The sequence below is a fragment of the Microbacterium azadirachtae genome (genome assembly GCF_000956505.1).
In the GTDB taxonomy this organism is placed as follows: Bacteria; Actinomycetota; Actinomycetes; order Actinomycetales; family Microbacteriaceae; genus Microbacterium; species Microbacterium azadirachtae_A.
In genome coordinates this window covers 113,594-166,584 of sequence record NZ_JYIX01000031.1, presented here as the reverse complement: position 1 = coordinate 166,584, position 52,991 = coordinate 113,594, and the positions used below count along the sequence as shown (strand labels likewise).

The following is a 52,991-nucleotide window of genomic DNA, read 5'->3' as shown; positions in this document are numbered from 1 at the left end:
ATGCCAACCCCCAAAAGGAGTTGGTCTTTGATCCAAAGGAATTTCTCAACCAGCCCGAAAGCTGGACGAGGAATAAATTGGCATTTGACAAGTGCACGCTGTTGAGTTCTCAAGGATCGGATGCTCCTGCGTTCCGGCCTCTCGGCCTTCCCTTCAGGGCAACTTCTCTATCTTATCCGTCTCGCTCCGGCTGTCAAATCGACACGCCGTGAGGTTCAGAACCGGATCCGTTATCTCGTTTCCGAGGCAACTTCTCTAGCTTATCCCTCCCGGCCAGCTTGTCAAATCGACGTTCCTGGCGGACGGTCACCCTCTCAAGCGCACGCGCTTGACCCCGCCGCAGGGAGAACCTGCGAAGAGGAACCGACTTCCGAAGAAGAAGGTGGGTGGTGTTCGTCGCTTGGGGAGTCAGGCCTTCCGGCCCTTCGCTCTACCGCTTGGGGCGAACAGGTAATAACTTACGTGGATCCCGAGGGTCCGGCAAATCGGGGCTCCCGCTCGGGCGTGTCGCGCGCCGTTCCGCGGCCGTTCACCGCGGATTCACGCGCCCGACGGTGCCGCCCGTCGTGCGCGGACGGCCCGCATCACCAGGATCACGGCGAGGGTCAGGACTCCCCAGACTCCGCACGCGAGAGGCAGCGTCCGGTACGCGAGGTGCTGCACGGTGAACTCCTCCGTGAGCGGTCCGTACGCGATGAAACCGAGTGCGACGGCGACGACCAGCATCACCGGGAGCGACAGCCACCAGCTCACCCGGATCGCGAGCGGCGCCGGATCCACCGGCCCTCGCGTACGGCCGCGAAGCCAGAGGGCACCGGCGATCACGAGAACGATCACGCCGCCGATCCCCGATCCGTACTGCAGCCACTTGTATCCGAGGAGCGGCCCCCACTGCTCGTCGAGCACGGGGATCAGAGAGATGCCGGCCCTCCCCTCATGAGTGAACGCGTCCCAGACGACGTGCGTCACGACGCCCAGGGCGAGAGCGAGCACGAGGAGGATCACGCGCATCCCGGTTCCGAAGGTCTCCTGCAGCACGGCACGGGGTCCCCGATCCCACTCCTGTGGAAGGCGCGCACCGATGAAGCGCGGCGCGAGCAGTCGGCAGGCCGGCCGCAGGACCGTCCGCCAGACGAGGAGCAGCGCGAGCGACAGCAGCACGGTGACCGGAAGCCAGCGCAGATCGTGCGTCACCGAGTAGTCGACGATCAGCCCGCGCGTGAACAGCGGCAGATCAGGCGCCATCGCGCCGATCGCGATCGCGGCGGGCACGAGCGGCGTACGGACGAAGGGCAGCGCCACGATCGCGTGACTCGGCGTGAACGGCATGGTCCGACCGTACCCGGAGCGGATCCGGGCTTGCCGTCGGCACCCCTCCGAAAGATCGACGCCCCCTCTGACGTGCGCATCCCAGAGGGGGCGCGGATTGTCAGAGGGGGCGTCGGCGGATCGGATCCGCAAACAGATCGGCGGATCGGATCCGCAAACAGATCAGGCGGGGAGCAGGCCCGCGAGCGTCTTCTTGCCGCGGCGCAGCACCGAGACCCCACCGGGCAGCCCGAGCGGCACGGTCGCGTCGTCGGACTCCACCCGCTCGCCGTCGACCGAGACGCCGCCCTGCCCGACAGCGCGCCGAGCCTCGGAGGCGCTGGAGACCAGCCCGGTCGCCACGAGCGCGTCGACGACCGTGGATCCGGCGGCGACCTGTGCGTTCGGCAGCTCCTCGAGCGCCGTGCGCAGCGTCGCGGCGTCGAGCGCGGACAGGTCGCCCTGACCGAACAGCGCCTCGGACGCGGCGATCACCGCGGCGGTCGCATCCTCGCCGTGCACGGTGGCGACGACCTCGAGGGCGAGGCGCTTCTGCGCGGCACGACGGAACGGCTCGGACTCGACGAGCGCCGCGTACTCCTCGATCTCGGCGCGGCTGAGGAAAGTGAAGACCTTGAGCCGGTCGATCACGTCGGCGTCGGCGGTGCTCAGCCAGAACTGGTACATCCGGTACGGGCTGCACATCTCGGCGTCGAGCCAGATCGCGTTGCCCTCGCTCTTGCCGAACTTGGTGCCATCGCTGTTCGTGATCAGCGGGGTGCCGATCGCGTGCACCGAGGCGCCCTCGACGCGGTGGATGAGATCCGTGCCGCTGGTGAGGTTGCCCCACTGATCGGATCCGCCGGTCTGCAGCACGCAGTCGTACTGACGGTGCAGCTCGAGGTAGTCCAGGCCCTGCAGGATCTGGTAGCTGAACTCGGTGTAGCTGATGCCGGCGTCGGAGTTCAGACGTGCGGCGACCGCGTCCTTCTTCAGCATGGTGCCGACGCGGTAGTGCTTCCCGATCTCGCGCAGGAAGTCGATCGCGCTCATCGGCGCGGTCCAGTCGAGGTTGTTCACGATCCGCGCCGCGTTGTCGCCCTCGAAGCTGAGGTAGCGCTCGACCTGCGCGCGCAGGCGCCCGACCCAGTCCTCGACGGTCTCACGCGTGTTCAGCGTGCGCTCCGCCGTGGGGCGCGGGTCGCCGATGAGGCCCGTGGATCCGCCCACGAGTCCGAGCGGCTTGTGCCCGGCGAGCTGGATGCGGCGCAGCGTCAGCAGCTGCACGAGGTTGCCGAGGTGCAGGCTCGGCGCGGTCGGGTCGAAACCGCAGTAATACGTGATCGCGGGTCCTGCGAGAAGGGCGCGCAGCGCCTCCTGATCCGTGGACACGTGGACGAGCCCGCGCCAGACCAGCTCATCCCACACGTTCTCGAACGTGGGGTCGATGGCCGGTGCCGCGGTCGTCAGGGATGGGTTCGACACCGCCCCAGGCTACCAGCGCGGATCCTCCCTCTCCGCGAGACTGCATCTCCGCGACGAGACTGCGGTTGCGGAGCGCAGTCTCGTCGCGGAGATGCAGTCTCGCGGTCAGAGGGGGGCCGTTAGGCTGGGAAACGTGTGGGGAACGCGCGCGGGTCGCACGGTCCGGGGCCTGATCGCCGCCCTGGTCGCGACGTTCGTGGCATCCGTCTCGCACTCCACGGCCGACGGCGAGCCCGCCCCGCTGATCGGGATCGTGCTCGCGCTGCTGTTCGCGGCGCCCGTCTGCATCGCGCTGGCCGGGCGGACGCTGAGCTGGATCCGCCTGTCGCTCGCCGTGGGGCTGAGCCAGATCGCGTTCCACGGGCTGCTGTCGATCGGCGTGGGATCCGGATCCGGATCCGCTGTCGCCGGCGGGCACCTGCACGGCACTGAGCTGTCCGGCGCGCTCGGCACCACGGCGGTCGACGCCGGGCGCGCCCTGCACCTGCAGCCCGCGATGTGGGTCGCACACGCGATCGCCGCGGTGCTCACCGTGCTGGCCCTCGGCCGCGGCGAGCAAGCGCTGCGGGCCCTGCTCGAGCTCACCGGCTGGAACCTCGTCGCACGGCTGCTCACCGCACCGCCGTCGCCCGCGCACCGTGTGCCGGCCGCGTCGCGCGCCGCCGCGCAGGCGCTCCGCTCTCTCTTCGTCCTCACCGTCGTGTCGAGGAGGGGTCCGCCGCTCGCGGCCTGACCTCCCTTCACCCGCACCGCCGCCGGGCCGCCCTCCGCGCGCCCGTGGTGCACACACAGACGACCTCAGAAAGAACGAATCCATGCGAAACACCACTGCTTCCCGCGTCCTCGTCGGTCTCGCCGCCGGCGCCGTGCTCGCCCTCACCGTGCCCCTGGCCGCCTCGGCGCACGTGACCGCCACCCCGAACCAGGCCGAGGCCGGATCCTGGACGTACGTCACCTTCCGTGTTCCGAACGAGTCCACGACCGCCAGCACGGTCAAGCTCGAGATCCACCTGCCCGCCGACACCCCGTTCACGAGCGTCAGCTACCAGCCCACCGCGGGGTGGACGGGAGCGGCGGCCAAGACCGCACTGCCCAAGCCGGTCAAGGTCGAGGGCAACACCATCAGCGAGGCCACGACGGAGGTCACCTTCACGGCAGACGCCGGCGGCGTCGCACCGGGCCAGTTCCAGACGTTCACGCTGTCGCTCGGACCGGTGCCGGACACGGGCCGCATCGTGATCCCCGCGACGCAGACGTACTCGGACGGCAAGGTCGTGGAGTGGGCAGCGACACCGGAGCAGGCCGCCAAGGACGACACGCTCGAGCCCGCGCCCGTGGTCTGGGTGAACGACGCTCCCCCGGCCGACCACCACGGCGGCGCGACCGCGACGACCGCACCGGCGGCCTCCGCACAGGCGCCCGCCGACGCCCAGGGCGGCCTCGCGCTCGGGCTCAGCATCGCCGCGCTCGTGGTCGCGGCGGGCGGCGCGCTGCTCGGCGGCTTCGCCCTCGGACGCCGGAAGAAGGCCGACGCATGACCTTGCGCCACCGCCTCACCGCGCTCGCGGCGTCGATCGGGGTCGGCCTGGTCCTCGCCACCGCCGGCGCCACGGCGGCCAGCGCGCATGACACGCTCGAGAGCACGGACCCGGCCAAGGGCTCGACCGTGAAGAGCCTGTCGTCCGTCGCGCTCACCTTCAGCGCGGATCCGCTCGGCACCGACGGAGCGACGATCATCCAGGTGATCGGCCCCGACAAGAAGTACTACGAGACCGCGTGCCCCGACCTCAACGGGCCCGTTGTTGCCTCGCCCGTCGCACTCGGAGGCGCCGGCACCTACGAGGTGCTCTGGCGCGTGGTCTCCTCCGACGGGCACCCGATCTCGGGCAGCTACACGTTCGCGTACGCGCCGGACGGCGCCGCGACGCCCGCGGCGGCCGGATCCGCGAAGCCGGTCTGCGGTCCTGCCGCGTCGGCGACGACCGAGGCGCCCGCGGCGGCCGCCGGCGGCGACACGGGTCTGTGGATCGGGCTCGGCATCGGCGCGGTCGTGCTGATCGGCGTCGGCGTGGGCGCGTGGGCGCTCGCTCGCGGCCGCAAGAGCTGAACAAGACCCAGGGTCGAAACGGAACGCGGTGCTCTTCCGAGAGCACCGCGTTTCGCGTATCTGGCCGCGCGTCCCGAGCAGTCCCGAGAGGCTCAGCCCCGGAACGACCCCGTCAGCGGCGCGAGGCCGGGACGGCAGACGTGCGCTCGAAGATCAGCGCGCGCCCGCCGCGCAGCGTCCGGGAGGTGAGGCCCGCCTCTTCCATGAGGCGCACCACGCGGCGCGACAGCGTAGGCAGCGCGGCCGCGCCACCGGGCTTTCGGGCGATCCCGGCGATGAGCGTCAGATCGACGCCGGATCCGCTCGCCTCGATCCGTGCGAAGTCGCCCTCCGTGCGCCAGACGAGTCGCTCCAGCTCGCGATAGCGGATCCCCCGCTCGGCGCCGTCGACCTCGAACCGCACGCGATCCGCGTCGAAGCGCACGGCGCAGTCGACCGCGCGACGGCGCATGAGCCACGACATCAGCAGGTACGCGGGAAGACCGGGCACGACGACGTACAACAGGAGGAAGAGCCTCGGGCCGACGTTCAGGATCCTCCCGCCGGTCACGATCAGGACCACCAGGATCAGGATCGTGACGACGGCCGCGGTGAGGATGCACCAGAACACGAGCGCTCGAGTGCCGAGCGGCACAGCCCGGAAGCGCGCGAGCGATCCGCGCTCCGCGGCCTCCCACTGCGGTGCCGGCGGCGCCTTCGCGGCGTCGCGGGCGCCGATCATCGCCGTGATCCGGCTGATCAGCCCGAGCCACACCCAGCCGGCGGCCGGCACCGCCGCCATCTGCAGCACCGCGAGGAACGCGAGCGCGGGGTTGGGCTTGGGCGCCAGCAACGGAGGAATCGCTTCGATCAGAAGCCACAGCAGCAGCCCCGCGCCCACGGCCCCGGCGATGTGCACGATCAGCCCGCGCCGGTCCGGCATCCTCAGTGTCGCGTTCACGAACGAGAATCCGCAGAGCCAGCCGCCCACCAGCGTGAGGAGGAAGGAGAGGAACTCGAAGTCGCCGCCGAGGTATCCCGGCACCGCCAGCCCGCCGCACACCAGCGCCCAGAACAGAGGCAGGTGCAGGATCCGCCGCCAGACCGGCCCGGGCTCGGGCCGGACCGGCTCGGGATCCGCCGGCGCCACGGAGTGAACCGTATGGTGCGTCGAACGCGGGACGTGGTGCTCGGACATCCCGGTCAGTTTAGGAGGGCGCGGGTGCCGCCGTTTCCGCGGATCTCCTCACCCCAGCGCGCGCAGCCGCGCGTCGAGCTCGGCGAGGCGCTCCGGCTCGATCGATCCGAGCCGCGCGGCGCCGTCGGCCAGGGTGATCCCGCGGGCGAGGAAGACGAGGGAGTGCGTCGAGACTCCGGGCACGAGCTCGTCCAGCACGGCCCGCGCCCGTGGGTCGTCGAGGATCTCGCCGAGGGTGCTGTCCAGGGTGAACCGGGGCTGCTCGGTCATGGATCCTCCTGCATGAGAGTTCGTGCGCTTCGGGGACGGCGTCGCAGAGGCGTCCCTCAGGACAAGGATCCCCGCGCCGCACGCCGACGGCAACCCGGTGGCGGCGCACCAAACGGATGGGCGTCGCTCAGAATCCGGCGCGCGCCGCCCACCACAGCAGCAGCGCTCCGCCGAGCGCCACGACCCAGCTGACCAGGCTGCCGACGAGGAAGTACTCGGCGCGACCGCCGTTGACGCCGTCTCGGGAGATCTCGGGGAACCGCACGATCCCCTTGGCCGCGAGCATCGCCGCGAGCAGCGGATAGGCCGCGAACAGAGTGAGGAGGAGCACGATCACGCGCTCGAGCGGCCCGATGAGGCGTCCGCCGCGGAAGCCCTGATCCGCCGCGGGCACCGGCGGCGTGGGCTCGGACGCGGTCGGGACTCCGGGGTCGACCGCGGAGGGCGGCACGGCGACGAGTCCGGCCGCCGCACCCGCGCTTGCACCGGCAGCCGCGCTTCCACCGGCACCGCGCGTCTCATGCTCCGGCGCGATGTCCGCCGGGATCTCGGCCCGCTCCCCCAGCAGCGCCGCACGGACGATGACGTTGCCGGTCTCGAGCAGCACGGCGAAGACGCCGAGACCGAGCACGAGCAGGTCGAACCCGATCGGCCCGAACGGCGTCGCGAGCCAGCGCCCGGCGAAGAGCCCTGTCATCACACGGGCCGGCAGGAAGGCGACCAGCGCGACCACGAGGACCGCCAGCAGCGCCGCCGGCCAGAACGACAGCCGCGGCCGCCCGTCGAGCGGGAGCAGCCACACCCACAGCGCGGCGAGCGCGAGCCCGACAACCGCGTAGAGGTATGCGCCGCCCAGGGTCGCGAGGACGAGGACAAGAACGCCTGCGACCGCGATCCCGATCCAGAGCGCGCGGCTGCGCAGGAAGCGACGGAGCACGTCGGCGAGTCCGACCGAGAGCAGGATCAATCCGGCGAGGATCATGACATCACCGCCGTCCGCACGCGGTCGTCACCGCGCCGCAGGACGACGCGCCTCACCGCCGGAGCGTGCTGCGCGGACGCGTGCACGGCGGCGAGGGGGATCGTGGGCATGCCCTCATCCTCCCCCGGGCCACCGACATTCCGGTAGGACCGAGCGGCGAGCCCTGACTCGGCGATCGAGCGGGGCGAACGGGGCGAACGGGGCGAGCGCGACTGGCGCAAAGGCCGCCACGACACGGCGAAGCGGGACGGAGCGGACGCGAACGCCCGCCCCGCCCCGTGAGGATCCGCCTACGCCGAGAAGTCCTCCGGGACCTCGAGCGGACGCCGGGAGAAGTAGGTGTCCTTCGCCTTGCGGTAGAACAGCGCGAGCGGCACGACGCCGAGTGCGATCAGTCCGAGCCCGAGGATGTTCACGACCGGCTCGTTGTTCGGGATGGACGTGAAGAAGATGTACATCATGAACAGCGCTCCGACCAGCGGCCAGATCCCGATCAGGATCGTGTTCTTCACTGATTTGAAGATCACCTTCCGGAAGCCGATCACCACGGCGAGACCCGCGAGCGCGTAGTAGAACGCGATCTGCAAGCCGATCGACGACACCGCCCAGCCGAGGATCTGCCCCACGCTGTCGCCGAAGACATTGGCGAGCACGAACAACAGCAGGGACACGACGACCACGACGAGGGTCGCGAACACCGGCGTCTTCCACTTGCGGTTGATCCTGCCGAACGCGAACGGGATCGTGCGGTCGCGCCCCATCGCGAACAGCGTGCGGCTCACCTGCACGAGCGTGGTCTCGAGCGTCGCGATCGTGGAGAGCGCCACCGCGATGATGAGGATCTTGCCGCCGATGCCGGGCATGATCGCATCGCCCAGCACGCTCAGCACGTTGCCGCTGTTGTCCTCGATGGTCTTGCCCGGGAGCATCACGAGCGTCGTCGTCGTGTAGATCTCGAACAGGATGAACACGATCACGATGCCCAGGATCCCGGCCATGCCGGTGGTCTTGTGCGCGTTCTTGGTCTCCTCGCCGAGGTTCGCCGTGACGTCCCAGCCCCAGTAGTAGAACGCCGCGATCAGCGCGGCCGAGACGAAGACTCCGGCGGTCGTCAGGTGCCCGAAGCCGAACCAGTCCCACGAGAACGTCTCGCCGTGGTGATAGGTCGAGATCGCGCGGGGGATCGCGATGGCGGCGAACACCACCAGGATCCCGACCTCGACCACCGACATGATCCACTGCGCCCGCTCTGTCGTATGCACCCCGAAGATCACGGCCGCCGCCATGACCAGGAACCAGACGGATCCGACAAGCGTCACGAGCAGGGTGTTGTTCGCCTGGTCCGGCGCGAACAGGGCGACGGTCATCTGGCCGGCGGGCAGGGCTCCCGCGACCATGAACACCGTCGCCGAGATCACCAGCGCCCACCCGGCGAAGAAGCCGAGGAGCGGGTGCAGGCCGCGGGCCACCCAGGAGAAGGACGCGCCGGCGTGGCTGTCGACCCTCGCGAGATGGCTGAACGCGAATGCGATGCCGAGCATCGGGATGCCGCACCACAGCAGCGCGGCGGGCGCGCCGACGCCGGCGGCCCCGATCAGGAGAGCGGTGCTCGCGGCGATCGAGTACGCGGGCGCGCTGCCGGCCACGGCCATCAGCGTCGAGCCCGCTTTGGAGACGCCACCGGCCTGGAGCGCATGCTCCTGATAGTCGATCGCGCGTTGCAGAGACGTGTCCGTCTCGAGCGGATTCTGGGTCACTCTGTTCCCCTGTCTCATCGTCGGGTGTGGGGGATGACAGGGGGACGCTAGCACCGCGGATCCCCCCGCGACTAGAGCCGGACGAGATGATTTCCGCAACGGTTTCCGTAGCGGGGCGAAATGGCGCGAAATGACGCGGATTCGCGTGCATTCTGTCGGCTGATGCATAGGTATTCGTTGCGAGTTCCGAGGATTCGGTTCGAGATGCGCAGTACCCCGAACGGGGAGCGTTGCTCTCGTCCGCGGTACTGTCAGCTCTTCCTTGCAGGCCGCGCCTCGCCACCCGTCTTGCCCGCGAGCCATGCGAGCGCGTCGTCGGACAACGCCCGATCCGGCAAGATCATCGTCGGCGTATTGCGGGCGCCTCGGACCACCACCATGCCCTGCGTTCTGTCCGCGCCAGACACGCAGGGCCAGCGGAACAAAGCATCCACATCGCTAGTGACCACGCTGACTCCGGCATCGTCGATCCGGACCGTGATCGGCGAGCCGAGCGGCAGCGTTCGCGACGAACGCCGAGCATTCACACGCAGGGCGGCAACGAAGGTCAGCTCTACGATCAGGCCCGCGCCCGTGAAACCCACCATGACGAGCCCGAGCGGGTGACCTGACGCCGCCGCGAGGGTCATCATCAGCAGGAACAGTAGAGTGCTCAGTCCAAAGAGGAGAACGCGGCCTGCAGGGAGCGCCGAGGTGACGAGGAAGCGCCGCAACGCACGCTGATCGCCAGGCTCCACGTAGATGGTGTTCTCGTACATATTCCGTCCGCAAGGTCTCGCGAATCCGACCGCCGACACGGACCCGATGCGGAAGACCTTATCGCTTCGGCAGAGCCCCACGAAAGCGCTCCGGGCCCCGGCCGCACGACGGCGGCCGGGGCCCGGGACCGATCCGCTCAGCGCCCCGATCGACGCTTGTTGAACACGTCGAACGCGACGGCGGCGAGCAGCACGAGACCCTTGATGAGAGCCTGATACTCGGTGCCGACGCCGAGGATCGACATGCCGTTGTTCAGGATGCCGATGATCAGACCGCCGATGATCGCACCGGTGATCTTGCCGATGCCGCCGGTGACCGCGGCACCGCCGATGAACACGGCTGCGATCGCGTCGAGCTCGAACCCGTCGCCGTTGCGAGGGCTGGCGAGGTTCAGCTGGGACGTGAACACGAGGCCGGCGAGGGCGGACAGCACCCCCATGTTGATGAACAGCGTGAACGTCACGCGCGGGGTCTTCACACCCGAAAGGCTCGCGGCGAGCGGATTGCCGCCGATCGCGTAGATGTGCCGGCCCCAGACGCTGCGGGACATGATCGCGGAGTAGACCACGGTCAGCACGCCCAGGATGACCAGGGCGATCGGGGTGCCGTTGTAGCTCGCGAGCAGGTAGGCGACGAGAGCGATCAGCAGGCTCGTGAAGGCGAGCTTGGCGATGAACCACCACAGCGGCTCGTCCTCCACGGCGAACTTCCGCCGCGTCATCCGGCCGCGGATCCCGAAGCCGATCATCCCCAGCACGACGAGCACCGCCAGGATGATCGTGAGCGGTTCGACGACCGTCTTGCCGCCGCCGAGATCGGGCAGGAAACCCGCGCCGATCGCGCGGAATCCGTCCGGGAACGGCGAGATCGCGGTGTTCTGCAGGGTGATCTCGGTGAGGCCGCGGAACGTCAGCATGCCGGCCAGCGTCACGATGAACGCCGGGATCTTGAAGTACGCGATCCAGAAGCCCTGCCACGCGCCGATCAGCGCACCGAGCACGAGGCACAGCACCACGGCGACCGGCCACGGCACGCCCATCTTGGTGATCAGCACGCCCGCGGCGGCGCCGGTGAAGGCGACGACGGATCCCACGGAGAGGTCGATGTGCCCGGCGATGATCACCATGACCATGCCGATCGCGAGGATCAGGATGTAGCTGTTCTGGATGATCAGGTTCGACACGTTGATCGGTGCGAGCGTGATGCCGCCCGTCGTGATCTGGAAGAAGATCACGATCACGATCAGCGCGATGAACAGGCCGATCTGCCGCAGCTGGCCGGTGAGGAACTCGAACGCGCTGCGCAGCGAGTTCGTCTGGGGGGTGATGGATGAGCCGCTCATGCGGAGCCCACCTCCTTCTCCTGGGTCATGTAACGCATGAGGTTCTCCGCCGTGGCCTCCGCGCGCGGGACGTCCGCGGTGATGCGCCCCTCGGCGAGGGTGTAGATGCGGTCGCAGAGACCGATCAGTTCCGGCAGCTCGCTGGAGATGACGATGACGCCCTTGCCCTCGCTCGCGAGCTTGTTGATGATGCCGTAGATCTCGTACTTCGCTCCGACGTCGATGCCCCGGGTGGGTTCGTCGAGGATCAGCACGTCGGGTGACGTGTTCATCCACTTCGACAGCACGACCTTCTGCTGATTTCCGCCCGAGAGCTTGCCGACGACCGCCTCGACGGAGCTCGTCTTGATGTTCATGCTCTTGCGGTACGACTCCGCGACGATGCGCTCCCGGCTCTCGTTCACCCAGCCGATCTTCGCGATCCGGTCGAGGGCGGCGATCGTGATGTTCCGCTCGACGTCGTCGATGAGGTTCAGCCCGAACCTCTTGCGGTCCTCGGTCGCGTACGCGAGGCCGTGCTTGATGGCCTCCGACACGGTCTTCGTGGAGATCTCGGATCCGCGCTTGTAGACGCGGCCGGAGATGTTCACGCCGTAGCTGCGGCCGAACACGCTCATCGCGAGCTCGGTGCGTCCGGCGCCCATGATCCCGGCGATCCCGACGATCTCGCCTTCGCAGACGAACAGGTTCGCCCTGTCGACCACCGTGCGCTCGTGATCGAGGGGGTGGTGCACGGTCCAGTCCTCGATCCGCAGCAGTTCGTCGCCGATCTTCGGCGTGCGGTCCGGGAACCGGCTCGCGAGGTCCCGGCCGACCATGCCGCGGATGATTCGGTCCTCGCTCACGTCGTCGGTGCGCATCTCGAGCGTCTCGATGTTGCGCCCGTCGCGGATGACGGTGACCTCGTCGGCGATCGCCCGGATCTCGTTGAGCTTGTGGCTGATGATGATCGAGGTGATCCCCTCGTCCCGCAGATGCGTGATGAGCTCGAGCATGTGGGCGGAGTCGTCGTCGTTGAGCGCAGCGGTCGGCTCGTCGAGGATCAGCAGCCGGACGCTCTTGGAGAGCGCCTTCGCGATCTCGACGAGCTGCTGCTTGCCGACGCCGATGTCGGCGATCTTGGTGGCGGGGTTCTCCTTGAGCCCCACGCTCGCGAGCAGCTTCGCGGCCTCCTGGTTGGTGGTGTTCCAGTCGATCCAGCCTCCGGACTGGCGCTCGTTGCCGAGGAAGATGTTCTCCGCGATCGACAGGTACGGGCTGAGCGCCAGCTCCTGGTGGATGATCACGACGCCCGCGGCCTCGGACTCGTTGATGCTCCTGAAAGCGACGGGCTCGCCGTCCAGGAGGATCTCCCCGTCGTAGGATCCGTGCGGGTAGACGCCCGAGAGCACCTTCATGAGCGTGGACTTGCCGGCGCCGTTCTCGCCGCAGATCGCGTGCACGTGACCGCGCTGCACGGTGATCGACACGTCCTGCAGGGCCTTCACGCCCGGGAACGTCTTGGTGATCCCGCGCATCTCGAGGATGTTGTCACTCATCTCGCTCTCCTTTCGTCAGAGAGGGTGGCTGCGGGAGCGTCCGCAGCCACCCTGTCGAGGAGGGTTACTTGAGCTGGTCCGCGGTGTAGTACCCGGTGTCGAGGACGGCTTCCTTGTAGTTGTCCTTGGTGACCACGACCGGCTCGAAGAGGAACGTCGGGACGACCTTGGTCTTGTTGTCGTAGGACTTCGTGTCGTTGACCTCTGGGGTCTTGCCGTTCAGCACGTCGTCCGCCATCTTCACGGCCTCGCCCGCGAGCTTGCGGGTGTCCTTGTAGATCGTCGAGTACTGCTGTCCCGCGATGATCGACTTCACGGACGGGATCTCCGCGTCCTGGCCGGTGATGATCGGGAGCTTGTCCGTCGCGTATCCCGCACCGGTGAGCGCCGAGATGATGCCGATCGACAGGCCGTCATAGGGCGAGAGCACGCCGTCGACCTTCTGCCCGTTCGAGTACGTCGAGGCGACGAGGTCCTGCATGCGCTTCTTGGCCACGTCGGCCTGCCACCCCTGCGTGGCGACCTGGGTGAAGCCGGTCTGACCGCTGCCGACCTTCACGACGCCCTTGTCGAGGTAGGGCTTGAGGGTGTCCATCGCGCCGTTGAAGAAGAACGTGGCGTTGTTGTCGTCCGGGCTGCCGGCGAACAGCTCGATGTTGAACGGCCCTGCGGTGCCGGTGTCCTTGCCGGTCTTGTCGAGCACCCCGAGCCCCTCCAGGAGGCTGGTCGCCTGCTGCACACCGACCTTGTAGTTGTCGAAGGTCGTGTAGAAGTCCACGTTCTTGTTGCCGTTGATGAGCCGGTCGTACGCGATGACCTTCACGCCCTTCGACGCGGCCTGGTCGAGCTGGCTGGACAGTGCCGTGCCGTCGACGGACGCGACGATCAGGACCTTCGCGCCCTTGGTGAGCATGTTCGAGATCTGCTGCACCTGCGTGGGGATGTCGTCGTCCGCGTACTCGAGGTCGACCTTGTAGCCGAGCTTCTCCAGGCCCGCCTTCACGGCGTCGCCGTCGTGGATCCAGCGGGTCGACGTCTTCGTCGGCATCGCGACCCCGACGAGGGCGCCCTTGTTGGCGCCGGGCTCCGCGGTGCTGGTGTCGCCACCGCGGGTTCCCGCGCAGGCGCTCATCGTGAGGGCGAGGGTGACGGCGGCTGCGACGCCGACGACCAGTCTCTTGAGCTTCATGTGATTCCTTTCGTCGAGCGGCCGCCATGGCGCGCTCGGGACAGCGGAGGGCGCGCCGATGACACGATCGAATCGCCCGGTCAGGATCCGCGCCCGCAGGGCGAGGACGACGTCCGCATCACTGCGGGCGTCGGTTCGTGGTGCTGTTCGCACGGGGCCGATCGCCGCCGACCTCATGCGCTCCGACGGCGAGGAGGTTCGGAATCCGACCCCTTCGTCGCCGCGGCTGTGACCGATCACACCCGCAGGAGCGATCATCTGGCGAACCGGTCACATTTGTCAAGAGAAGGTTTCCTGGTTTCGTCGCGGACCGCACGCGGCGGCGCCCCGCGACGGGCGTCGGCGATGGATCAGTTCGAGCGGGGTGCGGCGGTCGACGCGCGCACGATCAACTGCGGGACCAGGGGATCCTGCGCCAGGTCCTCTCCGGCGAGCTGCGCCAGCAGCATCCGGATCGTCCGCCGGCCGAGCTCGACGAAATCCTGTCGGACGGTCGTGAGCGGCGGGAAGAAGTGCGCGGCCTCCGGGATGTCGTCGAACCCGACGACGCTGACGTCCTCCGGCACTCTGACGCCGAGCTCGCGGCAGGCGTGCAGGAAGCCGAGCGCCATCGAGTCGTTCCCGGCGAAGACGGCGGTGAAATCCGGCATCCGGAGCAGGCTCATGCCCGCCTCGTAGCCGAACTGCGCGGTCCAGTCGCCCAGGAGCGGAGCGCGCACGCGCAGGTCGCGGGCGTCGAGCTCCCGCAGGTAGCCGACCATGCGCGCCTCGGCCTCGGTCCAGTTCTGCGGACCGGCGAGGTGCACGATGAACTCGTGCCCGAGGTCGGCGAGATGGGCCACCGCCGCCCTGGCGCCCGCGATCTGATCCATCGCCATCGAATGACGCTCGCCGCTCGGACCGAGCGCCACGATGGGCACGTCCACGCTCATCCCGCCGACCTCGCTCAGGACCTCCTGCTGCGGCGCGATCACGATGATCGCCTCGACCGCGTGGCTGAGCAGATCGTCGATGCTGGCACGCACGGACTCCGGCTCACCGGAGCGCAGGTTGGCGATGGACAGGCGGTAGCCGGCGTCGCGCGCCGCGAATTCGATGGCGGTGATCGCCGTGGCGGGACCGTACAGCGCGCTGTGCGCCGTGAGCACGCCGATCGTGCGGGATCGGTTCGTCGACAGCGCCCGCGCGACGGGGTTCGGACGGTAGCCGAGCCGGTCGATGACCGACTGCACGTGCTCGCGGGTCTTCTCCCGGATCCGGTCGCTGCCGTTCAGCACCCGCGACACCGTCTGGTACGAGACTCCGGCTTCGCGCGCGACGTCGCGGATGTTCAGGGCGCGAGGCGGCTCGCTCTCCACAGCCACGCGCACCTCCGTTCCGATCGGTCAGACTCATTATGCGCGAGGCGCCGGAGGCGCCGGACCGTCGGCCGCTTGCCCTACGGCCCCGCATCGGGAATAGGCTGGTTCCACGTCACGCAAACGCCGTTGCACATCATGCAACAAGATCCAGGAGTCGTCGTGCTGAACCTTCTTCCCCAGCCGTCCCGCGTCGAGGCCGGATCGGGCGAATTCCCGCTCTCGGCAGCCGTCCGGATCCGCACCGCGGAACCGCTGCGCGCGGCGGCGGAGCGGCTGCAGGAGGCGCTGCGCACCGGGCTCGGCCTGTCGCTCGGGCTGGATGCGCCCGCGGACGATGACGGCCCCGCCATCGTGTTCGCCGTCGACCCGCTCCTCGCGGAGGAGGCCTACGCGCTCACGGTGGACGAGGACGGCATCGGGATCGCGGCGGCGGACGTGCGAGGCGCGCAGCACGCGATGCAGACGCTCCTGCAGCTGCTGCCCCCGCGCACGTACCGGCGCGCGCCGATCACCGAGGAGGCCGCGGTGAGCGTGCCCGCCGTGCGCATCGAGGACGCGCCCCGGTACCGCTGGCGCGGGCTCATGCTGGACGTCGCGCGGCACTTCGCACCGACGGCCGAGGTGCTGCGGGTCATCGACCAGCTGGCGATGCACCGGCTCAACGTCCTGCACCTGCACCTCACCGACGATCAGGGCTGGCGGGCGGAGATCCGCAAGTACCCCCTGCTGACCCAGGTCGGCGGGTGGCGCCCGTCGTCGCAGCGCGGATCCGGCCCCGGATCCACGCAGGACGGTATGCCGCACGGAGGCTTCTACACGCAGGACGATCTGCGCGAGATCGTCGCCTACGCCGCCGCGCGCGGGATCACCGTGGTGCCCGAGATCGAGCTTCCCGGCCACGTGCAGGCGGCGATCGCCGCGTATCCGCAGCTCGGTCTGGTCGCCGATCCGCTCGGCCCCTGGACCGGATGGGGCATCAACCCGCACGCGCTCAACGTCGAGGAGTCGACCGTCGCCTTCTTCTGCGACGTGCTCGACGAGATCATCGAGATCTTCCCCTCCGAGGTCATCGGCATCGGAGGCGACGAGTGCCGCAAGGACGAGTGGCGGGCCGATGCCCGCACGCAGGGCCTCATGCGCGAACGCGGTCTCGCCACGGAGGACGAGCTGCAGAGCTGGTTCATCGCGCGCATCGATGAGCACGTCCGCTCCCGCGGGCGCCGTCTGTACGGCTGGGACGAGATCCTCGAGGGCGGCACGGTCACCGGCGCGACGGTCGCCTCCTGGCGGGGCACGGCCGGCGCGGTGATCGCGGCGCGACGCGGATCCGATGTGGTGATGTGCCCGGAGGACACGGTCTACCTCGACTACCGGCAGTCCGACTCCCCCGACGAGCCGATCCCGACCGGTCTCGTGACCACGGTGGCGCATGTGCGCGCCTTCGATCCGATCCCTGAGGCGCTCGAGATCGAGCACCGCGGACGCATCCTGGGCGGACAGGCGAACCTCTGGGCCGAGCACGTCGACTCGGCCCGCCGCCGCGACTACCAGCTCTTCCCTCGGCTGTGCGGTCTCGCGGAGGCGCTGTGGAGCGGGCAGGATCCGGCTGCCGTCGGCTCGTTCCCCGACCGGCTCGGGGCCCACCTCGCACGCCTGGACGCGGCAGGGATCGAGTACCGCCCCGAGACCGGCCCCCGCTCGTGGCAGCAGGTGCCCGGCGTTCCGGGCAAGACGTTCGACCGCGCAGAGCGCGCGGCGGAGATCGCCCGGCTCACCGCGAACCTGGCCTAGCGCCGGCGGAGCGTCCTTCGTCTCGCGGAGACCAGCGCTGAGCGAGCGCAGCGAGTCGAAGTGTCGCTCAGGATCCGATGACGGACCGGTCCCTGAGCGAGGAGCGCAGCGACGAGACGAAGGGCGCTGGGCGGCAACGCGACGCGTCAGCCGCGGGCCGCGGCGAGGAAGGCCCGCGCCTTCGCGGTGACCGCGTCCCAATCACCCGCGGCGACATCGGCGGCCGAGACGACGCTCGATCCGGCCGTGACGGCGATCGCGCCCGCACGCAGGTAGTCGGCGGCATTGCCCTCGTGCAGACCGCCCGAGGCGACCAGAGGCAGCTGCGGGAACGGTCCAGCGAGGTGCCGGAAGTACCCGGCCCCCACGGTCTCGGCGGGGAAGATCTTCACGGCGGCGGCCCCGAGCCTGGCGGCGGTGAGCGCCTCGGTCGGCGTGAACGCGCCCATGATCACGGGCACGTCGTGCGCCTCCGCCACCTCGGCCACCTCGGCGATCACGGCGGGAGTCACCAGGAACGCGGCGCCCGCGGCGATCGCGTCCCGCGCCTCCGCCGCCGTCGTGACGGTGCCCGCGCCGACCCGCACGCCGCGGGCCTCTGCGCTCGCGGCGATGAGCCCCGTGACGTCAGGGGTGGTGAACGCGAACTCGACGACGTGGATCCCGCCGGCGGCGAGGGCCGCCAGCAGCGGCAGCGGATCCGGGATGCGCGCGAGGCGCGGCAGCGCGAGCGCCGCGTCCCGGCGCAGCAGCGTCATCACGTCGTTCGTCGTGGTGGCGTCGTTCTCGATGTCGGCGCTCATCGCGTCCCCTCCTTCGTCGCGCGCAGGCTCCGGCCCGACACGCTCTCCGTGCGTTCGCCGTCGCAGATCGCGAGACGGCCGTTGACCCAGACGCCGGCCATGCCCGCCGCCGTCCGGCGCGGTTGCTCGAACGTCGCGCGGTCCTGGATGCGCTCTGGATCGAACAGCACCAGGTCCGCCGCGTACCCCTCGCGCACGAGGCCGCGATCGGCGAGGCGCAGCCTCCTTGCCGGGGTGGCGCTGAGGTGGCGGACCGCCTCCTCGAGCGTCAGCACGCCGAGCTCGCGCACGTAGCGCGCGAGGTAGCGAGGGAAGGTGCCCCACGAGCGCGGGTGCGGGCGGTCGCCGACGAGGATCCCGTCGCTGCCGCCGGTGTGCCGCGGGTGGCGCATGATGGCCTGCACGTTGTCCTCGTGCCCGATGTGCATGAGCACGCCGGTCGCGAACTCGTCGGCGAGGAGGATGCGGATGACGGCGTCCACCGGCTCCTCCCCCGTCGACGCGGCGATCTCGGCGATCGTGCGGCCCACGAGCCCTGCGAGCTCCGGCCGCCCGACCCCGGAGATCTGAATCAGGGTCCAGTCGGCGCGCTCGCCGTGGAACCCGTCGCAGCCGTCAACGTCGAGGGCCTGCACCAGGGCGTCCCGGTCGGCGCCGGCCGCGAGCCGGTCGCGCAGCGCGTCAAGGCCGCCGGCGGCGATCCAGCTGGGCAGGAGGGCCACGAGCGTGGTCGCGCCAGGCAGGTAGGGGTAGCTGTCCATCGTGATGTCGACACCGTCGGCGAGAGCCTGGTCGATGAGCTCGAGGAACCGCGGCGCGGCGCCCGCATTCGGCGCGAAGTTGAGCGTCGCGTGCGCGAGGTGCAGCGCGCAGCCGGTCTCCCGGGCGATGCCGATGACCTCCGCATAGGCGTCGAGCGCTCCGGCGCCGTAGGACCGTGTGTGCGGCGCATAGAAGCGTCCGGCCGCGGCGACCACCTCACAGAGCGCGGTGAGCTCTGCGGTGTCGGCGTACATCCCCGGCACGTAGGTGAGGCCGCTGGAGAGTCCGACCGCCCCGGCCGACAGCGAGTCGGCGAGGATCGTGCGCATGTCGGCGATCTCGGATCCCGTCGCCGCGCGGCTGCCGGATCCGACTGTGAGCAGGCGCAGGTTGCCCTGCGGCACGAGCACCGCGGTGTTGGTGGCCGTGCCCTGCGCGAGCCGGTCGAGATAGCCCGCCATGTCGCGCCAGCCGATCGCGAGCTCTGCATGCCCGTTCCAGCCGGCGATCTGGCGGCGCACGCTGTCGAGGATCGTGTCGTCGACCGGCGCGTAGCCGATGCCGTCCTGCCCGATGACCTCGGTCGTGATCCCCTGGCCGACCTTGGCGACGTGCGAAGGGTCCGCGAGCACCGCGAGGTCGGAGTGCGCGTGCATGTCGATGAAGCCGGGGGCGAGCACGAGCCCCTCGGCGTCCCAGACCTCGGCGCACTCGTCCGCGATCAGGGCGCCCGCCGGGGCGATCGTCTGCACCCGGTCGCCGCGCAGCAGGACGTCCGCGGTGCGGCGAGGGGTTCCGGTGCCGTCGACGACGGTCGCGTGGCGGAGGAGCGTCGGTGCGGAGGAGGCGGGGGCCATGCTCAGAACACGGTCTCCACGGCGTCGACGACGACGGGATCCGGCGCATCGGCGTCCGCGACGACGGGGATCAGGCGCCACTTGTCGAGCGCCGTGCACGGGTGCGAAAGGCCGAGTCGCACGACGTCGCCCACCTGCAGTCGCGCCGCCGCACCGGAGGCGACGGCCTCGTCGCCGAGCCGGAGGAACAGGTGCTGGTCGTTGAGCGCCGACACGTGGCTGCCCGCGAGCACGTCCTCCTCGTCCGCCCGGCCCGCGATGCGCTGGGCGACCGGCAGACCCTCGTCGAACGAAGCGTCGCGGCGTCCGCAGTCCAGCAGCGCGAGGCCCGGTTCGGGCCGCGACAGCACCCGCGCCCACACGTGCATCGCGGAGCGGAACGGCGCATCGCCGATCGTGCGGCCCATCGGGCTGATCCCCGCGTAGAAGCCGTCGTCGTGGATCTGGAACGCGCCGGAGCGCACCACGACGTCCGCGTCGGGGCACAGCGGCGGGAGCACGGCGCCGACGCGGTCGAAGTAGGCGCTTCCGCCCGCGGTGACCACGGGGCGCAGGCCCTCCGGATAGAGTCCCGCGTCGGCGAGCTCGCGATGCAGGTCGGCGAGGTCGGCGAGGTAGGCGTCGACCCGGGCGATCGCGGCGTCTCCGGCGTCGTGCGCGAGGGCGCCCTCATAGCCGCCGACGCCGGCCAGCTCGAGGAAGGGCGAGGCCGCAATGGCCTCGGCGATCGCGCGCGCGGCGACACGGTCGCGGACGCCGGTGCGCCCGCCGGCTCCGCCGAGCTCGACGAGAACGCGGAGCGGCCGCGGCGCTCCCCCGCTCAGCGCCGCCTCCATCGCGTGGACGACGTCGACGCCGTCCGCCCAGCTCAGGAGCTCGACGTCCTCGTGCGCGGCCAGCTCGTCCGCCATCCAGCGCAGCCCGATCGGATCCACGACCTCGTTCGCGATGAGGATGCGACGCACGCCGTGGGCGCGGGCGACCTGCGCCTGCCACGGCGTGGCGAGGGTGAGCCCCCACGCGCCCGCGCCCAGGGGCCGGTCGTCGAGCAGCTGCCGCCAGAGCGCCGGAGCCATCGTCGTCTTGCCGTGCGGCGCCAGCAGCACGCCGGCCTCCTGCGCCCAGTCGGCCATGCGCGCGACGTTGTGCACCATCGCCCCTGCGTCGAGCGTGAGCAGCGGCGTGGCGAAGTCGGAGAGCGCAGGCTCCGTCGCGAGGAACTGCTCCCTCGTCCGACCGTGCGCGGACGGCGGGAAGGACTTGTCCTGCACGGACAGCGGGCGGGCACCACTCGAAGACGTCTCCACCCTTCCATGATGCCGCCGTGTTGCGTTCGATGCAATTGCCGTTGCAAGCGATTGCGCCACTCGATATTCTCGAACCATGCCCGCGTCCGATGTCTCAGCCGCGACCTTGGAGGAGCTCCGATGAACCAGACCGTGACCCGTGCGCTGGATCTGCTCGTCGCCTTGCAGGACGGGGCGCGTACGCTCGACGAGTGCGCCGAACGCCTCGGCGTGCACAAGTCCACCGTGCTGCGCCTGCTGCAGACGCTCGAGGCGCAGCGCTTCGTGACGCACGATGCTCAGCACCGCTACCGGCTCGGCAGCCGGCTGTTCGACCTCGCCGGCGCCGCGCTCGCCCAACGGGACGTGCGCGAGGTGGCCCGCCCGCACCTCGAGCGGCTCAACGACCGCACGGGGCAGACCGTGCACCTGGCCGCCTACGAATCGGGCGACGTCGTCTACATCGACAAGCTCGAGGCGCGCACGGGCATCCGGATGTACTCGCGCGTGGGCCTGCGTGCCCCGCTGCACAGCACGGCGGTGGCGAAGGTGCTGCTCGCCGATCTGCCCGTGTCCGCACGACGGGAGATCGCGGAGGGCATCGACTACGTGCCGTACACCGAGCGCACGATCGCGAACGCGGCGGACTTCCTCGCCGAGCTCGAGCGCGTGCGCGCCGACGACTTCGCCCGCGACAGCGGCGAGCACGAGAGCTTCATCAACTGCATCGCCGCGCCCATCCGAGACGGGAGCGGCGCCGTCGTCGCCGCGGCGTCCGTGTCGGTGCCGACCATGTCCCTGCCCGCGCACGAGGTGCTGGCGCTGCTGCCGCAGCTGGTCGAGGCGACGCAGGCCGCATCCGCAGACCTGGGCTGGGCACCGCGCCCCGCCGCCGACCGAGAGGAACGACCATGACAGAGCAGACCCAGAAGACCCGGGTGCTCACCACCGACGCCCCCGCCCCCGCGCACGTGTTCTCCCAGGGGGTGCGCAAGGGTCCGATCGTGCAGGTGTCCGGTCAGGGCCCGGTGGACCCGGCGACGAGCGAGTACCTCTTCCCGGACGATGTCGCCGCGCAGACCATCCGCACCCTCGAGAACGTGCGGGCGATCGTCGAGGCGTCGGGGGCGACCTTCGACGACGTGGTGATGCTGCGCGTCTACCTGACCAAGCGCGAGGACTTCCCGATCATGAACGAGGCCTACGGGGAGTTCGTCACGAAGCACACCCCGAGCGGCGTGCTCCCCTCGCGCACCACCGTGTTCACGGGCCTGCCCCGCGAGGAGATGCTCGTCGAGATCGACGCGCTCGCCGTCGTCTGAGCCGTCGGCTCCGACGCCCCCTCCTGACGTCCGGTCCCCCGAGGTTCTCGGCGGGACCGGATCCGTCTCAGAGCTCGATCTGCGACCCCATCACGATCACGCGGTCGCGCGGCAGCCCGAAGTGGTCGCTCGCGTCGGTCGTGATGTGCGAGGCCGCCAGGAACAGCCGCTTGCGCCACCGCGCCATGCCGCCTCTGCGTCCCTCGCGCAGCTCGATCTTCGACAGGAAGTACGTGGCGTTGTCCAGGTCGAGCCAGCCCTGCGTCTTGTGCGGCGGGATGCTGCGCAGGGCGCGGGGCAGATCCGGCTTCTCGGCATAGCCGAACCTCGCCGAGATGTAGAGGATCCCGTCGGTCGGATCCCCCAGGTCGTCGACCGTGCAGCGCTTCGTCTGCGGCACGCGGGGGACGTTCTGGATGTCCACGGACAGGATGATCACCCTGGCGTGGCGCACGTGGTTGTGCTCGACGTTGGCGCGCAGTGCGAGCGGCGTCGTCGTGCCGCCCGGGTTGAGGAAGATGGCCGTGCCCGGCACCCGGTCGATGAGCTTCGGGTGCGTGCGCAGATTCCTCACGAAGTCGGCCAGCGAGCCCTCCGCCTCGGTGCGGCGCGCGGTGATGAGCGCCCGCCCCCGCTGCCAGGTGGTCATGACGATGAACGCGGCGAGACCGATCGCGAGCGGCAGCCAGGCGCCGTGCACGAATTTGGTGGCGTTGGCGGCGAGGAACAGCAGGTCGACCGCGAGCAGGACCACCGCGCCGATCCCGAGGATCCAGCCCGGCGTCTTCCACCGTCGCCGAGCCAGGTAGAAGAAGAGGAGCGTCGTGATCGTGATCGTGCCGATCACCGCCATCCCGTAGGCGAACGCGAGAGATGCCGAACTGCGGAAGACGAACACCAGGGTGATCACCGACACCATGAGCAGCCAGTTGATCCACGGCACGTAGATCTGGCCGTGCGTCTCGGATGACGTGTGCGTCACGCGCAGCCTCGGCAGGTAGCCGAGTCCGGACGCCTGAGCGGCCACCGAGAAGGCTCCGGAGATCACGGACTGCGAGGCGATCACGGTGGCCGCGGTGGCCAGGATCACGAGGGCGATCCTGCCCCACTCCGGGGCGAGCAGGAAGAACGGCGCCGACATGTTCGCCTTGTCCTCCAGCAGCAGCGCCCCCTGCCCGAGGTAGGTGAGCGCGAGTGCGGGGAACACCAGGAACAGCCACGCGATCGAGATCGGCTTGCGACCGAAGTGGCCCATGTCGGCGTAGAGCGCCTCGGCGCCGGTGACCGACAGGACCACCGCGGCGAGCGCGAAGAACGCGATGTCGAAGTGGCCGACCATGAACTCGATCGCGTAGGTCGGCAGCAGCGCCAGCAGGATCTGCGGATCGTGCGTGATCCCGCCGATCCCGAGCACCCCGATGACGACGAACCAGATCACCATGATCGGCCCGAACAGCCGGCCGACCACCGAGCTCCCGAGCTTCTGGATGAGGAAGAGGATCAACAGGATCGTGGCGGTGATGGGGACGACCCACTCCTCCAGGCCCGGATTGATGGTCTTCAACCCCTCGACAGCGGAGAGCACCGAGATCGCCGGAGTGATCATGCTGTCCCCGAGGAACAGCGCGGCGCCCAGCACGGCGAGCCCGGACAGGACCGCCACGGTGCGCGTGCGCCCCTTCGGCGCCCAGCGGCGCAGCAGGGTCAGCAGCGCCATGATGCCGCCCTCGCCGTCGTTGTCCATCCGCATCGCCAGCAGCACGTAGGTGACGGTGACGATCAGGATCACCGACCACACGATGAGCGAGACGATCCCGTACAGGTTGTCCGTCGTGAGCGGGATCGGGTGCGGATCGTCCGGGTTGAACACGGTCTGCAGCGCATAGATCGGGCTGGTGCCGATGTCGCCGAAGACGACGCCGAGGGCGCCCACGATCAGCGCGAGCCGGAGGGGGCTCCTCGCGGGTGCCGCGCTCTTCGCGCCGATGACGGACTGACTGCTCACACGACGAAGCCTAGGGCCGGATTCCCGCGCGACCGGGCGCCCCTCACGGAATCCTCACACGACGTGCCGAAGCGCCCCTCACGGGATCCTCACGGGTGCCGGAACGGCGAGGCGCATGCCCCGGGCAGACGCCGGAGCGCCGACCCCGATGCGAACATCGGGACCGGCGCTCCGGGCATCGCTGCCGGCTCGATCAGCTCATCGGGTCGGCCGTCGTGTCGCCCTGAAGGCGCCGGCGCCGGCGGGACATCACCAGGAAGGCGCTGGCGAGCAGCACGAGCGCACCGCCGATGATGCCGGTCGTCAGCAGCGCGTCGCCGTTCAGACCGGTGGCGGCCAGGTTGCCCTTGCTGCTCCCGTTGCCGTTGCCGTTACCGCCCGTGCCGGGGTCGCCACCGGGGGTGGTCGGCGTCGGGGTCGGGGTCGGGGTCACGACATCGGCCACGACGAAGGTGCTCTCCGAAGCGTCGCTGCTGACGCCGCCGTAGGTCTGCACCGCGGAGATCGTGTGCGATCCCACGGCGACCGTGCTCGGCAGCGCGACGGACCAGGTGCCGTCGTCGCCCACGACCGTCGGCTCCGCAGCCTCGGCCGCGGGGGCCGCCGCCTTGGCGGCAGCGGGAGCGGCGGACTTGGCCGCACCCTGCACGCCGTCGAGCGTGACCACCACATCCGCACCGGGGACCCCGGTACCGCTCACCTCGGTCGGCGCCGTGTCGAGCTTCGCCCCGTTCGCCGGCGACGTGATCGCCGGCGCGTCCGGCTTCGCCGGGTCCTCGGAGAGCGGAGCGCGGACGGTGAGGAGCGCCGCCGTGTTGTTCTGCAGCGACTTCTTCACGGTGACCACGGTGCCGTAGCCGACGCCCGCGTCCGCGGGGTTGCCGGTGCCGAGCGTGGTGAACCCGAGGTCATGACCGTACAGATCGGTCGCCGGGGTGCCGTCCGGATTGACGACGCGCGTGCTGTACGGCGCGCCGTCGACAGAGGGCACGACCACCGAGGCGTCGCGCAGACGGTTGAACAGCTGACCGTCGCGGACCTCCAGTCCGGCCACCCAGCCCTGGTCGTCGGTGAAGGACTTCACCGGCGTCTGGGCCGCGAAGTCGGTGCAGGCCTCGTTGAAGTCCACGTCCACCAGGCAGTCCTTGAACGGCAGGGTGGGCGTGAGACCGAACGCGGCGTTGGACGACTGCGCACGGCTGGAGATGTTCTTCGTCACGGACGGATCCATCTCGGCCGCAGCCCCCGTACGACGCAGCGGGTCGAAGTGGCTGTCCACGAGGAGCAGGCCGCCCTTCGCACCGTAGCTCGGCAGGTTGGTCAGGTTCGCGGTGACCTGGTTCGAGTCGCCGTAGGCGGTGTCGCGGTACCAGACCAGCGCGCCGGGCGCGTTGTACGGAACCTTCTCGACCTTCCATCCTTCGTCGCTGTACACCGTCGTGTAGCCGTACTTCAGGCCCTCGTCGAAGCCGTCGAAGTTGCGCCACTCGACCAGGTAGTACTGCGCCTTGACCTGCGTACCGGTGTCGCGCACCCAGCCCGCGCCCGTGGTGTCGGTGAACGTGCCTGCGGTCGCGGTCCAGCCGTTGTCGCCGGACTCCACGTCATCGGTCCAGACGTCGGCGCCGCCGGCCGTCAGGGCGAAGTCGTCGGAGAACCAGCCGCGATCCTCGTAGGCCGCATCGGTCGCCTGACGCAGACGCACCTGGATGTTCTGACCGGCGTACGCCGACAGGTCGATGTGATCGTGACGCCAGCCGTCCGTGGAACCGGTGAGTCCGTACTTCTTGTTGCCGAAGTCCTTCATCCGCCCGTTCGGGTCGCTGTAGCCGTCATCCGTAGAGACGAGCGCACCGGACTCGTCGTAGACCTTCTGTTCGGTCCAGGTGGATCCGCCATCGGTCGAGACCTCGACGAAGCCGAAGTCCCAGTCCTCCTCGATGACGTAGTCGTTCCACATCGAGAAGGTCGCGCCGGCGGGCACGTTGTCGATCGAGCGCTTCAGCTGCGCGTCCGCCCAGTCCTGATCGGCGTTCGAGTACCACATCTCGGATCCGCTGTGCGGCTCGGCGAGCGTGATCCGCTTGTCCGGCAGGTTGATCTTGACGCCGTCCTCCGTGCCCTTGGCGGGACGGGAAGCCTGACCGACCTTGACGGTCTTGGTGCCGTCGCCCGGGTTGATCTCCAGCGGGTCGACCCATCCGAGCACCCACTTGTCCCAGATGCCCATGTGGGTCGGCATCGACTGGAAGATCGGGCCGGAGTGCGAGCCGGAGCTCATCAGGTCCCAGAAGTCGATGTCGGAGTTGCCCGCGTTCGAGGTGTCGTACAGATCCGGAAGACCCAGGTCGTGACCGTACTCGTGGGCGAACACACCGACGCCGGAGTTCTCCGGCTGGACGATGTAGTTCTGGATCTTGAAGTCGGTGCCGGGGATCGTGGCTCCGCCCGCGACGTCGGACGAGTGCGCCCAGACCGCGTAGGTGCCTTCCTTGCCGCCGCCACCGGACTTGTCCTCGCCCGCGTGCACGAGCACGACGTGGTCGATGATGCCGTCGGGCTCGTGGACGTTGCCGTCGCCGTCGCGGTCGCCCTGATCCTCGATGTCGTAGTCGGCCCAGGGGAAGTCCGGGTTCTGCTGCGCGAGCGCCGCCACCGCGTCGATCGGCAGCTGGCCGGGGCCGAGGGGGTTGTCGGGGTGGCCCTGCATGTCCTGCATGGGTCCGGCCTCGTAGGCGCCCGTCGCGGGGTTGAGGTGGCAGACCGTAGCGCCGTAGTACCCCTCGGAGTGGGGGACCTTGACCCAGGCCGTCGCCTCGCCGGAGAGCGAGTAGGCGCCGCGCGACATCTCCTCGTACATCTTCTTCATCGTGTGACCGGAGATGTCGAAGCCGGGCTGGCCGTCCAGGCCCGTCAGATCGGTGCGGACCCGCTCGGTGATGCCCTCATCGGAGAAGAGCATCCTGTTGTAGAAGTCGCTCGAGAAGTCAGGGACCCACATGGTGTTGTTGTCCTTGTGGGCCGCGCCCGCGGGATCCGGGATGTTGTTGTGCAGCGTCGGTCCCTGCACGTCGCCCGGCTTGCAGTCCGTCGCCCCGAAACCCGTCGGCACCTGCAGGCCCGAGAAGTCCTCCGTCCCGTCGAACTCGACGAGGATGGTCAGGAGCTTCGCCTGCTGCGTGCTGTCGGCATGCTTGAGGTTCTTCGGGCTCTCGCCGGTCTGCACCGCCTCGGCCTCGGTCTTGGCCAGCTGCTCTGCCGCGACGGGGTTGCCCTGCGCGTGCTTCTGGTCGTTCTCCTTGGCGCGCTCGAACGCCGTGTCGCTGATCGCCTTCCGCGCGCTCGCGCCGCCCCCGAGGTCGGCGACCGCCTGGTCGTCGGACGCGTCGGTGAACGCCTCGGCCCGAGGAGCCACGTAGTTGATGTAGTGATCGCTGGCACCGCTCTTGCCCGCGGTGCTCCCCGAGGCGGTGGCGGAACTCGTGCCGGCCACCTGCGCGCTCGGTGGCGCTGCACTCGGCGGCGCCGCACTCGCTGGCACGGCCCCGAACGTCGCCACCCCTGCGGCGGCGAGCACGAACACCGAAGTCGTCGCCGCTGCACGTCGTCGTACGCGGGCGCTCTTCTCTGACATCGATTCTCCCTCCAGGCATCGCCTCGACGGTTTCCGAGGCGACGCGTCCGTCGTGCGCCGATCTGGCACACACAAGATTCAGGATTACCGTGAAACCCCTATGCAAGGGAAGAGAATCAGCTGATAAAGAAGGAACTTCCTGCGGCGAGGCCTTCTACGACGCCCTCGCGGCGAGTCCGCGCCCCCTCTCAGCACCCGCGCCCCCTCGCATGGGCGCGCGCACGAGGGGGCCTCGACACTAAGGAGGGGCGCCGCCCGGATGTCCCGAGCGGCGCCCCTCCTGAGCGTCCGGCGTGCGCCGAGGGGGTCAGCCCTTGTTGCAGACGTCCTGCAGCTTCTTGCCCTGCTCGCTGAGCTTGGCGCTGGCGGCCTGGGCCTTGGTCGAGATCTCCTGGATCTTGTCCTGGGCCTGCTGGACCTTGTCCATCGCCGCGGGGTCGGTCGCATCGATGTTCTTGAGGTCGGGGATCTCGAGACCCTCATAGACCTTGATGAAGCCCTTGAACTCGCTCGCGAAGGCCGAGAGCGGCGCCTTGACGGCCTCGTTCGTGACCTTCTTGCCGGCCTCGTCGAGGCCCTTCTGGACGGGGGCGAAGATCGCGGCGAAGTCGACCTTCTCACCCTGGGTGGCCTTCTGCACGGCCGCGTTGAGGTCGCTGGAGACGCTCGAGGTGGCCTTCGTCATCTCCGAGTTGGCGATCTTGCACGCGTCCGCGACGCTCTGGCCGCCCGAGCAGGCGGTCATGGTGGCGGTGAGGGCGATCGCCGCGGCGAGGCCGCCGATACGGGTCAGGGTTGCCTTGTTCATGGTGAGCTCTCCGGTCTCTGCATGGAAGTGGCTGCCGGTCCGTGAAGGGCGCGACAGCCATGATCGCCTTCCACCCTATTCCGAGCTGATGCATAGGTTCGGACCAGGCCGGCGGATCCGGCGCGATCGTGACCGCACCGAGATCCGCCGCCCTTCGCCGTCGGCGCCCCCTCGCAGCACCTGCGCCCCCTCGCACGGGCGCGCGCACGCGGGGGCCTCGGCGCTGCGAGGGGGCGTCGGCCCGGCGCCGCGGCACACGAGCAGCAGGCTGCGCACGAAGCAGCGGAGCCGTCCGCGCGGATCGGATCGGGATGCGCCTAGTCGGCGCTGGAGACCTCGGGAACTCCCCAGCCGTAGGCGAGCTTGTGCACCTCGAGCACGAAGAACGACTCGGTCGAGACGACGTCGTCGAGCGCGCCGATCTTGTTCTCCAGCACGTCGACGATGTGCGCGACGTCCCGGCAGATCACCTCGACCATGACGTCGAACTTCCCGCTCGTGATGACGACGTAGCTCGTCTCGGGCAATGCGGCGAGCGCCTTGCAGATCGCCCGGGCCGAGCCCGGCCGCACCTGCACGCCGATGAGGGCCAGCCGGTCGAAGCCGATCGCCAGGGGGTTGGCGATCCCGACGACCTGCAGAACCCCCTCGTCCTCGAGCTTCTTCAGCCGGTAGCGCACGGAGGATGCCGGCACGCCGAACTCGTCGGCGAGGCTGGAGAAGGTGCGGCGCCCGTCCACCTGGAGCGCCGCGATGATGCGGCGGTCCAGGTGGTCCAGGCCGTCAAGCTCGTTCACGGGATCGAGGCTATCGCGAGGAGGGTCGGGATCCGCTGCATCAGTCGAGGTGGATCACGCCGGTGCGCAGGTCGCTCATGTCGAGCAGCGTGTGCTTCCCGCCGATTCGGCCCCAGCCGGTGCGGCTCCCGCCGACGCCGCCGAAGGGCATGTTGATGTCCCAGAACCCGTTGCTGTCGTTCACGATCACCTGGCCGGTGCGCATCTGCTCCACGAACCGGTAGGCGCGACTGAGGTCCTTCGTGAAGACGGCGCCCTGCAGGCCGAGCGCATCGTCGTTGGCGATGCGGAGCAGCTCGTCGTCGGTGTCGGCCGAGATGATCGGCACGACGGGCCCGAAGGTCTCGGCGACGCTCAGCAGCGCGTCGGGCGCGACGCCGTCGACGACCGTGAAGTCGTAGTAGAGATCGGTCGGGAAGCCCGAGGCGCGACCTCCGCCGACCACGAACTCGAAGCCCCGCTCGCGGGCCTCGGCGAGGTGCGCGTCGACCTTGCTCGCGGTGGCGTGGTTGTTCATCGGGCCGAGGGTGGTCGCGGCGTGGAACGGATCCCCCAGCACGGCCTCCTGCGCCGCCGCCCTGGCCGCCTCGACGAAGCGCTCGCGCACGGAACTGGCCACCAGCACCCGCCCGGTGGCGCAGCAGACCTGACCGGCGTTGTAGTAGGCCCCTCGCACCGCGGCACGCGCGGCGGCCTCGACGTCGGCGTCGTCGAGCACGACCACAGGGCCGTTGCCGGACGCCTCGATGATGGAGCGCTTGAGCCCGGCCGTCGTGACGATCCTCTCGGCGGTCGCGGAGGATCCGATGAACCCGATCGCGTCGATGCCGGGGTGCGAGACGAGATCCGCACCGAACGCGCCCTCGCCGGGGAGGATGCTGACCAGGCCGGCCGGGACGCCCGCCTCCTCGAGCACCTCGACGGCGGCGAGGAGCGTGAGCGGCGTGTGCGTCGGCGGCTTCACGACCAGGGCGTTGCCCGTCGCGAGCCCAGGGGCAGCGAACTCGGCGAACATCAGAACAGGGAAGTTCCAGGGGATCACGATCGCCCAGGTGCCGACGCCCTGGTAGAACGTCCACATCCGCTTGTGGGTGTCATTGGCCGGCAGGGTCTCGCCGTGCAGGCGCACCGCGTCCTCGGAGTGCAGGTGGAACAGCTGCGCCGTCTCGTCGATGTCGGCGTAGGACTCGGTCAGCGGCTTGCCCTGCTCGAGAGTGAGCAGGTGGGCGAGCTCGTCCCGCTTGGCGGCGATCAGGTCGCCGACCTTGTGCAGGATCGCGGCGCGCTGCCAGACCCCGACGCGGCTCCACGCGCGCTGGGCCTCTCGCGCGGAGGCGACGGCACGGTCGAGGTCCTCGCGGCCCGGGACGGCGACCGCGGCGATCACCTCGCCGGTGACCGGGCTGACGACGTCGGTGGTCTCGCCCGAGGCGGCGTCCACGTAGTCTCCGGCGATGTAGAGCTGCGAGTGCGGGACGAGGATGTCGGCTGCGGCGACGACGGGTGACAGGGTCATGATGATGGGTTTCCTCTCGAGGGGATCGGGTGAAGGGGAGCGTCAGACGGCTTCGTCGACGGTCTGCGGCAGGAGCCCGTTGCGGCGGTCGCGGGCGCGGACGAACGCCCAGATCACGACTCCGAGGGCGAGGATGCCGATCGCGATGCTCAGCTCCAGGATCCCGCCGTAGCCGGTGATCGAGAACCCGGTCGCGCCGACGACGACGATGACCGCGAGCAGGACGGCGAGAGCGATCGAGACGGGCACCAGGAAGTTCGGCAGCCGGATCGGGCGCACCGCGTTCGGGCGGTCCTTGCGGAGCAGGGCGAAGCCCGAGACCGCGAGCACGTGGGTGATGACGTAGCCGAGGTTGCCGGTGACGATGATGGCGAGGGGCTGCTGCAGCACCACGAGCAGCACGATGTTCAGCACGAGCATGACGTTGAGCGCCCGCATCGGGATGCCCCGGCGGTCGAGCTTGCCGACGGACCGTACAGTGACGCCCTCTTTGCCCATGTTGAACAGCACGCGCGAGGAGTCGGCCACCGAGGTCAGCATCACCAGCACGAGCGAGGCGATGAGGCAGAGCACCATGATGTTCGCGGCCGCGTCCGAGGGGACGAGCTTCGCGAAGGCCGCGACGAAGAACGTCGCCGGATCCTTGCCGATCGCCGCCTCGCCGGCGAATCCGCCGAGCGTGATCGGGACGAGGAAGAAGACGCCGAGGCAGAACAGCGCGGCCGCGCGGATCGCCCGCGCGGTGTCCTTGATCGGGTCGCGGTACTCCGAGGCGAAGGTCGTGCAGACCTCGACGCCGAGCGTGGTCCAGGCCATCACGTAGAGCCAGACGAGCGCGGTGTGCAGGCCCTCCCAGCCGCTCAGCTTCCAGGTGAGCTCGCCGGGGTGCCAGCCGCTGCTGAACAGAGGCAGCACGATGAACACGAACAGGGGGACCATCAGGATCGCGGCGGTGATGTAGACGAAGGTCATCGTGACGCGGACGCCGATCGCGTTGATCGCGTAGAGCACGAAGATCACGACCAGGCCGATCACGATCGGGAAGCTGAGGTGGATCGGCCCGAACGCGAGCTCCCAGGTCTGATCGGGGAACCACTGCGACTGGATGATGAGGCCGGTCAGCGCGCCGTAGGTCGCGAGGTTGGATCCCCAGGGCAGCCAGTAGCCGACGCCGGCGACGGGGGCGAGCCAGGGCGCGCGGCTCTTCCAGGCCTCGGCCGCGAAGCCCGCGATGCCGCCGGAGGACTCCGGGAACATCGTGGACAGCTCGATGTAGATCCAGTTGACGACGAACGCGATGACCATCGAGACGGCCCAGAGCACCGCGGCGCCCCAGCCGCCGAGACCCGCGATCGACGCTCCGAGCGTGGCGATCAGCGCCGCCGGCATCGTCATCGACATCGCGAACGCGTCATACCACCGCAGCTTGCGCGGGAGCTTCTCCTCCACCGCGTCGCTCGGGTGCGACGTGACTTCCGTGCTCATGGGACTCCTCGACTCTCTCCGTTGAGTGCACGATGACGGGTTCATTCGCCCATCCGAGAGTCATACTTGCGAAGTCTTGCGGAATGCGCAACCATCAATCTGTACTTTTCACCAATCAGCATTGTCCGTCCCTCGGTGATCCCGAATCGTCAATGCCAGCGAGGAGCAACGATGCCGCAGACCGCCTTCGAACGCATGCCGGCCCCGGCGGCCGCCGTCGACCACGCCCTCAGCGCCGCAGAGCAGCGGGTGTTCTGGCTCGACGACGCCACGGCCGAACGCCACGACGCACTGACCGGGCGCATCGACACCGACCTGGTGGTCGTGGGCGGCGGGTACGCCGGACTCTGGACCGCGCTGCTCGCGACCGAGCGCGACCCCGGCGCCAGGGTGACGATCCTCGAGGCGAACCGGATCGGCTGGGCAGCGTCGGGACGCAACGGCGGCTTCTGCGAGGCCAGCCTCACGCACGGCTACGACAACGGCGCGAGCCGCTGGCCCGACGAGATGGACACGCTCGAGCGGATGGGCGCGGAGAACCTCGCCGAGATCGCCGCGACCGCGGAGCGCTACGGGATCCGCGCCGATCTCGAGCACACCGGTGTCGTGAAGATCGCGACCGAGGAGTACCAGCGCCGCCAGCTCGCGAGCGCCCGCCACGACGACCGCCACGTCTTCCTGGACGGCCCCGACCTGCGGGCGATGATCTCCTCCCCCACCTACCGCGCCGGCCTCTGGGACAGGGACGGGAACATCCTCGTGCACCCGGCGAAGCTCGCGTTCGAGCTCGCGAGGGTCGTCGCCGAGCGCGGCGTGCGGATCTTCGAGCGGTCCCGGGTGACCGGAGTGCGGCGCGTCGACCGCGGTGTCGTCGCCACGACGGAGAGCGGCGCCGTGCACGCCGACCGTGCGGTGCTCGCGACCAACGTCTTCCCGTCGCTCCTCACGCGCAACCGGCTGATGACCGTCCCGGTCTACGACTACGTGCTCGCGACCGAGCCGCTCTCCGCCGGGCAGCGGGCCGAGATCGGCTGGGAGGACCGTCAGGGCCTCGCCGACATCGCCAACCAGTTCCACTACTACCGGCAGACCGCCGACGACCGGATCGTGTTCGGCGGCTACGACGCGGTCTACCACCCCGGCGGCAAGGTGCGGGAGCGCTACGAGGACCGCCCCGAGTCGTTCCGCCGCCTGGCCGAGCACTTCCTCACGACGTTCCCGGCCCTCGAGGGGATCCGCTTCACGCACCGCTGGGCCGGCGCGATCGACTCCTGCTCGCGGTTCTGCGCGTTCTACGGCACCAGCCACGGCGGTCGCGTCGCGCACGCCGCGGGCTTCACCGGCCTCGGCGTCGCGGCGACCCGCTTCGCCGGCAACGTCATGCTCGACCTGCTCGACGGCGCCAAGACCGAGCGCGCCTCCCTGCAGATGGTCCGCGAGCGGCCGACCCCGTTCCCGCCGGAACCGGCCGCGACCATCGGCATCAACGCGGTCCGCTGGTCGATGGACCGCGCGGATCACCGCGAGGGCAAGCGGAACCTCCTGCTGCGCACGCTCGACGCCCTGGGCATGGGCTTCGACTCCTGAGGGGCGGGCGGCCGCCTCGTCGTCTCGTCCACGTCGCCGCGTCCGCCGCTTTTTCGCCGACGCCCCCTCGCAGCACCCGCGCCCCCTCGCGTGGACGCGCGGACGAGGGGGCGCCGACACCCCGAGGGGGCGCCGACGCACCCGAGATGACCGGATCCGGGATCCCGCCCGCGTTTGTTATGCTGGCCAGGCGTCATCGACGTACGGGGCTGTAGTTCAATGGCAGAACTTCTGCTTCCCAAGCAGATAGCGCGGGTTCGATTCCCGTCAGCCCCTCAGAACAGAGAAAGGGCCCTCGCCTCAGGCGGGGGCCCTTTCGCGTCACCCGCAGATGCCGACGATGAACCCGAGCAACTCGGAGTAGCGGCCCCAGAGGTTCTGCCCTGAGGCATCGTCGGCCGGGTTGCTGTTCGCGTTGCCGATGATGTTCTCGACCGCGAGGATGTACGCATCCGAGGTCTGCTCCCGGTGGAGACCCTGGACCTGGAGTCCTGCGGACTGCCCCGCGGGGATGTCCTGGGAGAGCACGAACCTCACCTCGGTCGAGCTGAGGAGGGTGAGGACGCCCGCGCCCGCGACCACCCCGACGACGAGGTTGCCGATCCCCGCGCCCGTGAGCAGGAACGAGGATCCCGCCTTCACCGGGTTACCGATCGCGGTGATCGTGTACTGCGGGTAGGAGAGCAGGACGCCGCCGAAGTTGGCTTGCCAGCAGCTCGAAGCGACCTGCACGTTCTGCTGATCGACGGGAGCCGAGGCCGAGGCCAGCGGCATCGCGACCGCCGCAGTGATGACGGGGACGGACCAGACGGCGGATCTGACGACGGTGCGTCGGGACACCCCGCTCTTGTCGGCACGCGATGACGTCATTTCAAGCCCCCAGTGCATGAAAGTCGAGCGGGAGTCCTCGGCGACGACCCCTCGGGAACGCAGCCTCAGGCTCCCCCGACGACATCGAGGGCACCGCATTCGTGGTCAGCCTACGGTACGAGCTCCCCGCCGCGCTGCTGCGGTGGGCGCAGGAACAGGACACGACCACCGCGACGGACACCGCCGACGGGATGGCGGATGCGGTCATGGCCGTGATGCAGGGGTTCATGGTGCGCCTGATGGTGGATCGCCCCCCGGGCGATCACGACGCCAGTTCCGCGGCGCGTCTTCCGCCGTTCGGTCAGGGCGTCTACGATCTCTGGCGAGCGCGGCATATCGAGCCGGGCCGGACGTAAAGGAGTTCACCTATGGCTGACTGGGCCGCTGACGTCAAGATCTACCGTCCCAATGCCGATGAAGCTGCGATCGAGGGTCTCCTCAAGACCTACCGGCTCGTGATGAGCAGCCAGGATTCGGCCTACGTCGCGTTCTCCGACAAGGACGAGGTCGAGACCGTCAAGACCAACTTCCTCCAGAAGAAGCTCGGCCTCACCGAGTCGGACGCCGCGCTCGACGCCGCACTCGATGAGGTCAAGGAGACGATGAAGGCGGACCGCACCAAGAGCCGCATCACCGTGTACTACCTGCTCGCCGAGAAGTTCGGCAAGCTGGGCCTCTTCCACTGAGCCCCGCTCCACTGCACGACAGGAAGGGCCGCATCCGCGGACGCGGGCGCGGCCCTTCCGACGTGAACCGCTCACGTGAACCGCTCGCGTATGAACCTCGATTCCGCCAGAGGCGCGGCCGGCCACGGATCCTCGCCATACTGGCGGGATGACCGAACCCACCGAGTACCGCGCGCACTTCGGCTTCGACATCCGCTTCGCGAACGGCGGCGGCATGCAAGGCGAGGGGTTCCGCCTGGACCTTCCCTCGCCCGACCTGGACGCCGACGCGATCGGCCTGCTCCTCGTCCGCCATCTGGGCCTCGCTCTCGCGGAGTCGGTCGTGCTGACCGACCTCCGGATCGTCGCCGAACAGCACCGTGGCAGCAGGGGCACCGCCTCCCCGACGATGGCCTCGGAGAGGCGGATCGTCGACCTGTCGCATCCGATCCACGCGGGTCTGATCACCTACCCCGGCCTGCCGGCGCCGGAGATCACGCCGTTCCTCACCCGGGAGGATTCCCGCGCGAAGTACGCGCCGGGCACCGAGTTCGCCATGGACGTCATCACGATGATCGGCAACACCGGCACCTACCTCGACTCGCCGTTCCATCGCTACGCCGAGGGCGGCGACCTCTCGTCGCTCCCGCTCGAGAAGCTCGTCGACCTGCCCGCCGAGGTCTTCCACCTCACCGACGCCTGGTCGTCCGATCGCCGCGGGATCGGATCCGCGACCCTCGCCGACCGCGACCTGCGCGGCACGGCGGTGCTGCTGCACACGGGCTGGGATCGCCACTTCGGCACCCCGGAGTACGGCAGGGGCGCACCCTTCCTCACCGGCGAGGCCGCGCAGTTCCTCGCCGACGCCGGGGCCGCGCTGGTCGGAATCGACTCGCTCAACATCGACGACACCGAGTCCGGCGGCGAGCGGCCGGCTCACTCTGCGCTGCTCGCCGCGGGCATCCCGGTCGTCGAGCACCTCGCCGGGCTGGGATCCCTCCCGGCCCGCGGCGCGCGCTTCACCGCGGCTCCGCCCGCCGTGGCCGGGTTCGGCACGTTCCCGGTCCGGGCGCACGCGATCGTCTAGGCGGATCCTGCTCCTGGGCGCCGCGCCGGAGACCGCCGATCCCGGCGCCCGCCGTCAGAGTCCTTCGATCGATCCCTCGAATCCGAGCATCGGGTCCACCTCGGGCGGCGGGATCAAACCCCCGTCATCCTCGTCCACAGGAGGGCCGCCGGAAGGGGCCTCCTGCTCCTCGACCTGGTCCTGGATCTGCTCCTCGACCTGGTCCTCGTCCTCGTCGTGGCCCATCTCGTCCTCCTTCGCGACGGATCCGACCGGCGACACCTCGTCGGCGCCGACCCCACGCTGCGGGGCCCGACCCGTCTCTCTTTCGGCAGGCTATGCCGCGTTCCGGGGGTTGACAAGGTCCGGGCGGGCAGCCGCTCTCACGAAGCCGTCGGGGCCACGGATGTCCCGACGCGCGGGTAGCGTGTCCCCCATGTCCCCGCGCCCCGCCGTCACCCTCCGCGCCCGCACCGAAGCCGACTACGACGCGCTCTACGCCCTCGCCGCGGAGCTCGACACCTGGGAGCAGCGCAGTCCGCTCCGCCCCGCGGCGATGACGCGAAAGGGGTGGGAGGCGCGCGTCGCTGAATACGACGCGGATCCGAACGGGAACCTCGGCTTCGTGATCGACGTCAACGGAGAGGCCGTCGGCACGGTGAGCCTGTTCGACATCGACGGCTTCACCGGCACCGCCGAGGTGGGCATCGCCCTCGCCGCATCGGCACGCGGCCGAGGCATCGGCACCGAGGCCATCGCGCAGATCATCGAGTTCGCGTTCGTGCGGGCCAACCTCCGGCGGGTGCACCTCGAGGCGATCGCATCGAACACAGCCGCACTCCGCATCTACGAGAAGGCGGGCTTCGTCGTCGAGGGGCGCCAGCGCGAGCACGCCTGGGTGCGCGGGCAGTACGAGGACATCGTGCGGATGGGCCTGCTCCGCTCCGAGTGGCTCGAGCGCGGCACCGACTGACACGCCCACGGCGTACGGTCGGACCAGACGATCGAAGGGGATCCGCATGGCGACGCACACTGTCACGAACCAGGCACCTCCGCGCGAAGGTCTGGACGAGTTCTCCCTCGACCTGCCCCTCGTCGAGGGCGTGCGACGTCACGGTGCGTCGTGGGCCGAGCCGGAGCTCATCGCGACCGGGGAGCTGGTCGGATCCGCCGCGTTCTCGCACGACGCCGAGCTCGCCAACGTGCATGAGCCGGAGCTCGTGGCGTTCGATCGCTGGGGACGGCGCATCGACGAAGTCGAGTACCACCCCTCGTACCACCGCGTCCTCTCGGCCGCCGTCGCCGCCGGGGCGCACACGGCCGCCTGGGCTGATCCGCGCCCGGGCGCACAGGTCGCCAGGGCCGCGCAGTTCCTGGTCTTCGCACAGGTCGAGCCGGGGCACGCCTGTCCGGTCTCGATGACGCACGCCGTCGTGCCAGCGCTGCAGCAGTTCGGATCCGCGGAGCTGCGGGAGGAATGGATCCCGCGCCTGTTCTCGCGGGACTACTCGCCCGCGCTCGAATCCGGCAAGACCTCCGCCCTGTTCGGCATGGCGATGACCGAGAAGCAGGGCGGGTCCGACGTGCGCGCGAACCGCACGTCCGCGATGCCGGCCGGCGACGGATCCTGGATCCTCACCGGGCACAAGTGGTTCTGCTCGGCGCCGATGTCGGACGGCTTCCTCATGCTCGCGCAGGCGCCCGGCGGGCTGAGCTGCTTCCTCCTGCCCCGCGTGCTGCCCGACGGATCCCGCAACCCGTTCCTCGTCCAGCGCCTCAAGAACAAGCTCGGCAACCGCGCGAACGCCTCGAGCGAGGTCGAGTTCGACGCCACGATCGCCTGGCTGGTCGGCGAGGAGGGCCGCGGCGTCCGCGCGATCATCGAGATGGTCAACCAGACCCGGCTGGACTGCATGCTCGGCACAGCCGCGGGCATGCGGCAGGCCACGGCTGAGGCGATCTGGCACGCGCAGCACCGCTCGGCGTTCGGCGCGCTGCTGGCCGAGCAGCCCGCGATGACGCAGGTGCTGGCCGACCTCGCGGTGGAGACCGAGGCCGCGATCACCTCGTCCCTGCGCGTCGCGGCCGCCTATGAGGCCGACGCCCCCGCGGCGGACGAGCCGTTCCGGCGCCTGGCGACAGCCGTGCTGAAGTACTGGATCTGCAAGCGCGGCCCCGGTCACGCGTACGAGGCGCTGGAGTGCCTCGGCGGCAACGGCTACACCGAGGCGTTCCCGCTCGCCCGGCGCTACCGCGAGCAGCCCGTCATGGCGGTGTGGGAGGGATCCGGCAACGTCATCGCGCTCGACGTGCTGCGCGCGATCGCCCGCGAGCCCGAGACCGCCGACGCGCTGCTCGCCGAGGTGCGCCTCGCGGAAGGCGCGGATGCGCGGCTCGACGCGCACGTCGCCGACACCGAGCGGCTGCTCCGCGACGCACAGCGCGATCCCGCGTCCGCCGAGGCGCAGGCGGGCGCGCGCCGGCTCACCGAGGCGCTCGCGGTCGCGCTGCAGGCGTCTCTGCTCGTCCGGCACGCCCCGGCCGAGGTCGCCGATGCGTTCGCGTCGTCGCGGCTGGGCGGGGCGCGCGGGTTCCTCTACGGGGCCGCGCCCGCCGCAGCCGCATCCGCATCCGCATCCGCGATCGTCGACCGACACGCCGGCTCCTGACCGCGTGCGCCGCCCGGCGCCCCGCCCGCGCGAGATGGAGAACGTCGCTCGCACATGCCTCCCAGCGGCGAAATCCATCTCCGCACGCGCGGCAGCCCGGTGGCGAGATGGAAAACGTCGCCGGTAGACGCCCCGCTGCAGCGAAATCCATCTCGCCTCCAGCGCGGCAAGCACGATCGTCGCCGGCGCGGGCCGGGCGGGTGCGGCCGATCACGACGCCGCGGGCCGGCCCCGTTTCCAGGGCCGGCCCGCGGTGCGCTCCGCACCGATCATCAGAGCGCCGCGATGATGTCCTCCACGCGCTGCTTGGCGTCGCCGAACAGCATCTGGGCGTTCTCGCGGAAGAACAGCGGGTTCTGCACACCCGCGTAGCCGGCGGCCATCGAGCGCTTGAACACGATCACGTTCTCGGCCTCCCACACCCGCAGCACCGGCATGCCGGCGATCGGGCTCGACGGATCCTCCGCCGCAGCGGGGTTGACCGTGTCGTTCGCGCCGATCACGAGCACGACGGAGGTCGACGCGAGGTCGTCGTTGATCTCCTCCATGCTCAGCACGATGTCGTACGGCACCTTCGCCTCGGCGAGCAGCACGTTCATGTGGCCGGGCAGACGCCCCGCGACGGGGTGGATACCGAAACGCACGTCGACGCCGCGTTCGCGCAGACGCCGCACCAGATCCGCGACCGGATACTGCGCGTGTGCGACCGCCATGCCGTAGCCGGGCGTGATCACGACGCTCTTGGCCGCGGTGAGCATCTCGGCCGCGCTCTCCGCCGTGGTCTCGCGGTGCTCGCCGTACTCCTCGTCCGAGCCCGTCGAGGCGACGATCCCGAACCCGCCGGCGATGACGGACAGGAAGGAGCGGTTCATGGCCTTGCACATGATGTAGGAGAGGTAGGCACCGCTGGATCCGACGAGCGCACCGGTGACGATGAGCAGGTCGTTGTTGAGCAGGAAGCCCGCGGCGGCCGCCGCCCAGCCCGAGTAGCTGTTCAGCATCGAGACGACGACCGGCATGTCGCCGCCGCCGATCGAGGCGACGAGATGCCAGCCCAGCGCGAACGCGAGCACGGTGACCGCGATGAGCAGCCACAGCTGCTGGTCGATCACGAACCACACCGTGAGCACCAGGAACGCGAGGAGCGCCAGGATGTTCAGCACGTTCTTGCCGGGCAGCATGAGCGGCTTGGAGGAGATCCGCGCCGACAGCTTCAGGTACGCGACGATGGATCCGGTGAAGGTCACGCCTCCGATGAAGATGCCGATGAAGACCTCGGCGTTGTGGATGCCGACGAGCGAGGGCGCGATCTCCGCATGAGCGAGGTGGCCGTTCCAGCCGACCAGCACCGCGGCGAGACCGACGAAGCTGTGCAGCAGGGCGATGAGCTCCGGCATGCCCGTCATCTCGACGACCTTCGCGCGCCAGAGGCCGATCCCGGCCCCCACGAGCACCGCGACGAGCAGGAAGACCAGCCCGATCACGGCGCCGCCGGACCAGGCGTGCGCGACAGTGAGCGACACGGTCGCCACGAGGGCGATGGCCATGCCTGAGATGCCGAAGATCACGCCGGAGCGTGCGGTCTCGTGCCGGCTGAGACCGGCGAGACTGAGGATGAACAGCAGGGCCGCGACGATGTATGCGGCAGTGGAGAGAGCCCCGACGGTCACTTCTGGCCGCCCTTCGTGAACATGGCGAGCATGCGGCGGGTGACCGCGAACCCTCCGAAGATGTTGATGGATGCGAGCAGGACCGCGATCGCCGCGATCACCTGGACGACCGGATTCGAATCCGTGATCTGCAGCATCGCGCCGACCACGATGACGCCGGAGATCGCGTTGGTCACCGACATGAGCGGGGTGTGCAGCGCGTGGTGCACCTTGCCGATCACGTAGAAGCCGATCACCACCGAGAGCGTCAGCACGGTGAAGTGCTGCGGCAGCGGTGCGGGGGCGAATGCGTTCACCGCGAAGAGCGCGGCGATGCCGAGCACGATGAGCAGGGCCTTGCGCCCGGCCGACATGCTCTTCTTGGCGGGGATCTCGACGGGCGCCGCGGGGGTCGCCTTGGCGGGAGCGGCGGCCACCTGCACAGGCGGAGGCGGCCACGTCACGGCGCCGTCGCGCACGACCGTGACCGAGCGCTGCACCACGTCGTCGAAGTCGATCGCGAGCACTCCGTCCTTGCCCGGGGTGAGCAGGGCGACGAGGTTGGCGACGTTCGTGCCGTACAGCTGCGAGGCCTGGGCGGCCAGGCGGGAGGCGAGATCGGTGTAGCCGAGGATGATGACGCCGTTGGCGGTGACGGTGCGCGCCCCTGCGACGGATCCCTCCACGTTCCCGCCCTGGCCCGCCGCCATGTCGACGATCACGCTGCCTGGCTTCATCGCGGCGACGTCCGACGCCGTGATGAGCCGGGGCGCGGCGCGTCCCGGGATCAGGGCCGTGGTGATGATGATGTCGACGTCGGCGGCCTGCTCGGTGTAGATCTCGGCGGCGCGGCGGTCGTACGCCTCGCTCGTGGCCTTGGCGTAGCCGTCTGCGGACTTCTCCACGGCCACGTCGACGGGCAGGTACTCGCCGCCGATCGAGGTGACCTGGTCGGCCACCTCCGGGCGCGGATCCGTGGCGCGCACGATCGCGCCCAGGCTCGATGCGGCGCCGATCGCCGCGAGGCCGGCGACGCCGGCGCCCGCGACGAGGACCTTGGCCGGGGGCACTTTGCCGGCGGCGGTCACCTGACCGGTGAAGAACCGGCCGAACTCGTGCGCGGCCTCGACCACGGCGCGATAGCCGGCGATGTTCGCCATCGAGCTCAGCACGTCCATCGATTGCGCGCGCGAGATGCGCGGCACGGCGTCGAGGGCGAGCGCGGTGATGCCGCGCTGCGCGAGCGACTCCACGAGGTCGGGGCGCAGCGCCGGCGAGAGCAGCGCGATGAACGTCGCCCCGTCCGCGAGCAGGGCGATCCGCTCCGGATCGGGCGGCGTGATCGCCAGGACGATCTCGCTCCCCCACGCCTGTTCGCGCTCGACCAGCGTCGCCTCCGCGGCCGCGTAGGCCTCGTCGGGGTACGACGCGTCGGATCCTGCTCCGCGCTCCACGACCACTTCGTGACCGAGCTTCCGCAGAGACGCGATCGTCGCCGGGGTCGCGGCCACGCGCGACTCGCCTCCCGGCTCTCGTACGATGCCGATGACTGCCATAGCTACCTCCTCTGTGCCCGTCTGCGACGACGGGACTCCGGGCGACCTCGCCCGGACAACCTGCTCAGAGTACTGAGCCGGACGGCGGGGATCCGTCGGCATTTCGCGATCTTACGCGCAAAGAATCGCGGATCTTTGCACCCTGGCAACGCCGGACGGGCACCGCGTAGGCTCGCAGGCATGGCACCGGATCCACGGCTCAGGGGACTGCTCGGCGACTGGACGGGGACGGAGGAGCTCTTCCCGACGGCGTGGACCGCGGCAGGATCCGCCCGCGGCGCCCTGAGCGTCGAGCCAGGCCCCGACGGCATCCTCCTGGACTACGTCGAGTCGCGCGACGGCGCCGACGGCGCACCGCTCGTGGCGCATGCCGTGGTCGCCGGGGCGGGATTCTGGTGGTTCGACACCTACGGCTTCACGCCCGAGGCACCAGGCACTGCGACCTGGGAGGGCGATGCTCTCGTGCTCGACCGCCGCTCGGATCGCGGCCGCACCGTGACCCGGCTGCGCGCCGACGGCGACCGGCTCTCCCTCGAGCTGGACACCGCCGTACCGGCCGACGCGGACCCGGCACCGCTCGTGCGCGGCGTCTACACCCGGCAGCCCGCAGAGGGCTGAGCACCGCGGGCTCCGTCCCGACGTGCGTGCCCTCAGGGGTGGTGTTCGCTCGTGAACACGTCGTTCAGCGTGACCGTGACGAGCCCGCGCTCCGCGATGATCCGGGTGAGCTGCGGGAAGACGGTCGTCACGGGCGGGTGGTTGAGGTGCCCGATCACGACGTGCTGCGGAAGCAGCCACTCGTGCCCGAGACGGACGATCTCCTCCGCGGGGATGAGACCGGAATCGGCGAGCGAGCCGTACCAGAGGGCGGGCGCGGTGTAGCCGATCGACGCTGCGGCGGCGCGCACCCGTCGGTCATGGAATCCGAACGGCGGGCGATAGAACGGGCGAGCATCGACGCCGAACAGCTCGCCGATCCGATCGTGCGTGCGCTGCAGCTCATCCACGATGCCCCGGTCGGACAGCAAGGTGAGATCGGGGTGCGACCAGGTGTGGTTGCCGATCTGCACCTGGCCCGAGGCGACGAGCGGCGCCAGCACGTCCACGTTCTCCGCCCACGCGGGGTAGGAGGCGGTGGCGAACAGCGTCAGCCGCGTTCCGGTCTCGTGCGCGAACTGCGCATACGCGCGCACGACGGACGAGTCGGTGCCGTCGTCGACGGTCCAGGCGAGCAGGTTCCCCTCGCCGGGCAGGCCGGTGAACGCCTCGTGCGGCGCCGGGACCTTCGCCAGGGTCGGTGCCGGGGGCGGTGTGGGCGTCGGCGTAGGAGTGGGAGTCGGAGTCGGGGACGGCGGGGACGGGCTCGACGGGGCACCCGCGGGGCGGACCGTCTCCGGCGTCGCCTCGCAGGACGTCAGCAGGGCCCCCAGTGCCAGCCCGGACGCCCCCAAGAACGTCCGGCGCCCCCACGCACTGGTCCCCCTCGCCCCGGTCTGCCCCATGCCGCAGACCCTAGGGGCTCGCAGCGACCCCCTTCCGCCACCGGCGGAGACAGGGCGGATTCTCGGGGCTCGGGCGGCGGGAGCGGTACGTGGTTGCCCGTATCGGCGACCGGATCCCGCCGCACCGGATCCCGGCTCCCCGAGAGTCGCGGCCTGCCCGCCCGCGTCGCGACTACGGGTTTCACCGTAGGAGACCGGTGCGCTCGGAGCACTGCGGTGCTATGTTTTTCGCAGTCGCCGCAAGGGGACGCCCCGCGAGTGTAGTTCAACGTCAGAATGTTGGCCTTCCCGGTCGAAGATGCAGTGTTCAACTCCTGCCACTCGCTCCACCGAACAGCCCCCGGCATCCGCCGGGGGCTGTTCCTCTTCTCTGGCCGCAGCGCCGGATCCGCCGCGCCGCGACGATCCGGAGCCGTCCCCCCGCGGGGTGCTGAGATGTCCTCGTGAAGACCACTGCGCCTCCTTTCGCCGCGACGCCACGCCCTGCCGTCAGCGCTCGCCTCTTCGACACCGTCGACATCGTCGCGACGGGCCTGTTCGCCGTCGAAGGAGCGGCGGCGGCCGCGCACGCCGGGCTGGATCTGCTGGGCGTGCTCGTGGTGGGCTTCATCGTGGCACTCGCCGGCGGCATCCTCCGCGATGTGCTGCTCGGCGACCTCCCCCCTGCCGCGTTCTCGTCGCGGATCCGGATCATCGTCGCCCTCGGAGCGTCGCTCGGCACCTTCGGAGTGCTCGCCGCGATCGACGAGATCCCCGCTCTCGCCCTCGCCGCGGCGGACGCCGTGGGCCTCGCCCTGTTCGCGGTCGGAGGCGCGGAGAAGGCGGCCGCCCGCGGCGCCAACCTCTGGGTGGTCGCCGCCCTCGGCACGATGACGGCCACGGGCGGCGGGCTGGTGCGCGACGTGCTCCTGAACCGGGTCCCGTTCGTACTGTCGCAGAGCGTCTACGGCACGGCGGCGCTGGCCGGAGCGCTCACCACGGGGATGCTGCTGCGCTGGACGCGGGCACGAGGACTCGCACTGCTCGCCGGCTTCCTGGTCGCGTTCCTGCTGCGCCTGCTGGCCTTCGTCTTCGACTGGCAGCTGCCCCGGCTCGGGATCTGAGTCCGCGCGCGGGAGCCGCCCCGCGGCTCATCCGTGGGCGCGCTCGGCGGCCGCACGGATCGGGCCCACCAGGGCGTCCGCGAGCCGGGCGTGGCCGAGGTCGGTCGGGTGAAGTCCGTCGGCGCCGATCTGCCCCGGAGGACCGGTCACGAGCCAGGTTCCCAGCCCGTCGATGTACTCCAGTCCGAGCTCGGACGCGGCGGCCTTGACCGCATCCCTCGTGTTCTCGATCCCGACGTCCGGATCCTTCACGACCCAGGGCGTGCTCGTCACGATGATCTGCGCGTGCGGGGCGCGCACGACCGCCTCGCCGAGGGCGACCCGCGCCTCGCGCTCGATCTCATCCGGCGGGTAGGGGGCGTCGTCGTCGCTGCCCATGATGACCACCACGTCCGCGCCGGAGGGGATCTCGCGCACGAGGTCGCGATAGGTGAGCCCGGCGTCCCCCGGATCCGCATATCCCGACGACCCGGCGGAGATCACGTCCAGCCGCATGCCGAGCCGCATCGCGACCAGCCCCGGCCAGCGTCGGGCGGTGCCCGAGTCCATCGCGGATCCGCCGACGAAGGAGTTGCCGACCGCCACCAGGAGCTTCCCCGCGGTGCTGCTCGGGGCGGGCGTCACCGGCGGCGCGGGTGCGGAGGCGCACCCGCCGAGGGCCGTGGCGAGCACGATGCCCGCCACGACCCCGGCGATCCGCGGGTGCGCCCTGCGTCGCATGCGCCGGCTCAGACCCCGACGAGCAGCCCCGCGAAGTGCGAGACCAGCTGATCGATCGGGATGCGCACCTGCTGCATCGTGTCGCGGTCGCGCACCGTCACGGCGTGGTCCTCGAGGGAGTCGAAGTCCACCGTCACGCAGTACGGCGTGCCGACCTCGTCCTGGCGGCGATAGCGGCGGCCGATCGCCTGGGCGTCGTCGTAGTCGACGTCCCAGTGCTCGCGGAGCAGGTCGGCGACCTCCTTCGCCGTGGGCACCAGACGCTCGTTGCGGGACAGCGGCAGCACGGCGATCTTGAACGGCGCCAGGCGCGGGTCGAGCCTCAGGACCGTGCGGCTGTCGGTCTTGCCGTCGGCGGTGGTGGTCTCCTCGACGTGATAGGCGTCGACGAGGAACGCCATCAGCGCACGGGTGAGGCCGAACGAGGGCTCGATCACGTACGGGATGTACTTCTCGTTGGTCGCGGGGTCGAAGTAGGACAGGTCCTTGCCGGACTTCTCCTGGTGCACCGAGAGGTCGTAGTCCGTCCTGTTGGCGACGCCCATCAGCTCGCCCCACTCGGACCCGACGAAGCCGAACCGGTACTCGATGTCCACGGTGCGCTTCGAGTAGTGCGCGAGCTTGTCCTTCGGGTGCTCGAACCAGCGGATGTTCTCGGGGTCGACGCCCAGACCGGTGAACCACTTCCAGCAGAGATCCATCCAGGTCTGCTGCCACTCCTCGTCGGTGCCGGGCTGGACGAAGAACTCGATCTCCATCTGCTCGAACTCGCGCGTGCGGAAGATGAAGTTGCCCGGCGTGATCTCGTTGCGGAACGCCTTGCCGATCTGCCCGATGCCGAACGGGGGCTTGCGGCGCATGGTCTGCTGCACTGCCTTGAAATCGGTGAAGATGCCCTGTGCGGTCTCCGGTCGCATGTAGTGCAGGCCCGACTCGTCGTCGACGACGCCGAGGTAGGTCTTGACCATGCCGGAGAACATCTTGATCTCCGTCCACTGCCCGACCTTGTCCGGATGCTCCGGATCCGGGATGTCGGCGAGGCCGTTCTCCGGCGGGTGCCCGTGCTTCTCCTCATAGGCCTCGAACAGGTGGTCGGCACGGTAGCGCTTGTGCGTCACGAGCGACTCCGTGAGCGGGTCGCTGAAGACCTTGAGGTGCCCGGACGACTCCCAGACCGCGGTGGGGAGGATGATCGCCGAGTCCAGCCCGACCATGTCGCCGCGGCGCTGCACGAACGTCTTCCACCACTGGCGCTTGATGTTCTCCTTAAGGGCAACCCCGTAGGGGCCGTAGTCCCAGGCCGAACGGGTGCCGCCGTAGATGTCCCCCGAGGGGAACACGAACCCGCGATGCTGTGCGAGTGCGATGGCGGCCTCGAGCCGCTCCGACTGGTCCATGGGATCTCCTCATCACGTAGAGCAGCACCGGGGTGCGCGAACGCTGAGGACTATAGTCGCTCGTGCCTCGCCCCCGACATGCCGGCCTACGGACAAGGAGCCTCCGATGACCTGGTTCTTCAAACTCGGCATCATCGACGGGCCGCTCCCGCTCGTGATCTGGGGCTTGACGATCGTCGGCGTCGTCGTGCTGCTGATCCGCCGCCCGACCCCGGCCTGGCTGTGGCGCGTCATCGGCGCCCTGGCGCTCGGGATCGGCGGCGGCGTCGCGCTGGTGCTCTGGGCGAATGCGACGGACGCGTTCGGCGGACAGCTGCCGTTCGCGTGCACCTTCTGGGTGCCGGCCGGCTTCGCGGGGACGCTGATCGGGATCGTGTCGCTGTGGGAGCGCCGGGCATGGCGCAGGATCGTCGCGGTGCTGGTCGTGATCCTCGCACTGCTGTCCACGACCCTCGGCGTCAACGCCGCGTTCGGGATCAACAAGACCGTGGGCTCGATGTTCGGGATCTCGACGGAGGAGCGGTTCGACGGCCTTCCCACGCCCGGTCCGACGCAGGTCGCGGACGGGCCGCTGTACAAGACCTGGACGCCGCCGGAGGACATGCCGAAGACCGGCAAGACCTGGTTGCTGAGCGGCAAGCAGGCGATTCCTTCCTCCGGTCGCTTCACGCCCCGCGACGCCACGATCTACGTTCCCCCGGCCGCGCTCACGAAGGATCCGCCGCGGCTCCCCCTGGTCGTCATGATGATGGGCTACCCCGGCAACCCCGACCCGTCGTTCATCGCGTCCGCGCTCGATCGGCTCGCGGAGAAGAACAAGGGGCTCGCGCCGATCGTGATCGTCGCCGATCAGCTCGGCAACGAGAACCAGGATCCCGTGTGCGCCAAGTCCGACAAGTACGGCGATGTGCCGGCCTACTTCAACAAGGACATCCCCGACTACGCGACGAACAAGCTTCCTGTTCTGCTCGACCACAAGTACTGGACGATCATGGGCTACTCGAACGGCGGGGCCTGCGCCTTCACCTGGGCGACCCATCATCCCGACATCTGGGGCAACGTGATCGGCATCTCGTCCGATGAGTTCCCGGGGATCGAGTGGATCGACGGCGCGGTGAAGACCATCTTCAACGGCGACAAGGCCGCCTTCGAAGCGAACAAGGCGACCGCGGGGATCGCAGAGAACCAGGGGAAGTTCGCCGGGCACCTCGCCATCTTCACGGTCGGCGAGAAGGATGCGGCCTTCCTCCCCGGGGTGGAGATGAACAAGAAACAGGCCGAGGAAGCCGGCTTCACGACGACCTTCCACGTGGTTCCAGGGGCCGATCACTTGGCCTCAGCCCTCAACGGCGGCATTCCGTTCGCGATGGAGCTGCTGTACAAACACCTCGGGCTCTCCGCCCCCTGACCGTTCCCTTCCGATCCCGCGACCACGCCTCTCGCAGAGAAAGCAGCGCATGACCGCATCCGATGCCGCACTGTCCGCCCGCACCGCCACCGCCGAGACGCCGGGCACTCCCCCGGCGCCGAGGAAGGAGGGCGCCTTCGTGGGGTACCTGCGCGCGAACCCCTTCAGCGTCGCGCTCGCCCTCATCGTGTTCGGTACGGGGTTCGGGTTCCGCACGTTCCTGGGGGACTTCCCGCAGGAGTTCGCCGCGGGGGTCGTGACCACGGGCGACCTCCGCTACTGGTGGACCCCGCTCACCGCGCTGTTCATCCCGGACTCGCTGATCGCCGGGATCCTCGTCCTCGCGCTCGTGCTCACGGTGGGCGCCTACGCCGAGCGTCGGCTCGGGACCTGGCGGGCCGTGGGCGTGTTCGTCGTCACGGGCGTCGTCGCGATACTGCTCGGCCTCGGCCTGCAGACGCTCACCGCGGCCTGGGGCGCGGACTGGGGGCTGCTGAAGAGCGTCGACCTCGTCACGGATCCGTCGATCGGCCTCATCGGCACGATCATGGCGGCGACGGCAATGGCGCCCGCGCTGTGGCGCCGCCGGATCAGGGTCATCGGCTTCACGCTGCTCCTGATGTTCGCCCTCTACGCCGCCGACAGCAACAGCGTCTTCCGGCTCATCGCCGCGGTGCTCGGCCTGCTCGCCGGCATCCTGCTGGCGCGGGACACCCCGCGCGGCTCCTGGCATCGCAGCTCGTACCGCGAGGTGCGCACCCTCGTCGCCGCGATCGTGGCCGCGGTCGGACTGGGTCCGCTCATCGTGCTGATCTCCGACTCATTGGACTCCCCCCTGGGTCTTGTCGTGTCCGGCTTCGCGCCCGACACGACGGGCGAGGTCTCGCCCGAGTGCGCGCAGGATTTCACCGCGGAGTGCATCAAGCAGGCCGACGCCGTGCTGACAGGCGGGCCAGGGCCGTTCCTGATCAGCCTCGTGCCGCTGCTGCTCGCGCTGCTCGCCGCCTGGGGTCTGCGCACCGGCCGGCGCGCGGCCTGGATCCTCGCGATCGTCTCGAACCTCGCGGTCGCGGTGCTGACCGGCACCGTGCTCGGCTTCACCGACCTGTTCGACGCGGGCGTGCGCGACGTCGTGGGCCCCGAGTTCGTGATCGCCATCGTGCTCGCGACCTGCCTGCCTCTGGCTCTCGTCGCGCTCCTGCTCCTCACCCGGCGCCGCTTCCAGGTGGCCGCTCCGCGTCCTGCCGCCGTCCGCTTCGCGATCATCGTCGTGGGGGCGTTCGTGGTGTTCGCCGCCGGATACGTCGTGACGGGTCTCGTCGACGGCGACGACTACCTGGCGGGGCCTCCGGAGATCGCCGCGCTGCTGGGCGACGTGCTGCGGCCGTTCGTGCCGGCTGGATTCCTTCCCGATGTGACGCTGGACGCGATTCCGCTCGACGGCCCGGCACTGTTCGTCTACCAGTGGACGGGCGTCGCCTTCTGGGCCGTGTTCGTGTTCGCGACGGTCCAGCTCTACCGGGCCACAGGGGTGCAGCGCGACACCACGGAAGAGGCGCGCTTCCGCACTCTCCTGCGCGAAGGAGGCGGCGGCACCCTCGGCTTCATGGGCACCTGGCCCGGCAACGCCTACTGGTTCACCGACGACGGGCGGGGAGCGGTCGCCTACCGCGTGATCAAGGGCGTGGCGTTGACGATGTCGGATCCGGTCTGCGCCGAGGGGGCCGAGCGCAAGACGGTCGAGGGATTCGTCGCGTACTGCGAGGCGCAGGGCTGGTCGGCGTGCTTCTACAGCTTCCACGAGAAGTATCTGCCGATCTTCCAGTCCTTCGGATGGCAGCACATGTCCGTGGGCGAGGAGACGGTGCTCGACCTCCCCGGACTCGAGCTGGCCGGCAAGCCGTGGCAGAAGATCCGCCAGCCGCTGAACCGCGGCCAGCGCGAGGGCATCACCACGCTGTGGTCGGCCTGGGACGAGCTTCCGGCGCAGTACACCGCCGAGATCGAGGCCGTCAGCGAGGAGTGGGTCGCGAACAAGAAGCTCCCCGAGATGGGCTTCACGCTCGGCGGGATGGAGGAGCTCAAGGATCCGGATGTCGGGATCTTCCTCGCGATCAACAAGGACGGCGGGATCGAGGCCACGACCAGCTGGCTGCCGAGCTGGACCGACGGCAGGGTCACCGGGTGGACCATCGACTTCATGCGCCGAGGCGACGGATCCATGCCCGGCATCATGGAGTTCGTCATCGCGTCGGCAGCCCTGCACATGAAGGAGCAGGGCGCTCAGGTCATGAGCCTCTCCGGCGCCCCGCTCGCCACCAAGCCCGGGGAGGATCCCGGGGACCCGACGGTCATGAGCCGGCTGCTCGAGTGGCTCGGCCGGATGCTGGAGCCGGCGTACGGCTTCACGTCGCTGTTCCGGTTCAAGAGCAAGTTCAACCCGCGCTACGAGACCATCCACATGGCCTACGCGGATCCCGCTCAGCTCGCGAACATCGGACTCGCGATCGGCGAGGCCTACCTTCCGCACGCCACGCCGAAGGAGTACCTGGCGCTCGTGCAGACCATCACGGGACGCGGCGGGGAGCACTGATGTCGAAGGCAGCATCCGCCCGGCCCTCGCGCATGGCGACCGCGGACGGGCTCCTGTCGCCGGTGCCCGCCGTTTCGGTCAGGCCGGAACCGTGCGCTTCTTCTCGAGCGCACGCAGGGCGAACGGCGCGGCGACGCCGTGCAGCAGAATGCTGCCGACCACGGTGACGACCATGATCGTGAGCACGAGGTTGCCGTCCTGTTCAGGGAGCGCGTTGTACGCGAGCAGCCCGAACACGATCGTGGCGGTGCCACGCGGTCCGAGCAGGCCGATCTTCACGCGGTCGGCGCGCGACACCGAGCTGCGCAGGAGCGACAGGTACACCGGCCCGAGGCGCAGCACCGTGAGGGCGAGCAGGACGAGCACCAGCACCTGCCAGTCGAAGGGCGTCGTGAAGACGATGAGGGCCGCGCCGCCGAGCATGAACCAGACGAAGTTCGCCGTGAGGGTGCCGACCTCCTCCACGAGAAGCAGCTCGGCATGCGGGATCACGCGCTCCTCCATTCCGCGTGTGCGGGTGACGCGGTAGATGAGCCCTGCGACGAACGCCGCCACGAAGCCGTTCGCCTCGAGCGCCGGGATCGTCGCGATGCCGTAGGCGATGAGCGGCAGCAGCACCATCGCGAAGCGCGCCCCGCCCTCGTCCGCGATTCCCCGATGGCGGGCGGCGCGGAGGGCCAGCCCGACCACGCCTCCGAGCACCACGCCGATCGCCACGGCCACGGCCGTGGCCGGGACCGCATTGAGGAACGCCTCTAGGAACTTGTCGAAGTTGTGCCCGAAATCCTCGTCGTCGATCGTGAGCGTGTCGGATCCCGTCGCGATGAACTGACGGACGATCGGCGAGAGCACGACGGCGATCGGGAGCGCCATGCCGAAGATGGGCGAGACGAGACCGTCGTTGTAGCCGCTCTCCACGTTCAGGATCGCCCGGATGCGTTCTGGCAGCAGCTTCGAGCGCAGGAGCCGGGTCGCGGGCGCGAAGTCCGTCGGCATGATCACGCAGGCGATCACGCCGATCACCGCGAACGACTCCGGCATGAGCCAGCCGCTCGCGATCGCAGTGAGGATGAGGGACAACGGCAGGGCGATCAGCACGAGGCGCGCGGTGACCCGGCCCTCGCCGCCGAAGATCCCGCCGCGCACTTCGGTGGCATCGGAGAACAGCAGGATCGCGAGAATGATCTCGACGACCTTCTCCGTGGCCGGCGAGTCGATCGCCGCCCCGTAGGCGTCGATGTTCCAGACCGTGGTCGCGGCCCCCAGCACGAGCAGCATGGCGGGACCCGCCACACCCCAGCGCTCGAAGCGGTGCGAGACCACGGACCACAGCATCACGGCCGCGAGGCCGATGAGCACGAACGGCGGCATCCGATTCCTCCCGAGTACGAGGTGAGACTATCGCGCCGAGCGGCCGCCAGCCGATGGTGCCGGGCCGGTCCCTGAGCGAGCCGAAGGCGAGACGAAGGGCACCGCCTGCTCTCGTGCCGTCGCCACGGCCACCTCGATCAGCTCCCGCCCCGCGGCGGAGAGGTCCCGCGCTCCCCCGCGCCAGAGGGCCGTGATCGGGCGCATCACCGGCTCCCCGGTCGTCCGCACCGCGCGCAGCCGGCCGAGTCGGATGTCGTCGGCGGCTTCGCGGCGGGACATCACGGCGGCGCCCAGCCCGCCGGCGACCGCCGAACGCACCGCGGCCGAGGTCGGCAGCACCACCGCGGGCTCCGCCGCATCCCTGCCGAGTCTGCGGCGCACCTCGTCCTCCCAGGCGCGCCTGGTTCCGCTGCCCTGTTCGCGCGCGACGAGCGCCTCGTCCGCGGCCTCCGCGAAGGTCACGGGTCCGTCCTGACCCCACGCCCGCTCCGGGG

At 69.9% G+C, this 52,991-nt stretch carries 46 protein-coding genes and 2 tRNA genes (1 of these 48 cut by a window edge); 19 read left to right on the top strand and 29 right to left on the bottom strand.

Going from position 1 to position 52,991, the window contains the following annotated elements:
• A partial coding sequence (locus tag RS86_RS20940) for a hypothetical protein (protein ID WP_235281674.1) occupies positions 1-212 on the top strand: 212 nt, incomplete at its 5' end.
• Positions 213-540: 328 nt separating this feature from the next.
• Here RS86_RS20940 and RS86_RS07160 read toward each other — a convergent pair.
• Both RS86_RS07160 and tyrS read right to left on the bottom strand, forming a co-directional pair.
• Positions 541-1,329, bottom strand: a complete 789-nt coding sequence (locus tag RS86_RS07160; protein ID WP_045271518.1) for a DUF4184 family protein — start codon at positions 1,327-1,329, stop codon at positions 541-543.
• A gap of 162 nt (positions 1,330-1,491) precedes the next feature.
• Positions 1,492-2,793: a tyrosine--tRNA ligase gene (tyrS, locus tag RS86_RS07155; RefSeq protein ID WP_045271517.1), complete on the bottom strand. Its 1,302-nt coding sequence runs from the start codon at positions 2,791-2,793 to the stop codon at positions 1,492-1,494.
• Between the two features lie 133 nt (positions 2,794-2,926).
• Between tyrS and RS86_RS07150 the strand changes: the two genes are divergently transcribed.
• The 3 genes from RS86_RS07150 to RS86_RS07140 all read left to right on the top strand — a co-directional run bounded on the left by RS86_RS07150 (position 2,927) and on the right by RS86_RS07140 (position 4,900).
• Positions 2,927-3,526 (top strand): hypothetical protein, encoded by a 600-nt coding sequence (locus RS86_RS07150; RefSeq protein WP_045271516.1) that lies wholly within the window; start codon positions 2,927-2,929, stop codon positions 3,524-3,526.
• An 82-nt stretch (positions 3,527-3,608) separates the two neighbouring features.
• Positions 3,609-4,331: a YcnI family protein gene (locus tag RS86_RS07145; RefSeq protein ID WP_045271515.1), complete on the top strand. Its 723-nt coding sequence runs from the start codon at positions 3,609-3,611 to the stop codon at positions 4,329-4,331.
• A complete protein-coding gene (locus tag RS86_RS07140; RefSeq protein WP_045271514.1) occupies positions 4,328-4,900 on the top strand; it encodes a copper resistance CopC family protein in 573 nt (190 codons plus the stop codon). Before RS86_RS07145 ends, RS86_RS07140 begins: the two co-directional genes overlap by 4 nt.
• A gap of 112 nt (positions 4,901-5,012) precedes the next feature.
• Here the strand turns inward: RS86_RS07140 and RS86_RS07135 are convergent, their stop codons facing one another.
• From RS86_RS07135 to RS86_RS07095, 9 genes are all read right to left on the bottom strand, one after another.
• The gene (locus tag RS86_RS07135) at positions 5,013-6,077 is read right to left on the bottom strand and encodes a hypothetical protein (RefSeq protein ID WP_045271513.1); all 1,065 of its coding nucleotides are present in this window, start codon (positions 6,075-6,077) and stop codon (positions 5,013-5,015) included.
• Positions 6,078-6,125: 48 nt separating this feature from the next.
• Positions 6,126-6,347 (bottom strand): hypothetical protein, encoded by a 222-nt coding sequence (locus RS86_RS07130; RefSeq protein ID WP_045271512.1) that lies wholly within the window; start codon positions 6,345-6,347, stop codon positions 6,126-6,128.
• A gap of 127 nt (positions 6,348-6,474) precedes the next feature.
• Positions 6,475-7,329: a hypothetical protein gene (locus RS86_RS07125; RefSeq protein ID WP_045271511.1), complete on the bottom strand. Its 855-nt coding sequence runs from the start codon at positions 7,327-7,329 to the stop codon at positions 6,475-6,477.
• 290 nt (positions 7,330-7,619) lie between these two features.
• Positions 7,620-9,086 carry an APC family permease gene (locus tag RS86_RS07120; protein WP_052680129.1) on the bottom strand — a complete coding sequence of 489 codons (1,467 nt, stop codon included), beginning with the start codon at positions 9,084-9,086 and terminating at the stop codon, positions 7,620-7,622.
• Positions 9,087-9,337: 251 nt separating this feature from the next.
• Positions 9,338-9,844, bottom strand: coding sequence for a hypothetical protein (locus RS86_RS07115; protein ID WP_045271510.1), 507 nt, complete (start codon positions 9,842-9,844; stop codon positions 9,338-9,340).
• A gap of 137 nt (positions 9,845-9,981) precedes the next feature.
• Positions 9,982-11,187, bottom strand: a complete 1,206-nt coding sequence (gene mmsB, locus RS86_RS07110; RefSeq protein WP_045271509.1) for a multiple monosaccharide ABC transporter permease — start codon at positions 11,185-11,187, stop codon at positions 9,982-9,984.
• Positions 11,184-12,725, bottom strand: coding sequence for a multiple monosaccharide ABC transporter ATP-binding protein (gene mmsA / locus RS86_RS07105; protein ID WP_045271508.1), 1,542 nt, complete (start codon positions 12,723-12,725; stop codon positions 11,184-11,186). Before mmsA ends, mmsB begins: the two co-directional genes overlap by 4 nt.
• Before the next feature lie 64 nt (positions 12,726-12,789).
• On the bottom strand, positions 12,790-13,914 hold the full coding sequence (gene chvE, locus RS86_RS07100) for a multiple monosaccharide ABC transporter substrate-binding protein (RefSeq protein WP_045271549.1): 1,125 nt from the start codon (positions 13,912-13,914) through the stop codon (positions 12,790-12,792).
• A gap of 350 nt (positions 13,915-14,264) precedes the next feature.
• Positions 14,265-15,278 carry a LacI family DNA-binding transcriptional regulator gene (locus RS86_RS07095; RefSeq protein WP_235281673.1) on the bottom strand — a complete coding sequence of 338 codons (1,014 nt, stop codon included), beginning with the start codon at positions 15,276-15,278 and terminating at the stop codon, positions 14,265-14,267.
• Positions 15,279-15,434: 156 nt separating this feature from the next.
• On the opposite strand from RS86_RS07095, the gene RS86_RS07090 reads away from it, so the two are divergent.
• Entirely contained in the window at positions 15,435-17,066 is a 1,632-nt protein-coding gene (locus RS86_RS07090) for a beta-N-acetylhexosaminidase (protein ID WP_200892761.1), read from the top strand.
• 146 nt (positions 17,067-17,212) lie between these two features.
• On the opposite strand, the gene RS86_RS07085 is transcribed toward RS86_RS07090, so the two are convergent.
• The 3 genes from RS86_RS07085 to RS86_RS07075 are packed head-to-tail and all read right to left on the bottom strand — an operon-like array spanning position 17,213 to position 20,795.
• Positions 17,213-17,869, bottom strand: a complete 657-nt coding sequence (locus RS86_RS07085) for a bifunctional 4-hydroxy-2-oxoglutarate aldolase/2-dehydro-3-deoxy-phosphogluconate aldolase (protein WP_045271506.1) — start codon at positions 17,867-17,869, stop codon at positions 17,213-17,215.
• Positions 17,866-19,488 carry an N-acyl-D-amino-acid deacylase family protein gene (locus RS86_RS07080; RefSeq protein WP_045271505.1) on the bottom strand — a complete coding sequence of 541 codons (1,623 nt, stop codon included), beginning with the start codon at positions 19,486-19,488 and terminating at the stop codon, positions 17,866-17,868. Before RS86_RS07080 ends, RS86_RS07085 begins: the two co-directional genes overlap by 4 nt.
• Before the next feature lie 2 nt (positions 19,489-19,490).
• On the bottom strand, positions 19,491-20,795 hold the full coding sequence (locus RS86_RS07075) for an alanine racemase (protein ID WP_045271504.1): 1,305 nt from the start codon (positions 20,793-20,795) through the stop codon (positions 19,491-19,493).
• A gap of 120 nt (positions 20,796-20,915) precedes the next feature.
• On the opposite strand from RS86_RS07075, the gene RS86_RS07070 reads away from it, so the two are divergent.
• Together RS86_RS07070 and RS86_RS07065 are read left to right on the top strand one after the other, a co-directional pair.
• The gene (locus RS86_RS07070) at positions 20,916-21,689 is read left to right on the top strand and encodes an IclR family transcriptional regulator (RefSeq protein ID WP_045271503.1); all 774 of its coding nucleotides are present in this window, start codon (positions 20,916-20,918) and stop codon (positions 21,687-21,689) included.
• Entirely contained in the window at positions 21,686-22,096 is a 411-nt protein-coding gene (locus RS86_RS07065) for a RidA family protein (protein ID WP_045271502.1), read from the top strand. The genes RS86_RS07070 and RS86_RS07065 overlap by 4 nt, the downstream gene beginning before the upstream one ends.
• A 67-nt stretch (positions 22,097-22,163) precedes the next feature.
• On the opposite strand, the gene RS86_RS07060 is transcribed toward RS86_RS07065, so the two are convergent.
• The 6 genes from RS86_RS07060 to RS86_RS07035 all read right to left on the bottom strand — a co-directional run bounded on the left by RS86_RS07060 (position 22,164) and on the right by RS86_RS07035 (position 32,341).
• Positions 22,164-24,101, bottom strand: a complete 1,938-nt coding sequence (locus RS86_RS07060; protein ID WP_045271501.1) for a potassium transporter Kup — start codon at positions 24,099-24,101, stop codon at positions 22,164-22,166.
• A gap of 193 nt (positions 24,102-24,294) precedes the next feature.
• Positions 24,295-27,735 (bottom strand): immune inhibitor A domain-containing protein, encoded by a 3,441-nt coding sequence (locus RS86_RS07055; protein WP_082076639.1) that lies wholly within the window; start codon positions 27,733-27,735, stop codon positions 24,295-24,297.
• 307 nt (positions 27,736-28,042) lie between these two features.
• Complete coding sequence (locus tag RS86_RS07050) at positions 28,043-28,543, bottom strand: hypothetical protein (protein WP_045271500.1); 501 nt, start codon at positions 28,541-28,543, stop codon at positions 28,043-28,045.
• Positions 28,544-28,860: 317 nt separating this feature from the next.
• Positions 28,861-29,340: an Lrp/AsnC family transcriptional regulator gene (locus RS86_RS07045; RefSeq protein ID WP_052680128.1), complete on the bottom strand. Its 480-nt coding sequence runs from the start codon at positions 29,338-29,340 to the stop codon at positions 28,861-28,863.
• Between the two features lie 40 nt (positions 29,341-29,380).
• Positions 29,381-30,856, bottom strand: a complete 1,476-nt coding sequence (locus RS86_RS07040; protein WP_045271499.1) for an aldehyde dehydrogenase family protein — start codon at positions 30,854-30,856, stop codon at positions 29,381-29,383.
• Between the two features lie 42 nt (positions 30,857-30,898).
• A complete protein-coding gene (locus RS86_RS07035; RefSeq protein ID WP_045271498.1) occupies positions 30,899-32,341 on the bottom strand; it encodes an APC family permease in 1,443 nt (480 codons plus the stop codon).
• A gap of 171 nt (positions 32,342-32,512) precedes the next feature.
• Here RS86_RS07035 and RS86_RS07030 point away from each other — a divergent pair, with 171 nt between their 5' ends.
• Positions 32,513-33,928, top strand: coding sequence for an NAD(P)/FAD-dependent oxidoreductase (locus RS86_RS07030; protein WP_045271497.1), 1,416 nt, complete (start codon positions 32,513-32,515; stop codon positions 33,926-33,928).
• Positions 33,929-34,133: 205 nt separating this feature from the next.
• Positions 34,134-34,204, top strand: a tRNA-Gly gene (locus RS86_RS07025).
• 45 nt (positions 34,205-34,249) lie between these two features.
• On the opposite strand, the gene RS86_RS07020 is transcribed toward RS86_RS07025, so the two are convergent.
• The gene (locus tag RS86_RS07020) at positions 34,250-34,798 is read right to left on the bottom strand and encodes a hypothetical protein (RefSeq protein WP_045271496.1); all 549 of its coding nucleotides are present in this window, start codon (positions 34,796-34,798) and stop codon (positions 34,250-34,252) included.
• A gap of 101 nt (positions 34,799-34,899) precedes the next feature.
• Between RS86_RS07020 and RS86_RS07015 the strand changes: the two genes are divergently transcribed.
• The 3 genes from RS86_RS07015 (at position 34,900) to RS86_RS07005 (ending at position 36,550) form a co-directional block, all read left to right on the top strand.
• Entirely contained in the window at positions 34,900-35,154 is a 255-nt protein-coding gene (locus tag RS86_RS07015; RefSeq protein ID WP_045271495.1) for a hypothetical protein, read from the top strand.
• A 12-nt stretch (positions 35,155-35,166) separates the two neighbouring features.
• A complete protein-coding gene (locus RS86_RS07010; protein ID WP_045271494.1) occupies positions 35,167-35,484 on the top strand; it encodes a DUF2853 family protein in 318 nt (105 codons plus the stop codon).
• A gap of 148 nt (positions 35,485-35,632) precedes the next feature.
• Positions 35,633-36,550 (top strand): cyclase family protein, encoded by a 918-nt coding sequence (locus RS86_RS07005; protein ID WP_045271493.1) that lies wholly within the window; start codon positions 35,633-35,635, stop codon positions 36,548-36,550.
• A gap of 54 nt (positions 36,551-36,604) precedes the next feature.
• Here RS86_RS07005 and RS86_RS20610 read toward each other — a convergent pair whose 3' ends face one another.
• Positions 36,605-36,775: a hypothetical protein gene (locus RS86_RS20610; RefSeq protein ID WP_160299676.1), complete on the bottom strand. Its 171-nt coding sequence runs from the start codon at positions 36,773-36,775 to the stop codon at positions 36,605-36,607.
• Between the two features lie 190 nt (positions 36,776-36,965).
• Between RS86_RS20610 and RS86_RS19840 the strand changes: the two genes are divergently transcribed.
• Both RS86_RS19840 and RS86_RS06990 read left to right on the top strand, forming a co-directional pair.
• Complete coding sequence (locus tag RS86_RS19840; RefSeq protein ID WP_052680127.1) at positions 36,966-37,502, top strand: GNAT family N-acetyltransferase; 537 nt, start codon at positions 36,966-36,968, stop codon at positions 37,500-37,502.
• 46 nt (positions 37,503-37,548) lie between these two features.
• Positions 37,549-39,198 (top strand): acyl-CoA dehydrogenase family protein, encoded by a 1,650-nt coding sequence (locus RS86_RS06990; protein WP_045271491.1) that lies wholly within the window; start codon positions 37,549-37,551, stop codon positions 39,196-39,198.
• A 272-nt stretch (positions 39,199-39,470) separates the two neighbouring features.
• On the opposite strand, the gene pntB is transcribed toward RS86_RS06990, so the two are convergent.
• Positions 39,471-40,868, bottom strand: coding sequence for a Re/Si-specific NAD(P)(+) transhydrogenase subunit beta (gene pntB / locus RS86_RS06985; RefSeq protein ID WP_045271490.1), 1,398 nt, complete (start codon positions 40,866-40,868; stop codon positions 39,471-39,473).
• Positions 40,865-42,403, bottom strand: a complete 1,539-nt coding sequence (locus RS86_RS06980) for a Re/Si-specific NAD(P)(+) transhydrogenase subunit alpha (protein WP_045271489.1) — start codon at positions 42,401-42,403, stop codon at positions 40,865-40,867. Before RS86_RS06980 ends, pntB begins: the two co-directional genes overlap by 4 nt.
• Positions 42,404-42,583: 180 nt before the next feature.
• On the opposite strand from RS86_RS06980, the gene RS86_RS06975 reads away from it, so the two are divergent.
• Positions 42,584-43,021, top strand: coding sequence for a hypothetical protein (locus tag RS86_RS06975; protein ID WP_052680126.1), 438 nt, complete (start codon positions 42,584-42,586; stop codon positions 43,019-43,021).
• Between the two features lie 32 nt (positions 43,022-43,053).
• Here the strand turns inward: RS86_RS06975 and RS86_RS06970 are convergent, their stop codons facing one another.
• The gene (locus tag RS86_RS06970; protein WP_052680125.1) at positions 43,054-43,905 is read right to left on the bottom strand and encodes a polysaccharide deacetylase family protein; all 852 of its coding nucleotides are present in this window, start codon (positions 43,903-43,905) and stop codon (positions 43,054-43,056) included.
• A gap of 254 nt (positions 43,906-44,159) precedes the next feature.
• On the opposite strand from RS86_RS06970, the gene RS86_RS06965 reads away from it, so the two are divergent.
• Both RS86_RS06965 and RS86_RS06960 read left to right on the top strand, forming a co-directional pair.
• Positions 44,160-44,234 (top strand) — tRNA-Gly (locus tag RS86_RS06965).
• A gap of 114 nt (positions 44,235-44,348) precedes the next feature.
• Positions 44,349-45,008, top strand: a complete 660-nt coding sequence (locus tag RS86_RS06960; protein ID WP_052680124.1) for a trimeric intracellular cation channel family protein — start codon at positions 44,349-44,351, stop codon at positions 45,006-45,008.
• Between the two features lie 27 nt (positions 45,009-45,035).
• Here RS86_RS06960 and RS86_RS06955 read toward each other — a convergent pair whose 3' ends face one another.
• Positions 45,036-45,728, bottom strand: coding sequence for an SGNH/GDSL hydrolase family protein (locus RS86_RS06955; RefSeq protein ID WP_082076637.1), 693 nt, complete (start codon positions 45,726-45,728; stop codon positions 45,036-45,038).
• 8 nt (positions 45,729-45,736) lie between these two features.
• Positions 45,737-47,125, bottom strand: a complete 1,389-nt coding sequence (locus tag RS86_RS06950) for a glycine--tRNA ligase (protein ID WP_045271487.1) — start codon at positions 47,123-47,125, stop codon at positions 45,737-45,739.
• 106 nt (positions 47,126-47,231) lie between these two features.
• Here RS86_RS06950 and RS86_RS06945 point away from each other — a divergent pair, with 106 nt between their 5' ends.
• Together RS86_RS06945 and RS86_RS06940 are read left to right on the top strand one after the other, a co-directional pair.
• Positions 47,232-48,533, top strand: a complete 1,302-nt coding sequence (locus RS86_RS06945; RefSeq protein WP_045271486.1) for an alpha/beta hydrolase — start codon at positions 47,232-47,234, stop codon at positions 48,531-48,533.
• A gap of 49 nt (positions 48,534-48,582) precedes the next feature.
• On the top strand, positions 48,583-51,126 hold the full coding sequence (locus tag RS86_RS06940; protein WP_052680123.1) for a bifunctional lysylphosphatidylglycerol flippase/synthetase MprF: 2,544 nt from the start codon (positions 48,583-48,585) through the stop codon (positions 51,124-51,126).
• A 78-nt stretch (positions 51,127-51,204) separates the two neighbouring features.
• Here RS86_RS06940 and RS86_RS06935 read toward each other — a convergent pair whose 3' ends face one another.
• Both RS86_RS06935 and RS86_RS06930 read right to left on the bottom strand, forming a co-directional pair.
• Entirely contained in the window at positions 51,205-52,497 is a 1,293-nt protein-coding gene (locus tag RS86_RS06935) for a cation:proton antiporter (protein ID WP_045271485.1), read from the bottom strand.
• 27 nt (positions 52,498-52,524) lie between these two features.
• On the bottom strand, positions 52,525-52,991 hold the final stretch of the coding sequence (locus RS86_RS06930) for a LysR family transcriptional regulator (protein WP_160299675.1). The gene runs 541 nt beyond the window's last position; the window shows 467 of its 1,008 coding nt (coding positions 542-1,008); its start codon lies beyond the right edge, outside the window; its stop codon occupies positions 52,525-52,527.

Coding starts and splice junctions, on each gene's coding strand:
- RS86_RS07160 (WP_045271518.1), bottom strand. CDS start 1,329: ATGCCGTTCACGCCGAGTCACGCGATCGTGGCGCTGCCCTTCGTCCGT.
- RS86_RS07145 (WP_045271515.1), top strand. CDS start 3,609: ATGCGAAACACCACTGCTTCCCGCGTCCTCGTCGGTCTCGCCGCCGGC.
- RS86_RS07140 (WP_045271514.1), top strand. CDS start 4,328: ATGACCTTGCGCCACCGCCTCACCGCGCTCGCGGCGTCGATCGGGGTC.
- RS86_RS07135 (WP_045271513.1), bottom strand. CDS start 6,077: ATGTCCGAGCACCACGTCCCGCGTTCGACGCACCATACGGTTCACTCC.
- RS86_RS07130 (WP_045271512.1), bottom strand. CDS start 6,347: ATGACCGAGCAGCCCCGGTTCACCCTGGACAGCACCCTCGGCGAGATC.
- RS86_RS07125 (WP_045271511.1), bottom strand. CDS start 7,329: ATGATCCTCGCCGGATTGATCCTGCTCTCGGTCGGACTCGCCGACGTG.
- RS86_RS07115 (WP_045271510.1), bottom strand. CDS start 9,844: ATGTACGAGAACACCATCTACGTGGAGCCTGGCGATCAGCGTGCGTTG.
- mmsB (WP_045271509.1), bottom strand. CDS start 11,187: ATGAGCGGCTCATCCATCACCCCCCAGACGAACTCGCTGCGCAGCGCG.
- mmsA (WP_045271508.1), bottom strand. CDS start 12,725: ATGAGTGACAACATCCTCGAGATGCGCGGGATCACCAAGACGTTCCCG.
- chvE (WP_045271549.1), bottom strand. CDS start 13,914: ATGAAGCTCAAGAGACTGGTCGTCGGCGTCGCAGCCGCCGTCACCCTC.
- RS86_RS07085 (WP_045271506.1), bottom strand. CDS start 17,869: ATGAGCGCCGACATCGAGAACGACGCCACCACGACGAACGACGTGATG.
- RS86_RS07080 (WP_045271505.1), bottom strand. CDS start 19,488: ATGGCCCCCGCCTCCTCCGCACCGACGCTCCTCCGCCACGCGACCGTC.
- RS86_RS07070 (WP_045271503.1), top strand. CDS start 20,916: ATGAACCAGACCGTGACCCGTGCGCTGGATCTGCTCGTCGCCTTGCAG.
- RS86_RS07065 (WP_045271502.1), top strand. CDS start 21,686: ATGACAGAGCAGACCCAGAAGACCCGGGTGCTCACCACCGACGCCCCC.
- RS86_RS07055 (WP_082076639.1), bottom strand. CDS start 27,735: ATGTCAGAGAAGAGCGCCCGCGTACGACGACGTGCAGCGGCGACGACT.
- RS86_RS07050 (WP_045271500.1), bottom strand. CDS start 28,543: ATGAACAAGGCAACCCTGACCCGTATCGGCGGCCTCGCCGCGGCGATC.
- RS86_RS07040 (WP_045271499.1), bottom strand. CDS start 30,856: ATGACCCTGTCACCCGTCGTCGCCGCAGCCGACATCCTCGTCCCGCAC.
- RS86_RS07035 (WP_045271498.1), bottom strand. CDS start 32,341: ATGAGCACGGAAGTCACGTCGCACCCGAGCGACGCGGTGGAGGAGAAG.
- RS86_RS07030 (WP_045271497.1), top strand. CDS start 32,513: ATGCCGCAGACCGCCTTCGAACGCATGCCGGCCCCGGCGGCCGCCGTC.
- RS86_RS07020 (WP_045271496.1), bottom strand. CDS start 34,798: ATGACGTCATCGCGTGCCGACAAGAGCGGGGTGTCCCGACGCACCGTC.
- RS86_RS07010 (WP_045271494.1), top strand. CDS start 35,167: ATGGCTGACTGGGCCGCTGACGTCAAGATCTACCGTCCCAATGCCGAT.
- RS86_RS07005 (WP_045271493.1), top strand. CDS start 35,633: ATGACCGAACCCACCGAGTACCGCGCGCACTTCGGCTTCGACATCCGC.
- RS86_RS20610 (WP_160299676.1), bottom strand. CDS start 36,775: ATGGGCCACGACGAGGACGAGGACCAGGTCGAGGAGCAGATCCAGGAC.
- RS86_RS19840 (WP_052680127.1), top strand. CDS start 36,966: ATGTCCCCGCGCCCCGCCGTCACCCTCCGCGCCCGCACCGAAGCCGAC.
- RS86_RS06990 (WP_045271491.1), top strand. CDS start 37,549: ATGGCGACGCACACTGTCACGAACCAGGCACCTCCGCGCGAAGGTCTG.
- RS86_RS06980 (WP_045271489.1), bottom strand. CDS start 42,403: ATGGCAGTCATCGGCATCGTACGAGAGCCGGGAGGCGAGTCGCGCGTG.
- RS86_RS06975 (WP_052680126.1), top strand. CDS start 42,584: ATGGCACCGGATCCACGGCTCAGGGGACTGCTCGGCGACTGGACGGGG.
- RS86_RS06970 (WP_052680125.1), bottom strand. CDS start 43,905: ATGGGGCAGACCGGGGCGAGGGGGACCAGTGCGTGGGGGCGCCGGACG.
- RS86_RS06955 (WP_082076637.1), bottom strand. CDS start 45,728: ATGCGACGCAGGGCGCACCCGCGGATCGCCGGGGTCGTGGCGGGCATC.
- RS86_RS06950 (WP_045271487.1), bottom strand. CDS start 47,125: ATGGACCAGTCGGAGCGGCTCGAGGCCGCCATCGCACTCGCACAGCAT.
- RS86_RS06945 (WP_045271486.1), top strand. CDS start 47,232: ATGACCTGGTTCTTCAAACTCGGCATCATCGACGGGCCGCTCCCGCTC.
- RS86_RS06940 (WP_052680123.1), top strand. CDS start 48,583: ATGACCGCATCCGATGCCGCACTGTCCGCCCGCACCGCCACCGCCGAG.
- RS86_RS06935 (WP_045271485.1), bottom strand. CDS start 52,497: ATGCCGCCGTTCGTGCTCATCGGCCTCGCGGCCGTGATGCTGTGGTCC.